50 protein-coding genes and 1 riboswitch are annotated in these 48,302 nt (G+C 51.3%); of the genes, 27 read left to right on the top strand and 23 right to left on the bottom strand.

Annotated features, from left to right (window positions below):
• The 4 genes from PY990_RS10360 to PY990_RS10345 form a co-directional block, all read left to right on the top strand.
• On the top strand, positions 1–778 hold a 778-nt coding region (locus PY990_RS10360; protein ID WP_275271531.1), incomplete at its 5' end, for a 16S rRNA pseudouridine(516) synthase.
• A 124-nt stretch (positions 779–902) separates the two neighbouring features.
• Positions 903–1,463: an elongation factor P gene (gene efp / locus PY990_RS10355; RefSeq protein ID WP_105026985.1), complete on the top strand. Its 561-nt coding sequence runs from the start codon at positions 903–905 to the stop codon at positions 1,461–1,463.
• Between the two features lie 69 nt (positions 1,464–1,532).
• Positions 1,533–2,603: an elongation factor P maturation arginine rhamnosyltransferase EarP gene (gene earP / locus PY990_RS10350; RefSeq protein ID WP_275271530.1), complete on the top strand. Its 1,071-nt coding sequence runs from the start codon at positions 1,533–1,535 to the stop codon at positions 2,601–2,603.
• A 72-nt stretch (positions 2,604–2,675) separates the two neighbouring features.
• Positions 2,676–3,335 carry a hypothetical protein gene (locus tag PY990_RS10345; RefSeq protein ID WP_275271529.1) on the top strand — a complete coding sequence of 220 codons (660 nt, stop codon included), beginning with the start codon at positions 2,676–2,678 and terminating at the stop codon, positions 3,333–3,335.
• A 14-nt stretch (positions 3,336–3,349) separates the two neighbouring features.
• Here PY990_RS10345 and PY990_RS10340 read toward each other — a convergent pair whose 3' ends face one another.
• From PY990_RS10340 to PY990_RS10320, 5 genes are read right to left on the bottom strand one after another with little or no spacing between them, the layout of a single operon-like run.
• Complete coding sequence (locus PY990_RS10340) at positions 3,350–4,246, bottom strand: tyrosine-type recombinase/integrase (RefSeq protein WP_275271528.1); 897 nt, start codon at positions 4,244–4,246, stop codon at positions 3,350–3,352.
• A complete protein-coding gene (locus PY990_RS10335; protein ID WP_105026989.1) occupies positions 4,207–4,857 on the bottom strand; it encodes a DUF484 family protein in 651 nt (216 codons plus the stop codon). The genes PY990_RS10340 and PY990_RS10335 overlap by 40 nt, the downstream gene beginning before the upstream one ends.
• Positions 4,854–5,729 carry a diaminopimelate epimerase gene (gene dapF / locus PY990_RS10330; RefSeq protein WP_275271527.1) on the bottom strand — a complete coding sequence of 292 codons (876 nt, stop codon included), beginning with the start codon at positions 5,727–5,729 and terminating at the stop codon, positions 4,854–4,856. Before dapF ends, PY990_RS10335 begins: the two co-directional genes overlap by 4 nt.
• A gap of 40 nt (positions 5,730–5,769) precedes the next feature.
• Entirely contained in the window at positions 5,770–6,624 is an 855-nt protein-coding gene (locus PY990_RS10325; protein WP_105026991.1) for a lysophospholipid acyltransferase family protein, read from the bottom strand.
• A 17-nt stretch (positions 6,625–6,641) separates the two neighbouring features.
• Positions 6,642–7,508 (bottom strand): lysophospholipid acyltransferase family protein, encoded by an 867-nt coding sequence (locus PY990_RS10320; protein ID WP_105029680.1) that lies wholly within the window; start codon positions 7,506–7,508, stop codon positions 6,642–6,644.
• Positions 7,509–7,686: 178 nt separating this feature from the next.
• On the opposite strand from PY990_RS10320, the gene metK reads away from it, so the two are divergent.
• From metK to metF, 4 genes are all read left to right on the top strand, one after another.
• Positions 7,687–8,853 carry a methionine adenosyltransferase gene (gene metK / locus PY990_RS10315; RefSeq protein ID WP_105026992.1) on the top strand — a complete coding sequence of 389 codons (1,167 nt, stop codon included), beginning with the start codon at positions 7,687–7,689 and terminating at the stop codon, positions 8,851–8,853.
• Between the two features lie 79 nt (positions 8,854–8,932).
• A riboswitch (S-adenosyl-L-homocysteine riboswitch) is annotated at positions 8,933–9,015 on the top strand.
• A gap of 31 nt (positions 9,016–9,046) precedes the next feature.
• Entirely contained in the window at positions 9,047–10,474 is a 1,428-nt protein-coding gene (gene ahcY / locus PY990_RS10310; protein WP_105029681.1) for an adenosylhomocysteinase, read from the top strand.
• 18 nt (positions 10,475–10,492) lie between these two features.
• Positions 10,493–11,293, top strand: a complete 801-nt coding sequence (locus PY990_RS10305; protein WP_275271526.1) for a TlyA family RNA methyltransferase — start codon at positions 10,493–10,495, stop codon at positions 11,291–11,293.
• A gap of 19 nt (positions 11,294–11,312) precedes the next feature.
• The gene (gene metF, locus PY990_RS10300; RefSeq protein ID WP_413789521.1) at positions 11,313–12,134 is read left to right on the top strand and encodes a methylenetetrahydrofolate reductase [NAD(P)H]; all 822 of its coding nucleotides are present in this window, start codon (positions 11,313–11,315) and stop codon (positions 12,132–12,134) included.
• Here metF and PY990_RS10295 read toward each other — a convergent pair.
• On the bottom strand, positions 12,131–12,700 hold the full coding sequence (locus PY990_RS10295) for a 5-formyltetrahydrofolate cyclo-ligase (protein WP_275271525.1): 570 nt from the start codon (positions 12,698–12,700) through the stop codon (positions 12,131–12,133). The two genes, metF and PY990_RS10295, sit on opposite strands and share 4 nt — an antisense overlap.
• Between PY990_RS10295 and PY990_RS10290 the strand changes: the two genes are divergently transcribed.
• From PY990_RS10290 to PY990_RS10265, 6 genes are all read left to right on the top strand, one after another.
• Positions 12,699–14,690, top strand: a complete 1,992-nt coding sequence (locus tag PY990_RS10290) for a lytic transglycosylase domain-containing protein (RefSeq protein WP_275271524.1) — start codon at positions 12,699–12,701, stop codon at positions 14,688–14,690. The genes PY990_RS10295 and PY990_RS10290 overlap by 2 nt on opposite strands.
• Positions 14,691–14,709: 19 nt before the next feature.
• On the top strand, positions 14,710–15,684 hold the full coding sequence (locus PY990_RS10285) for a complex I NDUFA9 subunit family protein (RefSeq protein ID WP_275271523.1): 975 nt from the start codon (positions 14,710–14,712) through the stop codon (positions 15,682–15,684).
• Between the two features lie 123 nt (positions 15,685–15,807).
• The gene (locus PY990_RS10280; RefSeq protein ID WP_413789520.1) at positions 15,808–16,989 is read left to right on the top strand and encodes an aspartate aminotransferase family protein; all 1,182 of its coding nucleotides are present in this window, start codon (positions 15,808–15,810) and stop codon (positions 16,987–16,989) included.
• 37 nt (positions 16,990–17,026) lie between these two features.
• A complete protein-coding gene (gene argF, locus PY990_RS10275; protein WP_275271521.1) occupies positions 17,027–17,938 on the top strand; it encodes an ornithine carbamoyltransferase in 912 nt (303 codons plus the stop codon).
• Between the two features lie 35 nt (positions 17,939–17,973).
• Positions 17,974–19,203, top strand: coding sequence for an argininosuccinate synthase (locus tag PY990_RS10270; protein WP_275271520.1), 1,230 nt, complete (start codon positions 17,974–17,976; stop codon positions 19,201–19,203).
• A 60-nt stretch (positions 19,204–19,263) separates the two neighbouring features.
• Positions 19,264–20,655 carry a hypothetical protein gene (locus tag PY990_RS10265; RefSeq protein ID WP_275271519.1) on the top strand — a complete coding sequence of 464 codons (1,392 nt, stop codon included), beginning with the start codon at positions 19,264–19,266 and terminating at the stop codon, positions 20,653–20,655.
• Here the strand turns inward: PY990_RS10265 and murB are convergent.
• Positions 20,574–21,626, bottom strand: a complete 1,053-nt coding sequence (gene murB / locus PY990_RS10260) for a UDP-N-acetylmuramate dehydrogenase (protein WP_275271518.1) — start codon at positions 21,624–21,626, stop codon at positions 20,574–20,576. The genes PY990_RS10265 and murB overlap by 82 nt on opposite strands.
• A gap of 51 nt (positions 21,627–21,677) precedes the next feature.
• On the opposite strand from murB, the gene PY990_RS10255 reads away from it, so the two are divergent.
• The 4 genes from PY990_RS10255 to PY990_RS10240 are packed head-to-tail and all read left to right on the top strand — an operon-like array spanning position 21,678 to position 26,548.
• On the top strand, positions 21,678–22,163 hold the full coding sequence (locus tag PY990_RS10255) for a YajQ family cyclic di-GMP-binding protein (protein ID WP_105027003.1): 486 nt from the start codon (positions 21,678–21,680) through the stop codon (positions 22,161–22,163).
• Positions 22,164–22,183: 20 nt separating this feature from the next.
• Entirely contained in the window at positions 22,184–22,786 is a 603-nt protein-coding gene (locus PY990_RS10250; protein ID WP_275271517.1) for a hypothetical protein, read from the top strand.
• Between the two features lie 48 nt (positions 22,787–22,834).
• Complete coding sequence (gene pepN / locus PY990_RS10245; RefSeq protein ID WP_275271516.1) at positions 22,835–25,549, top strand: aminopeptidase N; 2,715 nt, start codon at positions 22,835–22,837, stop codon at positions 25,547–25,549.
• A gap of 24 nt (positions 25,550–25,573) precedes the next feature.
• Positions 25,574–26,548 (top strand): class 1 fructose-bisphosphatase, encoded by a 975-nt coding sequence (locus PY990_RS10240; RefSeq protein WP_275271515.1) that lies wholly within the window; start codon positions 25,574–25,576, stop codon positions 26,546–26,548.
• 57 nt (positions 26,549–26,605) lie between these two features.
• Here PY990_RS10240 and PY990_RS10235 read toward each other — a convergent pair whose 3' ends face one another.
• On the bottom strand, positions 26,606–28,201 hold the full coding sequence (locus tag PY990_RS10235) for a M48 family metallopeptidase (protein ID WP_275271514.1): 1,596 nt from the start codon (positions 28,199–28,201) through the stop codon (positions 26,606–26,608).
• Positions 28,202–28,368: 167 nt separating this feature from the next.
• Between PY990_RS10235 and moaC the strand changes: the two genes are divergently transcribed.
• Complete coding sequence (gene moaC / locus PY990_RS10230; RefSeq protein WP_275271513.1) at positions 28,369–28,839, top strand: cyclic pyranopterin monophosphate synthase MoaC; 471 nt, start codon at positions 28,369–28,371, stop codon at positions 28,837–28,839.
• A 3-nt stretch (positions 28,840–28,842) separates the two neighbouring features.
• Here the strand turns inward: moaC and PY990_RS10225 are convergent, their stop codons facing one another.
• The 14 genes from PY990_RS10225 to miaB form a co-directional block, all read right to left on the bottom strand.
• The gene (locus tag PY990_RS10225; protein ID WP_275271512.1) at positions 28,843–29,346 is read right to left on the bottom strand and encodes a pilin; all 504 of its coding nucleotides are present in this window, start codon (positions 29,344–29,346) and stop codon (positions 28,843–28,845) included.
• 145 nt (positions 29,347–29,491) lie between these two features.
• Entirely contained in the window at positions 29,492–30,379 is an 888-nt protein-coding gene (gene sucD, locus PY990_RS10220; RefSeq protein ID WP_008252667.1) for a succinate--CoA ligase subunit alpha, read from the bottom strand.
• 53 nt (positions 30,380–30,432) lie between these two features.
• Positions 30,433–31,599, bottom strand: a complete 1,167-nt coding sequence (gene sucC, locus PY990_RS10215) for an ADP-forming succinate--CoA ligase subunit beta (protein ID WP_171100189.1) — start codon at positions 31,597–31,599, stop codon at positions 30,433–30,435.
• A gap of 268 nt (positions 31,600–31,867) precedes the next feature.
• Positions 31,868–32,461 carry a regulatory protein RecX gene (locus PY990_RS10210; RefSeq protein WP_275271511.1) on the bottom strand — a complete coding sequence of 198 codons (594 nt, stop codon included), beginning with the start codon at positions 32,459–32,461 and terminating at the stop codon, positions 31,868–31,870.
• Positions 32,439–33,518 carry a recombinase RecA gene (gene recA, locus PY990_RS10205; protein ID WP_171100193.1) on the bottom strand — a complete coding sequence of 360 codons (1,080 nt, stop codon included), beginning with the start codon at positions 33,516–33,518 and terminating at the stop codon, positions 32,439–32,441. The genes PY990_RS10210 and recA overlap by 23 nt, the downstream gene beginning before the upstream one ends.
• Positions 33,519–33,580: 62 nt before the next feature.
• Positions 33,581–34,078 carry a CinA family protein gene (locus tag PY990_RS10200; protein WP_105027025.1) on the bottom strand — a complete coding sequence of 166 codons (498 nt, stop codon included), beginning with the start codon at positions 34,076–34,078 and terminating at the stop codon, positions 33,581–33,583.
• 31 nt (positions 34,079–34,109) lie between these two features.
• Positions 34,110–34,616, bottom strand: a complete 507-nt coding sequence (locus tag PY990_RS10195) for a phosphatidylglycerophosphatase A family protein (RefSeq protein ID WP_275271510.1) — start codon at positions 34,614–34,616, stop codon at positions 34,110–34,112.
• Positions 34,613–35,689, bottom strand: coding sequence for a thiamine-phosphate kinase (gene thiL, locus PY990_RS10190; RefSeq protein ID WP_275271509.1), 1,077 nt, complete (start codon positions 35,687–35,689; stop codon positions 34,613–34,615). Before thiL ends, PY990_RS10195 begins: the two co-directional genes overlap by 4 nt.
• Before the next feature lie 15 nt (positions 35,690–35,704).
• Positions 35,705–36,193 (bottom strand): transcription antitermination factor NusB, encoded by a 489-nt coding sequence (gene nusB, locus PY990_RS10185; protein WP_171100197.1) that lies wholly within the window; start codon positions 36,191–36,193, stop codon positions 35,705–35,707.
• Positions 36,186–36,692 (bottom strand): 6,7-dimethyl-8-ribityllumazine synthase, encoded by a 507-nt coding sequence (gene ribH / locus PY990_RS10180; RefSeq protein ID WP_275271508.1) that lies wholly within the window; start codon positions 36,690–36,692, stop codon positions 36,186–36,188. Before ribH ends, nusB begins: the two co-directional genes overlap by 8 nt.
• Positions 36,689–37,813, bottom strand: coding sequence for a bifunctional 3,4-dihydroxy-2-butanone-4-phosphate synthase/GTP cyclohydrolase II (gene ribBA, locus PY990_RS10175; protein ID WP_105027030.1), 1,125 nt, complete (start codon positions 37,811–37,813; stop codon positions 36,689–36,691). The genes ribH and ribBA overlap by 4 nt, the downstream gene beginning before the upstream one ends.
• Positions 37,814–37,826: 13 nt before the next feature.
• Positions 37,827–39,377, bottom strand: a complete 1,551-nt coding sequence (lnt, locus tag PY990_RS10170; RefSeq protein WP_275271507.1) for an apolipoprotein N-acyltransferase — start codon at positions 39,375–39,377, stop codon at positions 37,827–37,829.
• Entirely contained in the window at positions 39,377–40,291 is a 915-nt protein-coding gene (locus tag PY990_RS10165; RefSeq protein ID WP_275271506.1) for an HlyC/CorC family transporter, read from the bottom strand. The genes lnt and PY990_RS10165 overlap by 1 nt, the downstream gene beginning before the upstream one ends.
• A 62-nt stretch (positions 40,292–40,353) precedes the next feature.
• The gene (gene miaB / locus PY990_RS10160; RefSeq protein WP_275271505.1) at positions 40,354–41,697 is read right to left on the bottom strand and encodes a tRNA (N6-isopentenyl adenosine(37)-C2)-methylthiotransferase MiaB; all 1,344 of its coding nucleotides are present in this window, start codon (positions 41,695–41,697) and stop codon (positions 40,354–40,356) included.
• A gap of 161 nt (positions 41,698–41,858) precedes the next feature.
• On the opposite strand from miaB, the gene coq7 reads away from it, so the two are divergent.
• Positions 41,859–42,536, top strand: a complete 678-nt coding sequence (gene coq7, locus PY990_RS10155) for a 2-polyprenyl-3-methyl-6-methoxy-1,4-benzoquinone monooxygenase (protein WP_105027034.1) — start codon at positions 41,859–41,861, stop codon at positions 42,534–42,536.
• Here coq7 and PY990_RS10150 read toward each other — a convergent pair.
• A complete protein-coding gene (locus PY990_RS10150; RefSeq protein ID WP_275271504.1) occupies positions 42,533–42,955 on the bottom strand; it encodes an OsmC family protein in 423 nt (140 codons plus the stop codon). The genes coq7 and PY990_RS10150 overlap by 4 nt on opposite strands.
• Before the next feature lie 534 nt (positions 42,956–43,489).
• Here PY990_RS10150 and rplM point away from each other — a divergent pair.
• The 7 genes from rplM (at position 43,490) to PY990_RS10115 (ending at position 47,978) form a co-directional block, all read left to right on the top strand.
• Positions 43,490–43,918, top strand: a complete 429-nt coding sequence (gene rplM / locus PY990_RS10145; RefSeq protein WP_008251461.1) for a 50S ribosomal protein L13 — start codon at positions 43,490–43,492, stop codon at positions 43,916–43,918.
• 8 nt (positions 43,919–43,926) lie between these two features.
• Positions 43,927–44,319: a 30S ribosomal protein S9 gene (gene rpsI, locus PY990_RS10140; protein ID WP_105027036.1), complete on the top strand. Its 393-nt coding sequence runs from the start codon at positions 43,927–43,929 to the stop codon at positions 44,317–44,319.
• 111 nt (positions 44,320–44,430) lie between these two features.
• Positions 44,431–45,474, top strand: a complete 1,044-nt coding sequence (gene argC / locus PY990_RS10135; protein WP_275271503.1) for an N-acetyl-gamma-glutamyl-phosphate reductase — start codon at positions 44,431–44,433, stop codon at positions 45,472–45,474.
• Between the two features lie 18 nt (positions 45,475–45,492).
• On the top strand, positions 45,493–46,209 hold the full coding sequence (locus PY990_RS10130) for a DUF6776 family protein (protein WP_275271502.1): 717 nt from the start codon (positions 45,493–45,495) through the stop codon (positions 46,207–46,209).
• Positions 46,210–46,224: 15 nt separating this feature from the next.
• Complete coding sequence (locus PY990_RS10125; protein WP_105027039.1) at positions 46,225–46,626, top strand: bactofilin family protein; 402 nt, start codon at positions 46,225–46,227, stop codon at positions 46,624–46,626.
• A 23-nt stretch (positions 46,627–46,649) separates the two neighbouring features.
• The gene (erpA, locus tag PY990_RS10120; protein WP_008251471.1) at positions 46,650–47,000 is read left to right on the top strand and encodes an iron-sulfur cluster insertion protein ErpA; all 351 of its coding nucleotides are present in this window, start codon (positions 46,650–46,652) and stop codon (positions 46,998–47,000) included.
• Positions 47,001–47,078: 78 nt separating this feature from the next.
• Positions 47,079–47,978: an AEC family transporter gene (locus PY990_RS10115; RefSeq protein WP_275271501.1), complete on the top strand. Its 900-nt coding sequence runs from the start codon at positions 47,079–47,081 to the stop codon at positions 47,976–47,978.
• Positions 47,979–48,302: the final 324 nt, after the last annotated feature.

Genomic DNA, 48,302 nt, shown 5'->3' with positions numbered 1-48,302 from the left:
TCCACCTGTCAAACACTTTTGGCAAATAAATTCAAAGAATCTTCATATGAAAGTTAGACCGAGCGTAAAAATACTGCAATCACAAGGACTTGGCAGCCGTCGTGAATGTGAAAATATTTTCTGGAATTCCGAGATTTTTCGCGACGGAATTCAGATCGACCCTGAAATCGATGAAATTTCTTTGGGAGATACCCTGTTAATTGACGGAAAAAGCTTCGAAATCACCCAGCACAAGTATGTGCTGATGCACAAACCTTCGGGCTATGAGACTTCTCACCTGCCCAGTCACAATCCATCGGTATTTGATCTATTGCCAAAGCACTATATAAAGCGCGGGCTACAGGCAGCCGGGAGACTGGATGTAGACACAACCGGGCTTTTGCTGTTTTCAGATGACGGTCAGTTTATTCATCGGCTGATAAGTGGGAAGGTGGGCACCAAACAGGAGGTGGAGAAAATCTATGAGGTGACCGGCGCGCGCCCATTCACAGAGTTGCAGTTGCAACGATTGCTTGAGGGTGTTGATCTGGATGACGAGCCAGAAATTATTTACGCCAGCAGAGCCACCCTGTTAGAAGATGGGAGACTGGAGTTGGGTATTACTACAGGCAAGTATCATCAGGTCAAACGAATGGTAGCCGCAGTTGGAAATCATGTAGAGGCACTGCACCGACGAGTGGTCGGCCCCTACGAATTGCCGACAGACTTGGCCGCTGGCTCCTATATAGAAGTAGACCCAAGCCCGGTGTTAAACAGGAACACATCGAAAACAGTCTGAATTAAAAGGCTTTATTTCCCTTCAACCCCTCAAAAATGCCCTAAATTCACACGCGAAGATGTGTTGTGCCAACAAACACTTCGAGTACAATACGGGGCTTAAATTTTAAATCCTCATCAAACTCATGAAAACAGCACAAGAAGTTCGCCTAGGCAACGTGGTTATGGTTGGCAAAGACCCCATGGTGGTTTTGAAAACCGAATACAACAAATCAGGCCGCAACGCCGCCGTTGTAAAAATGAAAATGAAAAACCTGCTGACCGGTGCAGGCATGGAAAGCGTTTACAAAGCGGACGAGAAGTTCGAACTATTGGTGCTGGAACGCAAGGAAGTGACTTATTCCTACTTTGCGGACCCAATGTATGTGTTTATGGATGCGGATTACAACCAGTACGAGGTAGAAGCCGAAAACATGGGCGACGCTTTGAACTATCTGGACGACGGCATGGAATGCGAAGTGGTGTTCTACGACGGCAAGGCACTTTCTGTGGAATTGCCAACCAGCTTGGTGCGTGAAGTCGAGTACACAGAACCAGCCGTACGTGGGGACACATCGGGCAAGATCATGAAAGCAGCCCGCATTAAGCCCACCAGCTTTGAAATTCAGGTACCCGCATTCGTTGAAATTGGCGACAAGATTGAGATTGACACGCGCACTGCAGAATACCGCGCACGCGTGAAGTGATTATTCCATTTGAGATGAAAAACATGGGGCCCCACTTGGGGCCCTTTGTATTTTCAGGTTTGAGGCTCTATGCACATTGGTATTGTTTGCAAGGTAATCGATAATTTCGGCGATGCTGGCTTTTCCCTTCGCTTGGCGAAAGCACTGGCTGCGAAGGGCCATTGCGTGGATTTGTTTCACGATGAGCCAGCCACTTTTCAGGCGCTGTATCCGCACTCGGTCAACGATAACCTCAGGCTAATCGATGCGGTCAAGACGAACATCGAAACCGAGTATCGACAAACGCCAGATCTGATTCTAGAGCCATTCGGAACTTCAAGTGGGCAAACTGCATGCCGCTTTGATCTAGCGCTTAAAAGCCGTTTTCCCCGCACCCCTTGGTTGCTGATTGACTATCTTTCGTGTGAAAAATGGATTGAAAGCTTTCACCTGAACACATCAACAGACCCAATCACTGGGCACGTTACCACCTTTTTTTATCCCGGCTTTACCGACAAAACCGGGGGACTGATTCATTGCGACTTCCCTACTCGCCTGGCTGGAAAACAGCAATCAACAAACAATACCGGTCTGAATGTTTTCGTTTTCGCCTATCCAAACGCACCTATTCGAAAGCTGATTGATCTCTGTAATTCAATTAACACCCCGGAATACGCAATAAAAATTGGACTGGCAGGGAATGTTTTAGCACCTGAACTGGAGGATTGTGCCCACCAGATCCCCTTCGTCGCACAAAGTGAATTTGATGAATTGTTGGCGCAATATGATGTGTTGTTTGTGAGGGGAGAAGACTCGTTTGTGAGGGCTCAACTGGCGGGAAAACCATTCATTTGGCAAATTTACCCGACCGAAGACAATGCACACACCGAAAAACTTGCCTGCTTTTACGATGTGTATGCAAGCGGGCTTGGTGCAGATTGTAGATTGGCGCTTTGGAACTGCTGGTTGGCCTGGAACTGTATTGATACAACGGTAGATTTTGGCAAAGCTTGGATTAATCTTTTGCCGCATTTGCCGGAATTACAAATCCATGCGATCACGTGGCAAGCACAACTTCTTCAGGGTAGAGAACTTGTAAAGGAAGTTCTTACATGGCGCGGTTTGCAGACTCCTACTTTGAACGAAAAGACTGATTTATAAGGCTTTTTTCATCAAAAGGAGACTCAATGGAAAGACAGAAACTGAATTCAGGTTTAACGCTTGGATTCAGCAATGTTGTCATTTCTTCTCTCTCTGGGTTTGGGTTTTGGTTCAATTGACCAGACACAATTGCCTGCACACCAAGTTGAACAGATTGCCAGGGAAGTCATGATGGAACTGGAGGTGGAAATGCGAACCAAACCCTCCCTGATCGTGACGGAACGTCCCGAACCCACACCACTGGGTGCCTTGGCTTATGCCAACGGAAAATGCGTAGTCATTGTGAATACAAATGAGACTGCATGGGCGCAGTGGGGGCGATTCCTGAACGAATCCAATCGCGCCCACTGGCAGCAAATTATCGCTGCATCAGTGGCCCACGAGATGGGACACTGCTTTCGGGAAAGCCGCTCTTTCGTCGCCAACTACGAGGTGGATGAAGATGAGTTCAAAGGGATTCAAAACACAGGGGGTTTTGGTCCGAAACCAGAGATGGTTTACAAACAAGAGCTGTTCGCTGACACCGTAGCCATTCTGTATGCCAAAGAGAATGCAGGAAACGACGCTGATTACGTGATTGAATCGATGATTCAGGCTCGAGAAAAATTCAGCGCCAATGACCCAACACACAACACGGCAAAGATGCTCAACCGATTGATTGCCGCAAAAATGACACGTCAAGGCGATGAGACTTTGGGTTTGGCGGCTACACGTTTGCTTTCTGCGCTATAAAAGCTGAAAGACTTTTATTTGGCTCGCGGAAAAGCATTGTCGTACACGGTGGAAAGGTGGTCAAAATCCAGGGCCGTGTAGACCTGAGTAGACGCGATCGAAGCATGCCCCAACAATTCCTGAACGGCCCGCAGATTTTGAGTACCTTGCAGCAAATGACTTCCAAATGAGTGACGCAACATGTGGGGGTGTAAATGTTGCCCCAAACCGCAATTTGCAGCATGGTTTGCGATGTCTCGCTGTGCTTGCCTGACAGTCAACGCTTGCCCTTTGGCAGACACGAACAGGGAGGTTTCTTGCCCCCTTCCATGTTTAAGCAAGTGACTTTGGCGGGGTTCAACAAATTCCCTGAGACGAGCCTGCAATGTGTCGACCACAGGCACAATGCGGGCCTTGTTCCCCTTACCGATAACCCTCAATTCTGCAGATCCATTCAAGGCCTCAGCTTGAAGCATCAAGGCCTCGCTGATTCGCAGCCCCGTGCAATACAGCAATTCAATCAGTACATGGGCCTGCGCAAAACGGAATTCCTGCGGAAGCGGCAGAGCAAGCAACGCAGCCAAGGCGTCAACTCCCACTGCCTTGGGCAGGGCCCTGGGTAGTTTGGGAGTTTTCAGCCCCAACGTGGGATCAATTTCAATAACGCCGTTGTTCAGTAAATATTTGAAAAATCCCCGCCAGCTTGAGGCCACACGTGCCAGGCTGGCAGGTGCAGCACCGTTTGCATGGCGCTGAGCAAGAATTGATTTAAGTGCTGTGGGGGTAACTTGCTGTGGTGGATTGATGATCAACAACAAGTCACGCTGAGCGGCCTTTACAGAATTTTCGCTGTAACGCCGCTCCAGCCGCAGAAAATCCAGATAACGTTGAATCAGGATTGCGTGTTCTGGAGTCTGCTCAGCGCGGCGCATGCGGTTTCAGCCAGAGTATTCAGAAAATCAGTTTCCAGGGTTGGCGAGAAGCGGTCTTTGTCGGGGGAACCAAATCCCAGGCAACCGAAGGTTACCGGACTGGCGCCGACACGCAAAGGGATCAGTACCACTGAACGTGGAACCACATCTTCACCTTCAAAAACCGAGAGTGTCGGTGCATTCTCGGCAAATCCGCAGTAAAGATTCTTCATGCTATCGATGAGCGTTTTGTCAGAATCGTGGACTTCAGAATTGTCCTCACCCCACAGTTGTAAACGAACTATGGGAACCACAAATTTTTTCTTGATTGCCTCGACCAATACAGTGGGCAAATCACCCGCGTTTTTGACTGTGAGCAAAGTGCGGGTAATCGATTGAAGGTTGTCAATAATCGCTTGATTCTCGACAGCTGCGTGGGTCATTTCGACCACCCGGTGCTCAAGCGACTTAACCTTTTCGCGCATGGTTTGAACTTGACGTTCGTGCAGCGATGCCACGTTCCCGGTGCTTTGCTCTGGCAGTTTAATAAAAGCGAGAATTCCTGGATTCTTGATCAAGAAATCAGGGTGTGCTTTCAGAAAATCGGCAACCTGAACGGCCTCGTCAGTCATAAGTAAAACTCTCCTTCGAAAACTGTTTGTGCTGGACCTGTCATCAAGACATCACTGTCCTGCTGGCCACTCCACTCAATGGTGAGGGTTCCACCGGCTTTGACAACGTCTACGCGCTCGGCGATTAGTCCCATTTTCATACCTACGACGGCAGCTGCACACGCCCCGGTTCCACAAGCGAGGGTTTCGCCCACCCCACGCTCATACACGCGAAGATGAACCCGACTGCGGTCTACGATATGAAGAAAGCCCACGTTAACCCGCTCAGGGAAACGGGGGTGCGATTCGAGTGTGGCGCCCAAGCGCTGAACCAAATCATCGGAGGCTGGTTGATCCAAGAGAACAACGACGTGGGGATTCCCCATAGAAGCGACTCCAACCCACAACTCTTCCAGATCAGAACCCGAGTCAACGGGGAGTTTGTATTGTGTCAGGCCACCTACCTTACGACTGGAAAGGCCCTCCGCAATGAACGGTACCTTGCCGGGATTAAGCTGCGCAGGCCCCATATTCACTTTGACCCAATTGTGTTTGATCAACTCGGGCTGAATGATGCCAGCGAGAGTTTCAACGGTAATTTGATTTTTCCGGGTCAACCCTTTGTCGAACACATATTGCGCAAAACAGCGCGCGCCATTGCCACACTGCTGAACTTCCTGACCATCTGCATTGAAAATTCGGTACTTGAAATCGGCAAGGTCGGAAGACTCGACGATAAGAACCTGGTCAGCGCCGACGCCAAAATGGCGGTCGGCAAGCCGCTTGATCAGCCCGGGGCTGAGGTCTAGTTGACCCGCGCAGTTGTCCAGTACAACGAAATCGTTGCCCGCACCGTGCATTTTGGTGAACTTGAGTGTATTCAAAGTTGCCATCGTCGCTTTATCAAAGACCGTGGTGTATTGATCTGAAGTGTCAGTATATTCTGGACTCGCCGGCCGGGCGGGTTTTGAACCGCTTGTGCAACCACAAGTATTGCGGAATGTTGTCTTTCACCCAAGACTCGATGAGATGATTCATCAGCTGCGTTGATTCAGCGTCGTCGTCCAAGGGAAAGTTGGGTAACGGTGCATGAATATGAATGCTGTATCGACCCTTGCTGTATTTGGTGGTAACCGGTACAACTTGCGCCTGAAGCAGCCTGGACAACCGGGCCACCGCGGTGACCGTGGCAGCTTTGACCCCAAAAAAGTCGACAAATACAGAGTCGCGCTCACCGAAATCCATGTCGGGCAAATAGTACAAAGGGCGCCCTTTTTTCATCGCGGCCAGCAATGGACGCACGCCCTGTTGGCGGGACAACAGTAGTTGGTCGCCAAACTTTGAACGTCCTTGCAATATCAACGAATTCAACACGGGATTTTTTTGGTTTGAATACATGGTGACCATGTCGATTTCAAGACACAGTCGACTCCAAGCTGCATCGAGCCCTAGAAAATGTGGAGCCAGAAAAATAGTTGGAGACGCCGAGTCAAGAATAGCCAAGCCTTCCGGGTTCTCAATTCGCACCCGATCACGCACTACCCTTTCATTGCCTGACCACAGCCAAGCCCTGTCCAGAAAAGTACGAAGGTAAAAGTAGATGTGAACCATGGCCCAACGGATGCGCTGGAGAATGGACGAATCAGGAAAACACAAGGAAAGGTTGGTGAGTGCGACCATTCGGCGCTCACGCGCCAGGGCGAACAACAACATGGCCAACAACGTCGAAATTGATGAGGAAATGAGCCGATAAGCAAAAAATGGTAACCGCGCGAGTGCAAACCACATTGAGATCAGAAATTGAGTCACGATTGCCCTTGCTGGCCCTGTTGGCCTTTGGGAGGTTTGTAACGTTCATAGCCCCAATAATACTGCTCAGGGTGCATCAGAATAAGCTTTTCCATGGCGGCATTCACTTGAGTGGCCGCCTCAACAGGGTCTGCACTGAGCGACTCGGGACCTTGATACAACTCAAGACAAAAACCTTGTCCTCCCGGCTTTCTGTAACCAATTGCCAAAACAATTGATGCGCCGGTCGCGTGGTGGAGTCGGCCCGGCAAGGTCATGGTATACGCAGGCTGACCAAACATGGGTGCCCAAACACCCTCTCCATGAGCTGGAACTTGGTCAGGCAACATTCCAACGGCTTCTCCGCGCTTTAGCGCCTTCAGCAGGATTTTCACACCACCCAACGTAGTGGGCGCAAGGGCAACATTATCGCGCGCACGGCTGTCCTCAATAATGTGTTGAAGTTCCGCCTTGCGATTGGGTCGATACAACACTGTAATGGGTGCACGAGTTGAGAATATTTGGGCGGTTGATTCAAAACTTCCCATGTGCGGTGTGAGAAAAATAATGCCTTTCCCCTTTGCCTGGGCCCTTTCAACCACATCCCAGCCGGTGATGTCAGTGCATCGCGCCGCGCCTTGCTGCGTAGACAAGCCCCAAAGAAAAGGAAGCTCCAGTAGCGCCATTCCGGCATGCTGGACTGAACCCTTCACAGCGGCGACACGTGCCGATTCGTTATGCGGAAAGGCAATTTTGGAGTGAATTTCAATTTTGCGACGGTAACTGGCCGACAAACCATATACCGCCCACCCCAACCATGCACCAAGTGTGTGCAGGACAGGCAAAGGAAAAACCGATAACGCTTTGAACAAATTTTTGATCATGGGGCAGATTGTAACCAGTACGTGCTTTGCCTTCGTCCCCAAATGTTGTATATTTCCCAAGTTCGCTGAGTTAAATGACAACTTGCGGGGCGAACTAAAACAAATCTGCTAAAGCGTCGCCGGGCTTCAAACGAACATGGCGGCCATAATAACCCCTTGTTTATTTGGAGCTTTTTTAATGTCTAACGAATTTTTCTTCACTTCTGAGTCTGTCTCGGAAGGCCACCCAGACAAGGTCGCCGACCAAATTTCTGACGCGGTTTTAGATGCAATTCTCGAACAAGACCCCACCGCACGGGTAGCTGCTGAAACGCTAACCAACACGGGTTTGGTGGTAATGGCTGGCGAGATCACGACCACCGCCCAGGTGAACTACATCGACGTAGCCCGCGAAACACTGAAAAAAATTGGCTACGACAACGGCGATTTCGGCATCGATTACAAAAGCTGCGCGGTGATGGTGTGCTACGACCGCCAAAGTCCAGACATTGCTCAAGGTGTAGACAAAGCGCACGACAATGACCTGGACCAAGGCGCTGGTGATCAAGGTTTGATGTTTGGTTACGCAGTGAACGAAACCCGCGAATTGATGCCACTGGCCATCAGCCTTTCACACCAACTGGTTCAACGCCAGAGCCTGCTTCGCAAGGATGGCCGCCTGTCTTGGCTGCGTCCGGATGCAAAATCACAAGTGACAATCAAGTACGTTGACGGAAAGCCTTTCTGTATCGACACCGTAGTGCTTTCAACCCAGCATTCACCGGATATCGAGCTGGCGACCCTGCGCGAAGCAGTGATTGAAGAGGTGATCAAGCCGGTGCTGCCCAAGGAACTGGTGAAAGGAAATATCAACTTTTTGGTAAACCCAACAGGACGATTTGTGATTGGCGGCCCTCAGGGTGACTGTGGTTTGACAGGTCGAAAAATTATTGTTGACACCTATGGCGGCGCAGCTCCTCACGGTGGTGGTGCATTCTCGGGCAAAGACCCGTCCAAAGTAGACCGCTCTGCGGCTTATGCAGGTCGCTATGTGGCCAAGAACATTGTTGCAGCAGGCTTGGCTGAGAAGTGTTTGGTTCAGGTGAGCTACGCCATCGGCGTGGCACGCCCTACTTCGATCATGGTGAATACTTTCGGCACCGGAAAAATTGAGGACAGTGCAATTACTGAATTGGTGAGCGCCCACTTCGACCTGCGCCCCAAGGGGATTGTACAAATGCTGGATTTGCTGCGCCCAATTTATGCGAAAACAGCAGCTTATGGACACTTTGGCCGCGAAGAACCAGAATTCAGCTGGGAACGCACAGACAAGGCGGAGGCTTTGAAGGCCGCTGCTGGAGTTTGACGGGAAACGCAGGCTGATCAGGAAGATGCGAGCATGAATACCGCTTGGTCTTCCTGAGCCAACCCTGTTACAATTTATGCCGTTCGAGGAGCGTTGCGACACACCCATGCTTTTTTGGGGTGCTAGGCTCGAACAAGAAATAAACAACGGCGCTCACGCTTCTTTCTTTATGAACTTTAAAAAGGAGGGCGTGATGAACGCCATTGCAAAACCTATCACCGCTAACGGCGAAAACGATTTTTTCGTAGCCGACTTGTCTCAGGCCGATTTTGGCCGCAAAGAAATCGCGATTGCAGAAACCGAAATGCCTGGCTTGATGGCCATTCGCAAGGAATTTGCTGCATCCCAGCCTTTGAAAGGTGCCCGCATTACCGGTTCACTGCACATGACCATTCAAACAGCTGTGCTGATTGAAACCCTGGCAGCACTGGGCGCAGAAGTACGTTGGGCCTCTTGCAACATCTATTCAACACAAGACCATGCAGCCGCCGCAATTGCAGCAGCTGGCATTCCTGTGTTTGCGTTCAAGGGCGAATCACTGACCGACTACTGGCACTTCACCCACCGCATTTTCGAATGGGCAGATGGTGGTTATTCCAACATGATTCTGGACGATGGCGGCGACGCAACCATGTTGCTGCACCTGGGCACCAAGGCTGAGAAAGACATCAGCGTTCTGAACAACCCAGGCAGCGAAGAAGAAATTTGCTTGTTCGAATCAATTAAGAAAACGCTGAAAACTGACCCCACTTGGTACTCCAAGCGCCTGAAAGAGATCAAGGGCGTGACTGAAGAAACCACAACTGGCGTTCACCGTTTGTACGAAATGCACAAGAAGGGCGAATTGGCCTTCCCAGCCATTAACGTGAACGATTCTGTGACCAAGTCAAAGTTCGACAACCTGTATGGCTGCCGTGAATCGCTGGTTGACGGTATCAAGCGTGCAACCGACGTAATGATTGCAGGCAAAGTGGCAGTTGTGGCTGGTTACGGCGACGTGGGCAAAGGGTCTGCACAGGCATTGCGTGCCTTGTCAGCCCAGGTTTGGGTGACTGAAATTGACCCAATTTGCGCTTTGCAAGCTGCGATGGAAGGCTACCGCGTGGTGACGATGGATTACGCAGCCGACAAGGCAGACATTTTCGTGACGGCCACAGGCAACAAAGACATCATTACCCACGACCACATGGTGAAAATGAAAGATCAAGCGATTGTTTGTAACATTGGTCACTTCGACAATGAAATTGACATCGCCAGCGTGAAAAAATACCAGTGGGAGAACATCAAGCCACAGGTTGACCACATTATTTTCCCGGACGGTAAGCGCATCATCATGTTGGCTGAAGGCCGCTTGGTGAACTTGGGCTGCGGTACTGGTCACCCCTCTTTCGTGATGTCTTCAAGCTTTGCCAACCAAACCATTGCACAAATCGAGCTGTGGACGCAAAACGAGAAGTACCCAGTGGGTGTATATGTACTACCCAAGCACCTGGATGAAAAAGTGGCTCGCCTGCACTTGATGAAAATTGGCGCCCAGTTGACAGAACTTAGCCCAGCGCAAGCAAGCTACATTGGCGTGAAGCAAGACGGCCCTTACAAGCCTGATCACTACCGCTATTAATCCTGGAAAGAACCACCTTTGCGCGCTGACCTTGCCTTGGTTGCAAAAGGCCTGTGCCCCTCTCGGGCACAGGCTCAAAGCTTGATCGAGCAAGGAAAAGTGTTGGTGCGTAACGGTGTGGTTCAAGCACCTGTTGCTGTAAAAAAAGCATCGCAGCAAATCGAACCATTCATGACTCTTGAATTGATTGACTGCGATGCACCCAGTTTTGTGTCGCGTGGTGGATTGAAGTTGCATCATGCACTTGAACACACCCAGATTGAGGTCAACGCAAAGCGCTGCATCGACCTGGGACAATCCACGGGTGGTTTTACGGACTGCCTTCTGCAAAAGGGTGCATTGAGTGTGGTGGGTATTGACGTTGGACGGGATCAGTTACACCCTCGTTTGAGAGCACACCATGCTGTGATCGCCATGGAAGGCGTCAACCTCTACAAGGTAAATACCATTGATCTTGAACAGGAAATCGCTGCGCTGAAACCCGAGTTCATGCCATTTGACATTGCTGTGGCAGATTTGAGCTTTATCTCTCTGCGCAAGGTATTGCCCAATATCGCAAAGCTGATGCCTGCCTCATGTGAAGGTTTGTTTTTGGTTAAACCTCAATTTGAAGTTGGACCTGAAAATATCGGGAAAAGTGGTTTGGTAAAAAATCTCGATGACCTTATCGAGCAGTTGGAAGACGATGTAAAAACTTGCTGCACCCAACTCAATTTGACTGTGAAAGATTTTTTCCAGTGCGAGTTAAAAGGGGGCGACGGCAATCAAGAATATTTTGTGTACGCAGCGAAAAATATCGATGTTGCGACAAACCAATAACTCTGTGAATGAAAACACCATGATGAACATCAGCTTTGAGTTTTTCCCCGCGAAAACAGATGAAGGTGCTGAAAAACTGCGCGCCACGCGTGAAAAACTGTCTGAAAGAAAGCCAGAGTTTTTTTCAGTGACATTCGGGGCGGGTGGCACTACCCAAGACGGAACACTGTCCACCGTGCTTGAAATCAAGGCAGCGGGTGAAGAAGCTGCACCGCATTTGTCATGTGTTGGATCTTCCAAGGAAAAAGTAGCAGCATTGCTAAAGCAGTACAAAGAACACGGAATCAAGCGTATTGTTGCGCTTCGCGGTGACTTGCCCTCGGGTATGTTGGAAACGGGTTCGTTTCGATATGCGAGCGAGTTGGTTGAGTTTATTCGACAGGAAACAGGCGATCACTTTTTTATTGAAGTTGCCGCCTATCCCGAAACCCACCCGCAAGCAAAAAGCCCGACTGCCGATGTGGACGCTTTTGTACACAAGGTAAATTGCGGCGCAAACTCTGCCATTACCCAGTATTTTTTCAATCTGGATGCATTTTTGTACTTCCGGGATCAAGTGCAACATCGCATTTCGATTCCGCTGATTCCTGGCATCATGCCTGTGACCAATTTTAGTCAGCTTGCTCGTTTTTCAGATGCATGTGGTGCGGAAATTCCGCGATGGATGCGCAACCGCCTGCAGCATTTCGGCGATGATCGCGAGTCGATTCGAGCATTCGGACTGGAAGTTGTCTCGAACCTGTGTGAACAACTAATTAGGGAAGGCGCACCCGGACTGCACTTCTACACCATGAACAATGCGCAGCCAACCTTGTCTATTCTGGATCAAATCGGTTATTAAGCAGTGCCTGAGCGAGAGAATATCAGCTCTCGCTCAGTGAGCAAATAATCGAGCAACTTGTCGTGTTGTTCTGAGAAGTTATTTCTAGATTCGGTGACAGCATAAGCCACACCAACGGTAATTGGCTTGACTGGCATTTGATTCAAGGTTCGATCATACCAACCTGCGCCATATCCGAGACGAGCTCCCGCGCGGTGGAAAGCAAGACAAGGAACAATCAACACTTCGGGCTGAACCCAGGATTTGGATTTTGGAACTGGAATATCGTATCGGCCAAGCTCCATTTCCATGTCTGGCGCGAACTGCGCAAATTTCAAGAATGGGCCTGTTGGCGACTCACAACACACCGGCAAGGCCCACCGAAAGCCTTGGAGCGCCAAATTATTCATGATGCTCAGTACATTCGGCTCACCGCGTGTGGGATAGAACAGACCTACAGTGCAAGGCTGGAATGTTTGGAGTAGAGTTATCAGAGATGCCGAAATTTCTTGGCTAAGCGAGTTGATTTCTTCGGGCTGGAGCCGATTTCGATAAGCCAGAGCAATTTGCCGCAATGATTTTTTCATGACAGGAACAATGACAATTTCTCACTACATTTCACGTTGGGTATCGCTACCCTTGCTTGCCTTGGGTGCCATGGCATTTCAACCCGCTTTGGCCAACAAAGAGACGGATGCAGAGTTAATTACACAGATCAAATCTGCCTATGCAGATGGCGCATACGACAAGTTTAACCGCTTGGTTTCTGAATTGCCGCAAAAAAGTATATTCAGACCCTACGTGGACATCTGGCAGTTTCGCTTTTTTCAGAAAGGGGTGGAGAAACAATTTCCCGATCGAGAAGTGGTGTGGAACAAGTCGGAAATACTGCCTCTGCTGAACAAACATGACAACAGCTGGCCAGCCGAAACATTGAGACGAGACTGGCTTGAGCAACTGGCGCGAACAGCCCAGTGGACTGATTTCGCAGAGCAGCGACAACACCTGCGCTACCGCCCAGATCAAGGTGTTGAGTGTGCTGATTTGATGCACGCAGCAGAGCAGGGACAGTTAGTGAGATACAAACTGGATGCTGTGGTGAGTTTTGATAAACGCCTACCTAAAACATGTCGGGTTCTTCTGAAAAATCTGTACAAACTGGGTGGTGTTAGCGCACAAGACCTGGATCGCCATGTGCTGCAAATGGTAGCAGCAAACCAGCTGACCAGCGCAATCAAGTTTGTTGACGAGTTCGAAGACACGGCCTGGGGAAAAGCAATCGACAGCGCCACCTTGCGAGAGGCTGTTTTCAATCCCGACAAATACCTGAAATCGTCAAGCCAAACTGCCGAAACAGACCTGCACTTGACAGGTGCACTGGCCAGAAAAGCAGTGGAGGACTATGAGCGTGTTGCGCGACAAATGACTGAAAATTATCAGGGCAAACTTTCACCCAGCTCTGAGCAATGGCTTTGGGCGCATGTGGGCTACCGTGCCGGCCTGGTCTGGGACAGAAACGCCCTGACCTACTTCAAGCGCAGCAAACCTGAAGTAATGAGCCAGGAACAACAAGAGTGGAAGGTGCGCTCGGCTCTGCTTTTGGAGGATTGGAATTCCGTGCTTCAGGCCACCAACGAGATGAGTCCAAATGTAAAAGAAGACAAGGCTTGGACCTATTGGCGCGGACGTGCACTGGCCCAATCAGGCAAGTTGGTTGAAGCCAGGCAAGAATGGATCAAAGCCAGCAGTCCATTCTCTTTCTACGGGAAACTGGCCCATGAAGAACTAGGCGACTCAGTCACGGCCCCAAAGCGCCCCGAATTATTAAGCGCAGCCGAGTTGGACTGGGCAAAAAAACACCCTGGATTGTTGCGTGCACTGGCACTTTACGATGCAGGCCTGCGCACCGAGGGCTTCTGGGAATTCAATCTACAAGTTGCGCAAATGAACGACCGGCAGTTGCTTGCTGCTGCGACTTGGGCTGAACGCAATCAACTCTATGACCGGGCAATTGCAGCAGCAGACAGAACCGAGATTGAACACGATTTGGGTTTAAGATACCTGACTCCCTTCCGCGAGAACATGCGGGCGAAAACCCGGGAAATTGGTGTGGATGAATCCTGGGTATACGGCTTGATTCGCCAGGAATCGCGCTTTGTGACCATTGCGCGTTCTGGCGTAGGAGCCAGTGGCTTAATGCAAGTTATGCCTGCCACAGCCAAGTATGTGGCGAAAAAAATCGGCATGTCCGACTTCAAGCCTGCTGACATTACCGAAATTGAGACCAACCTGACTTTGGGCACCAGCTACCTGAAAATGGTATTTGAGCAACACGACCAATCACCAGTGCTTGCTTCTGCGGGTTACAACGCGGGCCCAAGCCGCCCTGCCCTGTGGAAACGTCGCCTGGGCGACCGGAAGATTGAGGGGGCTATTTTTGCGGAATTGATCCCGTTTGACGAAACACGCGGTTACGTAAAGAACGTAATGTCTAACACCGTGGCTTATTCCCTGCTGTTGAACAATGCCTCGATCCCTTTGAAACAAAGACTGGGTATCATCTACGGATCCAAGTAATCAGGTGAATGCTGTTTCTATGAGTAAGACAAAAAATGTATTGGTGATCGGTGGTTCGGGATTTCTGGGCCAAGCCGTTTGTAATCAACTGGCCAAAGCCGGTTACCGAATTACCGTGCCTACGCGCCGCTATGACAAGGCAAAGCATCTGCTGACACTACCAACGTGCCAAATTATTGAAGCAAATATCCATGATCGCGCCACACTGGGTCGCCTTGTGTCGGGGCAAGACATTGTCGTGAATTTGCTTGGTGTGCTGCACAGCAAACCCGGTAAACCTTACGGCCAAAACTTTCGGGTCAACCACGTTGAATTCCCCAAAGCCTTGTGCACAGCTATGTCCAAGCATGGCGCCAAACGAATTGTTCACATCAGCGCATTGGGTGTCGGTGTACAAAACCCGGCGCCGTCCATGTACCTGCGCTCCAAAACCGACGGCGAAGCTGTAGTCAAAGACAGCGGACTGGCCTGGACAATTCTTCGTCCTTCGGTGGTGTTCGGTCGTGAGGACAAGTTTCTTAATACATTCGCCTCACTGGCAAAGATCGCGCCCTTCATTCCATTGGCCGGTGCTGACGCACGCTTCCAGCCAGTTTCGGTCAGTGATGTGGCCAAAGCCGTGTTCGCATGCGTGGAAGATCAAGGCAAAGACACCCTGCACAACACCTATGATTTGGTGGGTACCGAGATTTTCACCCTGAAAGAGTTAGTTAAGCTTTCGGCCCGCGCTGTTGGAAAAAACCCGTTGGTATTTGGTATTCCTGACTTTGCTGCGAAGGTTCAAGCGTTTTTGATGGAGCTGGCACCGGGTGAGCCACTGATGAGTCGAGACAACGTCGACTCCATGAAAATCGACAATATTCGAACCTCGGGCAGAACTTTCCCTCTACCAAGCTACGAATGCTTGTCGGTAGTTGCCCATGAATACCTCAGGGCCAAGCACTTGCCCTCTGATCTGGATGAATTTAGGACCCGGGCTCATCGCCAAGACTAGCCCTTAAGCCTTGATTCGTCGTACAATTTCGCTTTGCACAACGCAGCCGCACGTCGACCGATTGGCTGCGTTTGTTTTTAGAATCCGCGTTTTGCCTGAACACTGCTGATAGAGAGTTTTAACGTGACAGACCACTTAATGAAAACTTACGCCCGCCAGCCCATTGCTTTCACTCATGGTGATGGCGCTTGGATGTGGTCAACTGATGGCAAAAAGTACCTGGATGGCTTGTCCGGTATCGCAGTGAATGGTTTGGGTCACAATCATCCGAAGCTGGTGAAAGCCATTTCTGAGCAGGCAGGCAAACTGATTCACACCTCGAATTTGTACGGCGTGGTTGAGCAATCAAATCTTGCTGATCGCCTGTGCGAAATTTCAGGTATGGACGAGGCTTTCTTTTGCAACTCGGGCGCTGAAGCGAACGAGGCGGCCATCAAACTGGCCAAATATTATGGCCACAAGAAAGGCATAGAAAACGCAAAGATTATTGTGATGGAACGCGCTTGGCACGGCCGTACCTTGGCCACACTTGCTGCCACGGACAGCCCCAAGGCCAAGGTTGGGTTTGGCGACCTGCCGAGCGGGTTTGTACGCGTACCCTATAAAAACTTCGCAGCAATTGAACAGGCGGCAGACGACAACCCCGAAATCCAGGCCGTTCTACTGGAAGTTTTGCAGGGCGAAGGCGGTATCAATGTGGCCGATACAGAATATTTACAAGCCCTGCGCAAGTTGTGTACCGCCAAAGGCTGGCTGTTGATGATCGACGAAGTGCAAAGTGGTATTGGCCGCACTGGCAAGTGGTTTGGTTACCAGCATGCTGGCATTCAGCCCGATGTAATCACCTTGGCCAAGGGGTTGGGTTCAGGCGTGCCAATTGGCGCGTGCCTGGCCTGGGGCCCTGCTGCTGGCGTATTCACGCCAGGAACACACGGCACCACTTTTGGTGGTGGCCCACTGGTGTCTGTGGCGGCACTGGCCACCATCCAGATCATGGAAGAAGAAGGCTTGCTGGCTCATTCCGAGCAAATGGGCCAGTTGATTCGCGCCATTTTATCCCGTGAACTTGCCGGTATCGCCGGTGTGAAAGACATTCGCGGTCGCGGCCTGATGGTTGGAGTTGAATTGTGGAAACCCTGTGGCGAACTGGTTGCTATCGCGCGGGACAAAGGTTTGATCATTAACGTAACCCGAGACAATGTGGTGCGCCTGTTGCCACCACTGGTGATTAAAAAAGAAGAAGCAGAGACGCTGGCCATGGAATTGGCCCCTTTAATTAAAGCGTTTCTTGAACAATCCGCGTAAGGAGGAGCCGGCCTGCCAGGCAAGCCGGTCTACAAAAATGCCTATCAAACATTTTTTGCAGTTCAACGACATCAGCAAAGACGAGTTCGAGTACTTGATGCAATCGTCTCGCGATGTGAAAGCGAGGTTCAAGCGTTACGAGCCCTACTACCCGCTGCAAGACCGTACCTTGGTCATGATTTTCGAGAAGGCGTCCACCCGAACAAGGCTTAGCTTTGAAGCGGGTATGCACCAGTTGGGTGGTTCAGCCATCTACCTGAACACCAAAGATTCGCAACTGGGTCGTGGTGAGCCGGTTGAGGATGCAGCACAGGTTATTTCACGTATGTGCGACATCGTGATGATTCGTACCTACGAGCAGGAAATTATTGAACGATTTGCAGCCAACAGCCGAGTACCAGTCATCAATGGCTTGACCAATGAATACCACCCTTGTCAAATTTTGGCGGACATTTTTACCTTCATTGAACACCGCGGCAGCATTCAAGGCAAAACGGTGGCTTGGGTAGGCGATGGCAACAACATGTGCGCCACCTGGTTGCAAGCGGCTGAATTGCTGGACTTCAAGGTAAACATTTCCACGCCAAGCGATTACAACATTGATCCGGCAAAAACCAATATCAAAGGTACTCACCACGAGTGGTTTGAAGACCCAATGGACGCCTGCAAAGGCGCTGACTTGGTGACCACCGACGTTTGGACCAGCATGGGCTTCGAGAATGAAAACAAAGCCCGCCGCCGCGCGTTTGCCGATTTTCAGGTAGACACTGAAATGATGGATGTGGCCAACCCGAAGGCCCTATTCATGCATTGCCTGCCCGCTCACCGTGGCGAGGAAGTGGCAGCCGAAGTGATTGACGGGCCGAAAAGTGTGGTGTGGGACGAGGCGGAAAACCGCCTGCACACCCAGAAGGCCCTAATGGAATTCCTTTTGTTGGGCCGCAAGTAAGCGGACCTGTAACAACCCTTTTTGAATCGAGAACCATGAGCGACATCAACAAAGTAGTACTCGCCTATTCAGGCGGTTTGGACACATCAGTCATTTTGAAATGGCTGCAAGACACCTACGGGTGCGAAATCGTTACATTCACGGCCGATCTGGGTCAGGGTGAAGAACTGGAACCCGCGCGCCAAAAAGCACTGAAGTTCGGTATCAAGCCAGAGAATATTTATATCGACGACGTACGTGAAGAATTCGTACGCGATTTCGTGTTCCCCATGTTCCGCGCCAACACTGTGTACGAAGGTGAATACCTGTTGGGCACATCGATTGCACGCCCCTTGATCGCCAAGCGATTAATCGATATTGCGCGTGAAACCGGCGCAGATGCCATTTCACACGGCGCAACCGGCAAGGGCAACGATCAGGTTCGCTTCGAGCTGGGCGCTTACGCACTGATGCCTGGCGTGAAAATCATCGCCCCATGGCGCGAGTGGGACTTGTTGAGCCGCGAGAAGCTTCTGAAGTACGCAGAGGATGCCGGCATTGAAATCGACATGAAGCACAAGAAAGGCGGTGCACCCTACTCCATGGACGCCAACCTGCTGCACATCAGCTTTGAAGGCCGCCACCTGGAAAACCCCAGCGCAGAAGCCGAAGAGGCCATGTGGCGCTGGACAGTCAGCCCCGAAGCGGCCCCCGATCAAGCCGAGTACTTGGACATTGAATACGAAAAAGGCGATATCGTTGCACTGAATGGCAAGAAAATGAGCCCTGCAACTGTGCTGACCGAACTGAACCGATTGGGTGGCAAACATGGGATCGGCCGCCTTGACTTGGTAGAAAACCGCTACGTGGGCATGAAGAGCCGCGGCTGCTACGAAACCCCGGGCGGTACCATCATGTTGAAGGCCCACCGTGCGATTGAATCCATCACCTTGGACCGGGAAGTGGCCCACTTGAAAGATGATTTGATGCCCCGCTACGCCAGCATGATCTACAACGGCTACTGGTGGGCACCAGAGCGCGTAGCACTTCAAACCCTGATCGACCACACTCAAAATACTGTGAATGGCTGGGTACGCGTGAAATTGTACAAAGGCAATGTGATTGTGGTGGCCCGCGATTCGAAAACAGATTCACTGTTTGATCAGAACATTGCAACCTTTGACGAAGACGGTGGCGCCTACAACCAGGCCGACGCAGGTGGTTTCATCAAATTGAATGCCCTGCGTATGCGAATTGCAGCCAATGCCAAACTAAAACGCGGCTGAGCGATTCACTTGTCGTGAATCAGGTTTGAAAACCGCCACCCACACGGTGGCGGTTTTTTTATGCCTGCGAATTTGACCGTGAATGGAACATTGCTGGAGCAAGGGCCACTTAGCAGGGGTAGGGTTCTAAATTCAAAAGCGCATATGCACTTCGAAAAACTGCTGTTTTCCGCCATTCTGGTTGCATTCGGCTTGACTGTCACGTCAACCACAGCTGCGGCTGTGACACATTTTGCTGACCTTGGTTTTGCCGCACACCCCAACTCTGTGATGGCTGAAATCGGAAAACCGGTCACGTTGTCAGTATTAATCAAGGGGCCCGTCAAATCAATTCAATGGCGGCTAAACCGCGTGCCAATAGCCGGCGCAACGCAGCAAAGTTTCGAAATCGTCTCGGTGGAAAAGAAAATTGACCCTGATGAATATGATGTAGTGATTCAGGATGCATTTGGCAACAGCGTAACCAGCGAAAAAGCCGTTGTGACGGGACTTGAACCTGATTCGAATCAACTGCTCATTGAATCAAGACGAGTCGAATCGCTGAAACTTCAATCCATCTTCAATTTGGTCCATGTGTTTGATCAAGTGTCTGCCCGAATCTCGGAACCCTTGCCAATTTGGGACATGCGCAAATCAGCAGTATCCATGTATTTCGACGGCTGTCACGACAAAGTAAAAGCTGAGCTGGTTACACCGGTGCGCAATGCCGAATCTCTTCATGAGGCCCTGAAACTGGAAATGAATTCCTGCTTCATTCAAAAAACCGATGGACTGGGAAACGAAATGGGGGCGCTGGTGAGCGGCACCTTCATTCAGTCCAGAAAAGTCGACAAACAAAATAACAAAGATATTCTCAAGTTAGAGAAATTCGCGAAAAACCTGAAACTCAGCTTTCCCCATGCGAGTCAGAAAAAAAGAGCCACACTCGACTTTGATATTGTTCTGGATGGGAAACTGGTGCGAACCACTGAATTCGAGCAATCCAACACCAAAAACATGAGGATCAAAGACGAATACTCGTGGAGCAAAGGCACAAAAATCGAAAATCCTCAGTCCGGGGTCAAAGCTGTCTTTGTCTCCGGCAGCTATGTAAAGGAAAACTTCGGGTATCTCGAACATCAGCAATTTTACCCAAGCAGGGAAACCGAATTTTTCAACAAACTGAGAATCAAAATTGGCAATGACGATGTGCTAATTCATGGTTTAGTCAACAAGGTGATTGACGGCGACACAATTCATCGGTCTGGCAACTTCAACCTGCACATCAACGGCAAACTGATTCTGAGTGCACCAAGCGAGATGGCTTCCCTACTCAGATTTACCGGAAATTTGCCAATTTCACCAAAGCTCAACGGCTTTTTTATCAATGATCATGTGCCTGGTGTGGTCGCCTCTGAGAAGCCTGGGATCAAATTGGGCTCTGGCTCAATTAACACACCATACTTGCGCTGAACACTGGATTGCACATGCCGAACCAGTTGCAACAAGTCACTGCCACTTCCCTGCCCCAAGTTCACCAGAATCAGGGCTTGCCTGCTGTAAACACCCACACCACCCAGCACGTGCCCCTTCAAACCACATTGCTCAATCAACCACCCGGCAGCTAACTTGACCTGGCCATGGTCAGCCGGGTAGTGGACCAAATTTGGAAACTGCTGAACAAGGGCCTTGGCTTGTGCAGCGCCAACAATTGGATTCTTGAAAAAACTGCCACTGTTACCCAATACGGCAGGGTCTGGCAGCTTCTGTGTACGTATGGCACTTACCGCCTTCAACAGATTCATGGGGGTAACTGATCCCAATTCAGCCACACGCTGAGCCACATCCCCATACCCCAACACAGGCTGCCATTGTACGGGTAAGGCAAAATCTACTGCCGTGATCACATAACGTCCCTGCGCAGCATGCTTGAAAACACTGTCACGATATGAAAACTCGCATTCATCCAGATTGAAAATGCATTCTTTTTGAACATCCAGATCAAATGCGTGCACCGCTGAAACGCGGTCCTTGAGTTCAACGCCATAGGCCCCAATATTCTGAACAGGGCTTGCACCCACACAGCCCGGAATCAGGGCGAGGTTTTCCAGCCCGCCCCAACCCATGGCCACAGTCCACTCGACTGTTTGATGCCAGTTTTCGCCCGCCTGCACCCGCACATGGTGAAAAACACCATCGCAGCCCAAATACTGTCGGCCTTTTAAGGCAACTTTCCAAACCGTTGCGTCCACCAGTGGGCTGGTAAACACCGTGTTGCTGCCCTCGCCCAGCAACAAAAATGGCTGGCCTTCTTGCCGGGCGCGAGCAAAAGCCAGCAAATCGGACAGACTGCCCAACAAACGCAACTCGCGGGCACGGGCTGGTAAACCAAAGGTATGCAAGGGTTGCAGATCGACGCTGTGGGTGGCAGTGAGGGCTGACATAGGGAGTGGTCTAGCGATTACAATGAGGCATTATGCTTGAAGGAATGAACTATGCCGTCTTTTGATGTGGTCTGCAAACCGGACTTGATCGAATTGCGCAACGCGGTCGATCAGGTGAACAAGGAAATTGGTACCCGCTTTGATTTCAAGGGGTCTGATTCCAAAGTTGAATTGAACGAGAACACCATCATGGTGTATGCCGACGATGACTTCAAATTGGAGCAGGTCGCCGAGATTATTCGCAACAAATGTGCAAAGCGCAACGTAGATGTACGCTTTCTGACATTTGACAAAAAAGAAAAGATCTCTGGCGACAAGATCAAGCAAACCGTGACGGTTAAAAACGGACTGGACAAGGACCTGGCCAAGCAGGTTGTGAAAGAAATCAAAGACAGCAAAATGAAAGTACAGGCCAGTATTCAAGGCGATACTGTGCGCATTCAAGGCGCAAAGCGCGATGACTTGCAAAGTGCAATTGCCTTGCTGAAACAGAAGGTGACTGAAACACCTTTGGGTTTCGAAAACTTCCGCGACTAAACAACCTCGAAGGATACGCCATGAGCGCAGACCATTCACACGATCACGATCATGAACACGGCCCGGATTGCGGCCACAACCACGATGTGGTGTACAACAAAGTAGTAAAGGCCAACCACAAGGTGGCTGCCGTATTGCTTCGCAATGCAAAAACCATTGAACTGACTTTTGATGAACGCCAGGAAGTACCTCACGATGTGAAAGCCACCGACGGCAGCACCCTGATTTGCCATTTGCACGACACCGTGGAGGTGGGCGACAAACTGGTGTCAAACACCAATGAATGGGCGATTGTGGCGGCTGCTCAAGAAGAATTGTTTGAAGTGGTACGTGGCCAAAAAGGCTTCGAAGAATTTCTGCATGTAGCAGGCCTTAACTTTTGGCCGGTGCAGTTAAATGAAAAAGGCGCGCGCGTTGTGGCAAGCCATGAATGCATGCACATGCTGGAGCATTTTGAGTTGAAATTCAGCACACTGACTGCACCCATGCTGGAAATTGTGGTGCCTGAACTGAAAAACCACGATTGCTGTGACCACGACCATGAGCATGGTCACGATCATGGGCACTCGCATGCGCATGCGCATGAACACAAGCATGGTCCGGATTGCGGCCACGAACACTAACAAGCAACAACACCTAGCAGCAACATTGCAGTAAGAGGATTTCCAGGCATGAGAGACGCACAAGCACCCATCACCTTTTATCGCAAGGACTACACCGCGCCGAACTACAAAATCAGTCGCACCGATTTGACGTTCACGCTGAACCCTTCGCGCACCAAGGTGGCAAGTCGCCTGGAGTTTGAAGTGTGGGCCCATTCAAACCCTGACAACCTTCCACTTGAACTGGATGGGGAAGATCTTGAGCTGGATCAGGTGTTGCTCAATGGTGAAAAGCTGGACGCCACTCGCTACACTCAAAGCCAAACAGGCCTGACCATTCACAACCCTGGTCGCGAAGGCGTTCTGGAAATTACTGTTTACATTCAACCCGACCAAAACACGCGGCTTGAAGGTTTGTATGTCTCCAACGGCAATTTTTTCACGCAATGCGAGGCCCAGGGGTTCAGGCGTATTACTTATTTTCCTGATCGCCCGGATGTTCTTAGCCAGTTTACAGTCACACTGATTGCCAACGAGGCCACGCACCCGGTCAGCTTGTCCAATGGCAACTTGATTGAAGAAAAGAAACTGGGCGAAGGCTTGCACATGACTAGCTGGGAAGACCCATTTCCCAAGCCTGCTTACCTGTTTGCCTTGGTGGCCGGTCGCTTTGTGTGCCAGGAAGAAACAGTGAAAAAAGGCAACGGCAAGCCAGCACTGTTGCAAGTGTGGGTTGAGCCAGGCAACTTGGATAAAACCGACTTTGCCATGCAAAGCTTGAAGAAGTCGATTGACTGGGACCGTGAACGGTTTGGCCTTGAACTGGATTTGGACCGTTTCATGATTGTGGCGACCGCCGATTTCAATATGGGCGCCATGGAAAACAAGGGTTTGAATATTTTCAACACCAAGTTCGTTTTTGCCAATCCAGAATTGGCTACCGATGTTGATTTCGAGAATGTTGAAAGCGTGGTCGGCCACGAATACTTTCACAACTGGACAGGCAACCGGGTGACCTGCCGGGACTGGTTTCAACTCTCGTTAAAAGAGGGCTTGACTGTATTTCGCGACCAAGAGTTTTCCGCAGACATGATGGCCGAAGGGCTTGATGAAGTGCAGGCAGATTCTGCACGCGCGGTGAAACGGATTGAAGATGTAAAGGTGCTTCGCGCCGCACAGTTTCCTGAGGATGCTGGCCCTATGGCGCATCCCATACGACCCGACAGTTATCAGGAAATCAATAATTTCTACACTGTGACCGTGTATGAGAAAGGCGCTGAAGTTATTCGCATGCAACACACCCTGCTGGGCGAACAATTGTTTCAGCGCGGCATGCAAATTTATTTTGAACGTCACGACGGCCAAGCTGTGACCTGTGAAGATTTTGTCGGCGCCATGGAAACCGCCTTGCAGGAGGCCCACCCGGAACTGGATTTGAAGCAGTTTCGCCATTGGTATTCACAGGCAGGAACCCCAGAGGTATCGGCTAGCTGGACTCAAACCAACGGCCAACTGGCATTGACCTTGAAGCAAAACTGCCGCCCTACGCCAGGCCAAGCGATCAAACCCGCCTTTCACATTCCTGTGAAATTGGGTTTTGTAGAAAAAGCCAGTGGTCGCGATGTGCCCTTGCAGCTGGAAAGCAATACGAACGCGCTACATGGCGATGTACTTGACTTTACAGAATCCACGCAGACATTCGTATTCACTGGGTTGGATAAACCGGTGGTGCCCTCGCTGCTTCGCAGCTTTTCTGCACCAGTTATTTTACAATCCGCCCACACTACGGATGACCTTATCTTTTTGGCGGGTCACGACAACGACCCATTCAATCGTTGGGATGCCTGTCAAAAAATTTATGGCAAAGCGATTCTGGACATTTACCTTCAGCGCGGGCTTACCGATGGCGCAAACACCCAGGCCGCCGTGCAAATTGTGGAAAACTTGCTGAAAGACAAACAGTTGTCTGACGGCTTCTTGGCTGTGGCATTGCAATTGCCCAGTGAGGGAACACTGCTTGAGGCATTTGACGGACTCGTAGACCCAGTTGCGATGCATTTTGCACGCACAACCTTGCGCGATTTATTGGCGTGTACTTTCGGGGCAGACTTCAAGGCGATCTACGATGCACGCAATTTGACAGGGCAGCCCTACACCTACAACGCAGTGGCCGCCAGCCAGCGTGCGTTGAAAAATGTGGCATTGGCCTATTTGGTGGCCGCAGGCGGGGACGAAGAAATGAATGTGGCGAAGGCTCAATATGCGGCCTCCAACAACATGACTGACAGAATGGCGGCGCTTAGCAATATTGTGCACAACGGACCAGGCAACCCGCCTGAATTGGCTGAGTTTTTTGAACGCTTCAAGAATGAAGCGCTGGCCGTGGATAAATGGTTTATGTTGCAGGCCACCGTACCGGCCAGCAATGAAAACGTGAACACTTTGCAAACAGTGCGTGAACTGCTGAAGCACCCTTCATTCACTCTGAAGAACCCGAATCGCGCTCGCTCCCTTTTGGCTGCTTTTGCAATGCAAAACCCCAGTGTATTTCACTCACATTCAGGTGATGGTTATGCCCTGTGGGCCGACCTTGTGATTGAGTTGAACACCATTAACCCACAAGTAGCAGCGCGCATGGCACGTGGGCTGGACCGCTGGACAAAACTGGTGCCAGCACTGCAGGAAAAAGCACACAAGCAACTTGAACGTGTCCTGGACACAGACAAGTTGTCGCCAGATGTTCGCGAAGTGATCGGCAAAGCGCTGGACGCGGCCACCCATTGATTTTGAAATGAACAGAGGACAACGATGAGTATGAATTTGGCGCAATACCTTGAGCACCACGCAGATGCGCACATGGGTGTGTTGATCTCGGCCATTGCCGATGTGTCGCAATCCATTTCCGCCGCAGTTCACAAAGGAGCGCTGGGCGGCGTATTGGGCAGTGCAGGTTCAGAAAACGTGCAAGGCGAAACCCAGAAAAAGCTCGATATTATTGCCAATGACATGATTCTGGATGCGCTTGCTGCAACCGGCGTGGTGGCAGGCATGGCCTCTGAAGAACTGGACGACTGCTCGCCTGTACCCGGGCATTCGGATCGCCCGTTCCTGGTACTGTTCGACCCGCTGGATGGCTCCAGCAATATCGACGTGAACGTGTCGATTGGCACTATTTTCTCAGTTCTGCCCAATCCTGACGTTGGTGAAATTACCAACGAAAGCTTCCTGCAACCTGGCACCGAGCAACTGGCAGCGGGTTACGTGGTGTACGGCCCGCAAACTTCGCTGGTGCTGACCTTTGGCAAGGGTGTGGTGGCCTTTACACTCGATCGCGAGGCTGGTGAGTACATTCAGACCAGCGAAAGCATGGATGTGCCCGAAGACACCAAGGAATTCGCCATCAATATGTCGAATCAGCGTCACTGGTATAAACCAGTGCAGCGTTACATCACTGAATTGCTGGAGGGAAAAACCGGCGTGCGCGGCAAAGACTTCAACATGCGATGGATTGCATCCATGGTGGCCGATGTGCACCGAGTACTGACCCGGGGAGGTATTTTCATGTACCCCAAAGACCTGCGCGACCCCAACAAGCCAGGCAAACTGCGCCTGATGTACGAAGCCAACCCGATGAGTATGCTGGTGGAGCAAGCTGGCGGCAAAAGCTTCGATGCAACCCAGCGTATTCTGGACATACAGCCTACCGATTTACACCAACGCTGCGCGGTGATGCTGGGATCGGCCAATGAAGTACAACGAGTCAGTGATTATCACAAAGATTAACTCAGCGTCGTTTGCTGGCTGGTTGCCAAACTTATTGGCTGAACTTAGTTGCCAAACTTAGTTACCAAACTTTGCGAATTCACGCTCCGCATCGGCTTTGCGTTTGTATTCGCGTTGTTTGGCATCAATTTCAGCCAACAGATAATAATTATCCCTCGCGTACCGTTTGGCAATTTCAGCCTGTTCAATGGCTGGCAAATAGGCTTGACGTGCGTTGTAAGACTGAGCCAAGGCCATGTGGTGTTCCGCCGGCTTTCGTAAAGCCAAAGCACTTTGGGCGAGCAGATCAAAAACCTCGGGCACAGAGCGATAGGCCTGGGAAAGTTCTTTCAGGTACGCGTCTGATTCCTTAAACAAACCCAAACGCTGTAAGCCCTCGGCATACAGCAGACGAACGGACATTTCACTTTTAAAGTCATTTCGCAAGGCTGTCAGTTGCCCAAGCGTGGCCTTTTCCTGCGCATTCAAGGCCGAGCGCTCCCGTACAGTACGCTGGTCCATGGGCGCGGAGGCCAACGGCAAGCTCACATCCATGGCCATTCTCATGCGCTGACTTTGAAGCAGCAAGGGCACCTCGGTTTTTTTGACCACAGATTGCCCGGATTTAAACAAATCGATGGCCTTTTCACTGGCGGCCAGGGCTTCCTGCTTTCGCCCCATGGAATTCAAGACCAGCGAACGGCCGTACATTAACGCCACTGGATCTTTGATACCCTCTTGCTCATTGGGTGATTCAAAAGTTCGCAAGCGGTCTGCCAGCTGTTGGTTGCTTCGTTCCGCAAACACAATCGACTTGACCCGAATCAGCTCAAATTCCAGGCTTGACTGATTTTGACTTCGATTCGAGCTGCTTTCCAAACCAGCCCGGTTACGAATGTCGGCAATTCGCTCGGTGGTTAGCGGGTGAGTACGCAAATAGGAAGGCGCATTGTTTTCGTATAGACGGGAGGCTGTTTGCAAACGTCCAAAAAAATCCACCATGCCCTGAGTATCAAAACCGGCTTGCTGAAGAGTCAAAAACCCAACTCGATCCGCCTCCCGTTCCGCATCGCGAGAAAAGGACAATTGCTGATCAATGGAGTAACCAGCGCCTGCTGCCATGAGGCCAGAAGCTGCTTGTGGATTGGAACCCGCCACCAGCAAGGCGGCAATCATGGCCGCAGTGGCGACGAGACTGGTTTGCTTTTGTTGCCCAAAACGGCGCGCAATGTGGCGCTGGGTCACGTGCCCCACCTCGTGCGCCAACACGGAGGCCAATTCGGATTCAGTTTGGGAAGCCGCAATTAACCCTGTGTGCACGCCAATGTAGCCACCCGGCATGGCAAACGCGTTCACGGATTTGTCGGTGACCAGAAAAAACTCAAAGTTGGATGGAGATTCCGAGGCAGCCTGAACGATTGTGTTGCCCAAGCGGCTGATGTAGGCCGTAACTTCCAGGTCAGTGTTGACCGCGCCAAAAGCCCGATAATCCTTCATGATCAGGGCCCCCAGTCGGCGCTCATCCTGAACAGAAAGCTCAGCACCACCCGCATCACCCAGGCTTGGCAAATTATTCAAGCCATCCGCATACGCGATCGGCGACAAGATAGAAGACAGCAGCAGGGTACTGCACAGCACACTCGCAACACTTTTCCGAAAATCAAGACGCATCATGGGCTTTTTACGGTGGTAGTCTGGGTATGATAGCGCGATGAAAAACAAGTTCAATCAACTTCGGGCGTAGCACGGCTTTTCCTTGGGTAAATTTAGATAAACACCTGGCAAGCAATGCGACCAGCACCTTTGAAGTTAAGACAATCAGTCAGCAGGGGATTAGCACAATGAATGGACTTACGCACTTTGACCAAGAAGGCAATGCACACATGGTCGATGTGGGCGGAAAAACCGAAACCGAACGCAAAGCCATTGCCACGGGCACCATTCAGCTGGGGCATGAGGCCTACGCTGTTTTAAAAGCGGGAACCGCCAAGAAAGGCGATGTGTTGGGGGTCGCCAGAATTGCCGCGATACAGGGGGCAAAACGCACCTCTGATCTTATTCCATTGTGTCACCCACTTCCACTGACTCGACTGGCAGTTGAATTTGAACTAAACGATGAACTGTGCGAGGTGCATTGCACCTGCACCGCGCAAACCGTGGGCAAAACAGGGGTGGAAATGGAAGCCCTGACCGGTGTTCAGGTAGGGCTTCTCACCATTTACGACATGCTTAAAGCGATTGACAAAGGCATGGTCATGACTCAAACCAGACTCGTCGAAAAACGCGGCGGCAAAAGTGATTTCAGTCGGTAAATCTTAGTTAACGTTGTTGTTGCGGCAAGCTGCGGGTAAGTAGCGCCGGAACTCAGCTGTAACGTTAGTGACGCAGCGCCACTCACCTACTGGCTGCAAGGGATCAGTGTGCCTTACGCCACCAGTGAATGGAATCAAGGCAATGAAGTTATTGGCAGCGATACCGGAGGCCACCGTGTTGGCCTGAAACGTGACTTGAATTCTACCGTTCGCACCCACGAGCAATTGACGTGCGTACTGGCTTTGCGCGGCCACGTTGGACTGGCAACCCGCATCACCCGCATTGGCTGGCCATGCGTTCGTTGTGGCTGTGTATTCAATAATGCCCGCCTTGCAAGACTGGGCAATGTTCATTAACTCCGTGACTTTGGAGCGATTCAGGTAATCCTGAAACGCCGGGATTGCAATTGCTGACAGCACGCCAATAATCGCAATGCCAATCATTAGTTCAATCAGGGTAAAACCCTTCGAAACCTTACTTCTAGTCAAAGTTCTTGGCGTATTCATCGTCGCATTCCTCACATCGAAAAGTGGTGTTGAGAAACCATTCTTCGGTGTTCAGCTTGCGTGAAGTACCCCCGCTAGGGTTAAAAAGAAAAACCCCACCATTCTGAGTGAATGGTGGGGTTTTAATGAACTACGACTTGACTACTCAGGCCCCGATGGCCTTCTTCAGCAATTGACCCATCACGGAGGGGTCTTTGGTCACAGTAATACCGCACTCTTCCATAATGGCCAGCTTCTCCTGAGCTGTACCTTTACCGCCAGAGATGATGGCGCCAGCATGGCCCATGCGCTTTCCGGGGGGCGCTGTCACACCAGCAATGAAACCAACAACGGGCTTCTTCATGTTGTCCTTCACCCACAAGGCAGCTTCTTCTTCATCGCTGCCACCAATTTCACCAATCATGACCACGGCATCGGTGTCAGGATCGTCATTGAACATTCGCATCACGTCGATGTGCTTCAGCCCGTTCACGGGGTCACCACCAATACCCACGGCTGTGGACTGACCCAAGCCCAACTCACTCAACTGGCCCACTGCCTCATAGGTTAGGGTACCGGAGCGAGACACCACACCAATACGTCCCTTTTTGTGAATGTGGCCGGGCATAATGCCAATCTTGATTTCATCAGGCGTAATAACGCCGGGGCAGTTTGGACCCACCACGATGGTTTTGCGACCCTCTCGACGCATGCGATCACGCACCTCGATCATGTCACGGACGGGAATACCTTCAGTGATACAAATCACCAAATCCAGATCAGCTTCTACAGCCTCCCAAATGGCAGCCGCAGCAAAGGGAGGAGGAACGTAAATCACGGATGCGTTGGCACCGGTCTGTTTTTTGGCATCGGCCACGGTGCCGTAAATTGGCACACCTTCAAAATCTTCGCCAGCTTTCTTGGGGTTTACACCTGCAACAAAGCAATTCTTGCCATTGGCGTATTCACGGCACATGCGCGTGTGAAACTGACCAGTTTTACCAGTAATACCCTGAGTAATTACCTTGGTGTCTTTGTTAATGAGAATAGACATTGTGAAAATCCTTTTTCGTGTTGAATGGCTGTCAAATGTGGAGCACCGGGCGCTTAAGCGCCCTTGGTTGCAGCCACCACTTTTTGCGCAGCCTCGCCCATGGTGTTCGCTGCAATGATTGGCAAACCAGATTCAGCCAAAATTTTCTTGCCCAAATCTTCGTTCGTACCTTTCATGCGCACAACCAGAGGAACCGACAAACCCACTGCCTTCGATGCAGCCACCACGCCATCTGCAATCACGTCACAACGCATGATGCCGCCAAAAATATTCACCAAAATGGCTTTCAGGTTGGGATTTTTCAACATAATTTTGAAAGCTTCTGTCACTTTCTCGGTGGTGGCACCGCCGCCCACATCCAGGAAGTTGGCAGGCTCGCCACCAAACAACTTGATGGTGTCCATGGTGGCCATCGCCAAACCAGCGCCGTTCACCAGGCAACCAATGTTGCCGTCAAGACTGATGTAGCTCAAATCGAATTTGCTCGCTTCGATTTCAGCAGGATCTTCTTCGGCCAAATCGCGCAAGGCCACGATTTCGGGATGACGGTGCAAGGCGTTGGAATCGAAGTTCAGTTTCGCATCCAGTGCAATGATGTCGCCAGAGCCAGTCAAGATCAGTGGGTTAATTTCGGCCAGGCTGGCGTCAGTTTCCCAGAACGCTTTGTACAAACCTTGAAACGCCACACGCGCTTTGGCAACAGAACCCGCGGGAATGCCGATTTTCACCGCCAAATCATCGGCCTCTGCGTCTGTAAGCCCTGCAACGGGATCCACGTACACTTTGTGAATCAGTTCTGGGGTGTGTTCAGCCACTTCTTCAATTTCCATGCCGCCTTCGCTGGATGCCATGACACAAACCCGCTGGGTAACACGGTCAACCACCATGCCAACGTAGTATTCCTTTTTGATGTCTGCACCCTCTTCAACCAGCAAACGGCTGACTTTCTGGCCTTCAGGACCTGTTTGATGGGTGATCAACTGCATGCCCAGAATTTGGCTGGCATACGTTTTTACATCGTCCATGCTCTTTGCCACTTTCACGCCACCGCCCTTGCCGCGGCCACCTGCGTGAATTTGCGCCTTCACCACCCAAACCGGGCCGCCCAGCTTCTCCGCGGCAGCAATTGCCTCGTCAATTGAAAAACAGGGATAGCCAGTGGGAACGGCCACACCGTACTTCTTCAGAATTTCCTTGCCTTGATACTCGTGAATCTTCATTTGAATTCCTTGCTGGGAAAGTTAATGCAAATCGGCTAGACGCAACAAGGCGGCTGAACTGACAACATTGTAAAGTGGAGAGTGTTTTTTTCGCGTGACAGCGCAAGCGGGTTCTCGGACGTAAAGCCGAGGCAAGGATGAGGCATGCCAGGCATGCTATGAAGGTTTTTATCCATCTCTTTCTTTGCTTCTTGTGTCGTTGAATAACGCTTCGTTATTTAACTAGACTATCACTTCTATGGAAACACATAAGCCGACCGGAATAATATCACGCATTGGATTTGAACTCAGCCAGAATGCGCCGCCAAGCGCGTTCAATATTGCCAAATTCAAACCCTCGGGCTGAAAGCCCGCGATAAACCTTGGACTTCAAAACCAACAATTCAGCTTGATCAACAGCTGAGTCAACACCCAAAACGCTTTCAAGGCTTGAAAGCTGTCTGCGTTTTATCCAGTCATAGGCTCGGTCTTCTTCACTGCTCGGGATTTGGGTTTCTGAATCATCGTGCGAAAGGGACTTAAGGTCTCCCAAACCGTGTTGCCCCAATTCGGCGGAAATTGCACGATCCCCAAAAGTTGAGGCACGCCTTCGAAACAGACTCAGTTTGAAACGCTCATCGGATTGAAATTGGTGTGAAGTTGCCCATTCAATGGCCTCTTCTACCTCACCGGGCTCGTAACCGCGCTGCAATAACTTTGCTCGAAGTTCAGTTTGACTGTGTTCCCTGCGGGCGAGCAAGGCGACAGCCTTGGACTTGGCGGAAACCACGGGCTTGCTAGAGCCCGTAGTACCTCCGAATGAACGCCCATTTGACTTAATGGGCGACTTGATTGGTAACTTACTCGGCGTCTTCGACTTCATTCTTCTTTTTGGCAGCAGGTGCGGCTGACGCTTCTTCAAGCAGACGCACACCCAGCTTTTCACGGATTTTATTCTCGATCTCTGCGGCCATCGCCGGATTGGCTTTCAGGAAATCGCGCGCATTGTCTTTGCCCTGACCAATTTTCTCGCCGTTGTAGGAATACCAGGCGCCAGCCTTGTCGACAAAACCATGCAATACGCCGAGATCAACGACTTCACCCTCTCGGGATGTGCCCTGACCATACAAAATATCGAACTCAGCCTGCTTGAAGGGAGGACTTACCTTGTTCTTGACCACCTTGACGCGAGTTTCGCTGCCGATAACTTCCTCACCCTTCTTGATGGAACCAATTCTGCGAATGTCCAGACGGACCGAGGAGTAAAACTTCAGGGCGTTACCACCAGTTGTGGTTTCAGGGCTGCCAAACATAACCCCGATTTTCATTCGAATTTGGTTGATGAAAATAACCAGGCAATTGGTGCGCTTGATGTTGGCAGTTAATTTGCGCAGGGCCTGGCTCATTAAACGGGCTTGAAGACCTGGCAGGGAATCGCCCATGTCGCCTTCAATTTCAGCTTTGGGTGTCAGGGCAGCCACAGAGTCAATAATTACCAGATCAACGGAACCGGAACGAACCAGAGCATCGACAATTTCCAAGGCCTGCTCGCCAGTGTCGGGTTGGGAAATCAACAAATCAGGCAAGTTAACGCCCAACTTGGAAGCATATTGAACATCGAGCGCGTGTTCAGCATCAATGAAAGCACAGGTACCACCCAGTTTTTGCATTTCCGCAATCACTTGCAAGGTCAAGGTGGTTTTACCGGAAGATTCCGGGCCGTAAATTTCGACGACACGACCGCGCGGAAGGCCACCAATGCCCAAAGCAATGTCGAGCCCCAAAGAACCGGTTGAGACCGACTGAATGTCGTCGATGATCTCGTTTTCCCCAAAACGCATGATACTGCCCTTGCCAAACTGCTTTTCGATTTGGCTGAGCGCGGCGGCCAGGGCTTTGACTTTGTCTGAGGATTGGTTTTTGGTTCTGAGATCTTCCATGGTCTGCCTTCAACTGAATTGGGTTGCGATTTTCGAATTATTGCACAGTTTTTACTGTAAATCTATACAGCCTTTTTGAGTGATACTTTTGACAGGATGGTTAACCCGGCTTGTACCGCCTGTTGGCGAACGGCCTCACGATCACCATCAAAAACATGGTGAAAAGCCTCAATCGACTTGTGCCGAACGGCCAAACCAAACCACACCGTACCAACTGGCTTACCGGCCGAGCCACCTCCCGGGCCAGCGATGCCTGACACCGAGAGGCAACAGTCCACACCCAAGGCGATCATTCCACCATTGGCCATTTCCTTGACGCATTCTTCACTCACTGCACCGTGCTGTTCCAAAGTGGACTCGCGCACATACACCGACTTCATTTTGACTTTGTTTGAATAGGTGATCAGCCCACCCTCGAACCAGTCGCTAGAGCCGGGTAGGCTAGTCAATGCCGAACCAAGCCCGCCCCCCGTACAAGACTCGACCACACCGAGTTTGCCAGCCGATGCATTGAATATGTCTGCAATTTGCAGCAAAAGTGCTTGGTCTGGATTGCTCAAGAGGCTCCCCGTTGAGTGTTTAAAATTGAATTCACTTCAAAAAATACAAATAGACCGACAGCGCCAACAAGGTCATGAAAGCTGCGACGATGTCATCAAACATTACACCAAAACCATTTTTCCAGTGCCGGTCGAACCAGCGGATCGGGGGCGGTTTTACCATGTCAAAGAACCTGAACAGAAGCACACACGTCAATTGTTCAATGGGGCTGGAAAAATGATTCGAGGCCACAAACAACACCAGCCAGATCGCAACGATTTCATCCCAGACAATCCCGCCGTGATCGATAACCCCCAGTGCCTTCCCAGTGATCTGGCAAGCCCAGGCACCCGCAACGAAAGCGCCAACAATCACCCAAATCCACTGATTTTCAGCCAGATAGGGGTCCAGCCAAACATACAAGAGCCAGCCCATCAATGTACCGAAAGTACCTGGCAAAACCCACGCCAAGCCACTGCCAAATCCCAAGGCCAACAAATGCGCGGGATGGTCCAGCATAAAGCGCCAGTTGGGCCGGAAACGGGGTATCGAGCTCAATTCTGGATCTCGGCAAAATGATTGTAGGAACAATTTGACACGCGCTCTCGGCTTGCACCCTGGGATTGAAGCCAAATGCCGCTTCCGGGCTCGATGACGCCGACACAATGCACACCCGCCTTCCGGGATTGTATTGCATCATGACAGTTCGGGTGGGCTGTCCAGCACAATTCGAAATCGTCACCGCCCGTCAAGGTTTGCGCGAGCAAGATTTTCAACAACCCGGCCGCATTGGCCTGTTGATCTATTTCAGGCCAAAGTTCTCGCCACATTGATTCTAGAGACGATTGGAAGAGTACGGCGGACACTTCGCTTGCACTGGAAATGTGGGCCAAATCGCCACTCAAACCGTCGGACAGATCGAGGCAGGCGCTTGCAAGCCCACGCAACTGCAATCCAAGTTCAATGCGCGGAACTGGCATGCCAAGCCGACTTACTGCATTTTGCTGCAACTGGGCTGGCATCGCAGCAAGCAGGGCCTGAACCTGCGACAGCTCGATGCCCTCACATAGCTGCTCCAAGCGACCCCGTTTTTGGAATTCAAGCAAAAGCCCCAGGCGAGCAAGCCCGGGGGTACCACTTAACCAAATTTCTTCACCAATTTTCGCGTGCGCCCGGTTGAAGCCACGGTGTGCAGCAGGCGCTTGCCCAAACACGGTAATTGACAAGGTTTTCAATGGATTGGAGCCGGCTGAAGTGGTGTCACCACCCACCAACGGGCAATTGAAACGGGTGGCGATGTCGAGCAAACCTGCCGAGAAGCCAGCCAGCCAGTTTTCATCAATTTCGGGCAAACTTAAATTGAGCGTGAAGCCGAGTGGACTCGCCCCACTGGCAGCGAGATCGGACAAGTTACTGGCCAAGGCCTTCCAGCCTGTGACACGAGGTGGATCATCTGAAAAAAAGTGAACACCCTCAACCAAGGTGTCGGTAGAGGTGAACAGATGAAAATCGGGTGCAACTCGAAGCGTGGCGCAGTCGTCTCCGATGCCAAAAAGTACCGTGTCGGGATTGGCCTGTGCAAGCCCACCAAAAGGAGTTTTGAAATAGCGATGAATAAGGTCGAATTCCAAAACGCCTCTTGAGTTTTAGCTTGACTGACTGTTTGCCTGAGCCTTGATTTCGGAATCACGCGCCTGGGCGGCCACCTTGTCAAGCACGCCATTGACGAATTTGAACGCGTCAGTGCCTCCGAAGGTTTTGGTCAACTCAACCGCCTCGTTGATCACCACCCGGTAGGGAATTTCTGCATGCGTATTCATTTCATGACTAGCCAACACCAACACAGCTTTCTCGACCGGACTTAGTTCGCCCCAAGGACGATCAATGAACGGCTGAATCTGATGCATCAATGCGTCAAGGTGATGCACCGAACCATGCAAAAGAGACTCGTAGTGCTCGCGATCGGCCTTGTCGAAACCGGGCGCATCCCGAATGTGCGCGTCCACTTCACCCACTTCAGTGGGATTCAAAAACCACTGATACAAGCCCTGCAAAGCCAATTCACGAGATCGACGGCGAGCGTTGCGAGTGTGTCCTTGCCTCTTACCCGAATCGGGCTTGCTGGCTTCACTCATCGTCTTCTTCCTCGTCATCTGCGCCAGGTAGGTTGTCATCCAGCGTCATCATTAAATTGCCCATTTCCACGGCACATCGAGCGACATCAACGCCTTTGTCCTCGATACGCTCAATGGCCTGGTCTTCGGTGTAGGTAGTCAACACCATGTTGACTACAGGCACATCGTGAGCCAAAGCCACACTTGAAATGCCGCGGGCGCTTTCGCCACACACAATTTCAAAATGGTAGGTATCGCCCTTGATCACGGCACCCAAAGCAATGAGTGCATCAAACTCGCCCGAGAATGCCAGGCGCTGCAATGCGATTGGAATTTCCATCGCACCAGGCACAGTAATATGCAGAATGTCTTCATTCAACACGCCCAAGCGCAGCAATTCGCTGCAACAGGCGGCCCAAAGGCCATTGGTGATTTCTTCGTTGAAGCGGGCCTGAACCACACCCACACGAATGCCATCGCCGTTCAAATTAGCAGGCACACTTCCTGGACTGTTGCTCATTTCGTTTCTCCGTTGACATAACCTGATACTTCCAAATCAAACCCGGTCATGCTCGGCATTTTCCGTGGTCGGGACAGCAATTTCATCTTGTTGACACCCAGGTCGCGCAAAATTTGCGCCCCGATACCATAGGTACGCAAATCGGGGTTTGATCCCGCACCTTTGCGTGCAGTTGTACCGCGCTGCTCGATGTCGTCAAGCGAGGCAAACTGGCCCAACAAGCGGTCAGAGGACACATCACAATTCAAAAGCACAATAACGCCTGCGCCCTCATCCACCACTTTCTTCATGGCCGCAGGAATTGAGAAAGAGTGTTCCGACAAATTCACTTCGAGAAAATCGATCAGCGAGGTGGGTTCATGGACGCGTACCAAAGCCTCGGTATCGGGGTTTAATTGGCCATACACCAGGGCAAAGTGTGCGCTGCCTGTGGGCTTGTCGCGGAAAGAAATGCACTTGAATTGGCCCTGCACGGTATCAATAACACGTTCGTGCATGCGCTCGATCAGTGACTCTTTGGTGCTTCGGTACTGAATAAGATCAGCGATGGTGCCAATTTTCAAATTGTGTTCTTTGGCAAACTCCACCAGATCGGGCAAGCGGGCCATGGTGCCATCGTCTTTCATGATTTCACAAATGACGGAGGCTGGGCTAAGGCCGGCCATGGCAGCCAGGTCGCAACCCGCTTCAGTGTGACCAGCTCGCATGAGTACCCCACCATTCACTGCAGTCAGGGGAAAAATGTGACCCGGTTGCACCAGATCTTCTGGTTTGGAATTTTTGTTCACTGCCACACGAATGGTGTGGGAGCGATCTGCTGCAGAAATGCCAGTCGACACACCTTCTGCTGCTTCAATGGAGACGGTGAAATTGGTACCGTGAGAGGAGCCATTGGCTGCCACCATTGGGCGCAAGCCCAACTCGCGACAGCGGGCCTCGGTCAATGTCAGGCAAATGAGGCCACGGCCGTATTTGGCCATGAAATTGATGGCCTCTGGCGTAACAAAATCGGCGGCCAACACGAGATCACCTTCATTTTCACGGTCTTCCTCGTCAACGAGAATAACCATGCGGCCTGCACGCATTTCTTCAACGATTTCGTTGACTGGACTAATTGACATGGCTTTTTAAATTTTACGGATTGATTGAATGGGCTCTATTGTAAGCCCTCAAGCGCCATTCGCGCACGCACAGCAGTAGAAGGACTGCTCCCCAAATTGAAAACCACAGGCGATCGCCCCACTTTGCGAAGAAGGTTTGCCCCAATCGACCTTCGATTTTCCCCGACCAAACCAGGGCTTGCCCAGGCTCAACGCGCAGGGTCCACTGACCGTTCGCGTTCACAATGCCCGAAACACCGGTATTGGTCACACGCAGGCCTGGCTTACGGTGTTCAGCTGACCGGGTACGGCCCATTTGAGCATGCTGATCAAGCGCCCAAGACTGGCCAAACCATGCAAGATTGCTCAAATTCACAAACATGGAGGGCTCTTGGGTGGAATTGGCGACCAACCCAGCAAACTCACCGCTAAAAATATCTTCGTAACACACGGTGGAGGCCAAAGCATTGCCATTGACCAAAAAGGGCTTTAGCGGCCCTGAACCGGAGGTGAACTCCCCCATCGGCATGTTCAACATGGCCACAAACCACTTGAAGCCCAGCGGAATAAATTCACCAAATGGCACCAAGTGCCGTTTGTCGTGGCGTGTTTCAGGCACCTCAAGCGCTTCCAGCGCTTCATCACCTTGAAACATGACGATGGAATTGAAATACCGTGACCCCTCTTGTATAGCCGAACCCATGATGACGGCTGTCTCGCCAGGGGTTGCAAAGTCGCGAAAGGTGGTTCGCCATTCAACGGGGGTATCGGTCCACACCAAAGGATTCACGGTTTCCGGAAACACGAGCAAGCCACCACCCTGCTGGGCCAGCTGTTCCTTGGCCATGTCGCCCAAAGCGAACGCTTTTTGCATGTTCGACACAATCAGATCAGGATCAAACTTGATGCTTTGATCAACATTGGTTTGCACACCCACCACGGTCAAAGCACCAGCGCTTTGGGTGTTCACGGGAAGTTGAGCCAGCACCAACAAACCGCCCAGCACAGCAGTTGCGGCCAGCACGTTGCCGGGCAGGCGATTGAATACAAAAGACAGGAAAAGGTGAGCAAACAACATCACGGCAAACAAGCTGCCGTAACTACCCAACCAAGGTAACAGGTCGGTAAACGGGGAATCTACCAGCGCGTCGCCCAGCCCCAGCCAGGCAAAACCGGTCATGAATGTGCCCCGAGCCCACTCGAAAAAAGTCCATAAAGCAGCCCACAGCAGCGCATTGAACACCGTGCCCGGCCAAGACTGGGCGCGTACCGCCGCAAAACGACTGTAAAACCACAAAGCCAAGGCAGGAAAAAGTGCCAAATAGAGCGTAAAGGCGGCAATGGCCGCCCAAGCCAGCATAGAGGGTAAACCGCCGTAAGTGTGCAGACTGATGTGCAACCAGGAAACGCCCAAGCCATATGCTGACCACCCAAATGCCAGGCCGGCCAGCCAAGGGCGGCTGGTTTTGAGGGCTACAAAAGGCAACACGGCAAGCAAAAGCAGCCCAAGCCACCACAGGGAAATCGGGGCGAACGACAGCACCCAAGGTGCCCCCAAGAGCGCGCCGGCCAGAAAGGAATACATCAAGTGGGCCTATCGGAGTCTGAGTTCTCGGTGGATGAATTGGTATCCGTGTCTTCGGGCGCAGGTTCAATTTTCTGAACACGAAGTAAGTGCACTTGCCGGGCATCTGCACGCAACACTTCAAAACGGAAAGGCGGTAACTCAACGACATCACCACGCACGGGCAGGCGCGCCAGGTGATCTGTCAACAAGCCGCCCAATGTATCGGCATGTTCATTTGAAAACCCGGTTCCAAATGTTTCATTGAACTGTTCGATCGTAGTTAACGCTTTGACGCGGTATAAACCCAACTGGTCCCCGCCGAGGCTCACGATATTGTCAGCTTCTTCATCAGAGTCATATTCGTCTTCAATGTCGCCCACAATTTGCTCAAGTACATCTTCGATAGTGACCAATCCAGCCACGCCACCATATTCATCAACCACCAGCGCAATGTGGTTTCGGTTCAATCGAAAATCATGAAGCAACACGTTCAAGCGTTTGCTCTCTGGAATGAAGACTGCCGGGCGTAACATGTCGCGCAAATTGACATCCGAATCGGCGTGTATGCGAAGCAGGTCTTTGGCCAGCAAGACTCCGATTACATTGTCACGCTCGCCCTCGTACACTGGAAAACGGGAATGCGCCTTTTCAACGGCAAAAGCCACGATTTGGTCGATCGAGTCTTCCGCGTTGATCGCATCCATTTGGGCGCGGGGCACCATGATGTCGCCTGCTGAAAGGTCACTGACCTGCATGACACCCTCGATCATCGAAAGCGCATCGGCATCCAGCAAATTTCTTTCATGGGCCTGTTGCAGCACTTCCAACAGCTGCTCTCTGTCCTCGGGCTCGCGAAGTAGCAACGAAGACAGGCGTTCTAGCAGGCCCCGTTCTTTTTTATTGGGGACCTGCAACGGACTCGGTTCTGACATACGGGAGGATAAACCTCTGCTAACAATAACGGCTCAAGGATAACCGAAAAAAATGACGGATATCAGGCAGCCGTGATTGGCACTTGCCCCCTCAGGGAATTGGGATAAGCCTCGACAATGTCCAACTCAACGATCTGTCCCACCATTCGGGCATTTCCGGCAAAGTTGACCACCCGATTGTTCTCGGTACGTCCCGCCAACTCGGCGGGGTCTTTTCTGGATGGCCCTTCGACCAATACCTTCTGACGAGTGCCAACCATCGACTTGCTAATGCTGGTGGCATGGTCTTGGATTGTTTTTTGCAGGCGGGCCAAACGCTTGAGCTTGGTAACCTGGTCGACACCGTCTTCCAGATCCGCTGCGGGCGTTCCGGGGCGCGGGCTGTACACAAAAGAAAAAGAGGTGTCGAAACCCACGGCATTGATCAAGTCCATGGTTTTTTCAAAATCGGCCTCGGTTTCACCAGGAAAACCAACGATGAAATCGGACGACATGGATATATTGGGGCGAATTTCACGCAGCTTGCGAATGATCGACTTGTATTCAAGCGCAGTGTACCCACGTTTCATAGCGGCGAGAATGCGGTCTGAACCCGCCTGAACCGGCAAATGAAGGTGATCCACCAGCTTGGGCAGCTTGGCATAGGCTTCAATCAGGCGCGGGCCAAACTCTTTGGGGTGCGAGGTGGTAAAGCGGATTCGTTCAACGCCCGGCACTTCCGAGACGTACTCAAGCAGCAGAGCAAAATCGGCTATCTCGCTTGTATCGCCCATTTTCCCGCGGTAGGCATTCACGTTTTGCCCAAGCAAATTGATTTCTCTCACGCCTTGGTCGGCAAGATCGGCAATTTCAGTCAGCACATCTTCAAACGGGCGGGAAATTTCTTCACCGCGCGTGTAGGGAACCACGCAGAAACTACAATACTTGCTGCAGCCTTCCATAATGGACACAAATGCAGTAGCACCGGTGTTTTTGGCCAAGGGCAAATTGTCGAACTTCTCGATTTCGGGAAAAGAAATGTCCACCTGCGGTCGGTGTGTATCCCGGCGCTGCTTGATCAATTGTGGCAATCGGTGCAAGGTTTGAGGACCAAACACCACATCGACATACGGCGCACGCTCAACAATGGCCTTGCCTTCCTGGCTGGCCACACAGCCGCCCACACCAATAATCAGGTTGGGGTTGGATTTTTTCAGGTGCTTGACACGCCCCAAATCGCTGAACACCTTTTCCTGCGCTTTTTCACGCACCGAACAGGTATTGAACAAAATGATATCTGCATCATCTGGGGTGTTCGTTCGCTCCAAGCCGTCTGAACTACCCAGCACGTCGGCCATTTTGTCGGAGTCATACTCATTCATCTGGCAGCCAAAGGTTTTGATGAAGAGCTTTTTCTTGGAAGTCATGGTTTGCCTAAAATGTGCCACCATGAAGCAGACCGGTTTCAGAACTGAAACAGGAGCCAACACGGGGACGTTGTAATTCGTTGCGCGTTGCCGCGGATTTTACTTGCATCCCTTGCTAAAATGAAGACTTCATTGAAAAAACACAGCATTGGTGCGTAGTAATGCCAAATCGAGCCCCCCGTTTTCCGAAGTTTCCCGCCTTGCCCACGCTTCCCTCCATCGATGCCATATTGGGCGAGGTCGACAAAGCATTGAAGACCCTGGCTGCCACACCTGTGGCCCAGCGCCCCAACCCGGCAGGGAAAAACCTGCCGACCGATCAGCTAAACGATGCAGAAAAACAGCAGGTGATTGGCCTGATGCGCGTAAACCACGTGGGGGAAATTTGCGCACAGGCGCTTTATCAGGCACAGGCCTTGGCCAGCAAAGACCCCGAAAAAAAGGCTTTGTTTGATCACGCCGCCAAAGAGGAAGCCGACCACCTGGCCTGGACCCAAGAGCGGCTGGATCAACTGGGTGCTCGCCCCAGTCTGTTAAACCCATTCTGGTATGGCGGCGCATTCGCTTTGGGCTTTGTTGCTGGCACACTGGGGGACAAGGTTAGCCTTGGATTTATGGCGGAGACAGAGAAACAGGTTGAAAAGCACCTGAACGATCACTTAGGCAGACTTCCCGCGGGTGATCAGCAGTCCAGAGCGATTCTTGAACAGATGCGTCAGGATGAGATTGAGCACGGGCAAACCGCGATTGATCAAGGCGCCAACAACCTGCCCATGCCCGTGAAACTGGCCATGACCGCAATGTCAAAGGTCATGACCACGCTGGCACAGAAAATTTAATCTTCGATAATTTCGTGCGTAAACACCAACTCAGCCGTTTTGCCCAACATGGCGGACGCTGAGCAGTACTTCTCATGCGACAACTTGATTGCGCGGTCAACCAAGTTGGGCTTTAGCCCCCGACCGATCACCTGAAAATGAAAGTTAATCTTGGTGAAAACCTTGGGAGCCTCTTCAGCACGCTCGGCACTCATTTTCACCTTGCAATTGCGAATGTCTTGACCGCTTTTGCGCAGAATCAACACCACATCGTAGGCCGTACAGGCACCGGTGCCTGCCAAAACCACTTCCATAGGGCGAGGGGCCAGGTTATTGCCGCCACCATCCGGGGCACCATCCATACACAACATATGTCCACTGCCTGTCGTGGCTACAAATGACATGCCGGGTAACCCCGACCAGCTAACTTCGGCTTCCATAAAACTCCTTATTTATGATTAATTGCTCATTATGCATTGCACAATATTTACTGAAAAGAAGTTGAAAAAATGCTCTATTTTATTGAACCTGGTTAACAAATAACCGGTCAGTCACTAGTAATATTTTTAAGTATTTGTTTTTATTGATTTTTTTTAATCCATTTTTAAATTGTGGAATAAGTTGCTTTTTTCGGACAACAGAAACAGACTCTTGCGCCGCAACAGAAAAATCTCTAGAATTCGAGTTGTAGTCACTTGAATGAACCACGAATCACCGATCGCAGAGTTTCTTTCAGGCGCAAAGTTGTCTCCTCCACCCTCCTCCTTTGGTGGATTAAACCCAAGCACCTCACAGTGCTTGGGTTTTTTTTATCCAACACCCAAAAAAGTTTAACCGAAAGCAAAAAACTTTGCTAAAATCGCGGGTTACCTGTTGGGAGAGCCCTTCGGCTGCAGACCGGCATATTAATTGCTGGCTGCATGTACAAGTAGGGAGACAGGTAAAAAGCACTTTTTTATCTTTAAGGAAAAATCATGAAAACCTACTCAGCGAAACCCGGTGAGGTTAAACAAGAGTGGTTTGTGATCGACGGCACCGACAAGGTGTTGGGACGTGTAGCCAGTGAAGTTGCACGCCGCCTCCGTGGTAAGCACAAACCTGAATTCACACCGCACATCGACACAGGCGACTTCATTGTTGTTGTAAATGCCGGTAAATTGCGCGTTACAGGCACCAAAGGCCTGAACAAGAAGTATTTCCGCCACTCTGGTTACCCTGGCGGTATTTACGAAACGAACTTTGACAAGATGCAGGAACGCTTCCCCGGCCGCGCGCTGGAGAAAGCTGTGAAAGGCATGTTGCCAAAAGGTCCTCTGGGCTACGCGATGATCAAGAAATTGAAGATCTATGCCGAAGCAGAGCACCCGCATTCCGCACAACAACCCAAGCCACTTGAAATCTGAGGTGAACCATGATTGGTGAATACAATTACGGAACCGGTCGCCGCAAAAGCTCAGTGGCCCGTGTTTTTATCAAGAAAGGTACTGGCCAGTTCATCGTGAACGGCAAGCCTTTGACTGAATACTTCGCTCGCGAAACAGGCCAAATGGTTGCGCGTCAACCCTTGGTACTGACCGAGAACGTTGAAACTTTTGACATCAAGGTAAACGTGCGCGGCGGCGGCGAAACTGGCCAGGCTGGCGCAGTTCGCCACGGCTTGACACGTGCCCTGATTGACTTCGACGCCGAACTGAAGCCAACCCTGTCCAAAGCAGGTCTGGTTACTCGTGACGCTCGTGAAGTTGAACGTAAAAAAGTGGGTCTGCGTGGCGCGCGTCGTCGCAAGCAGTTCTCCAAGCGTTAATTCGACACCCAGTTTCGAATTACGCTTACACCCAGCAGCCCTCCCAGCTGGGTTACAATCGAAAGCCGCACGAAAGTGCGGCTTTTTTTCTTTTCAGCGCAAGGAATAATCATGATCAAGGTAGGCATTGTTGGCGGAACCGGTTACACAGGCTCTGAACTTCTTCGCCTGTTGGCCCTGCACCCGCAGGCAGAACTGAAAGCAATCACCTCTCGCGGCGAGGTGGGCCAACCAGTAGCGGACATGTTTCCAGCGCTGCGCAAACGCGTAAACATTGCCTTCACAGAACCTACCTTTGAGTCTTTAAAGGATTGCGATGTGGTGTTCTTCGCCACGCCACATGGTGTGGCCATGGCCCAGTCAGCCGAACTGGTGAATGCCGGCATTCGCGTCATTGATTTGGGCGCAGACTTTCGCCTCAAAAACACCTCCGAATTCGAGAAGTGGTACGGTATGCCCCATTCAGAGCCGGAACTGCTCAGCAAAGCATGCTACGGCTTGGTTGAATCAGCACGCACCGAGCTGAAAACGGCGAAATTGGTGGGCTTGGCGGGTTGCTACCCCACTGCCGTGCAGTTGGCTCTCAAGCCTTTGATCAGCGGGCCAATGCCCTTGATCGACGAGAGCAGCATTGTCGCGGATTGCAAATCGGGAGTGTCCGGTGCGGGCCGCAAAGCCACAGTCGGCTCATTGTTTTCCGAGGCCGCTGAAAGCTTCAAGGCCTATGGTGTAAGCGGCCATCGTCACTTGCCGGAAATTGAACAGGGCCTTGAATTGATTTCAGGCCGAAAAACCCAAATTACCTTCACGCCACATTTGGTGCCCATGGTGCGCGGCATTTTGGCGACCACTTATGTGAAGCTAAATGAACAGGGGAAGAACACTGATATTCAAGCCTTGTATGAACAGCACTACGCCAATGAATATTTTGTGGATGTGATGCCCAAAGGCTCGCTGCCAGAGACTAAATCTGTACGTGGCTCCAACTTTGTGCGCATCGCGCTGCACCGTCCACAAGGTCGCGACACGCTGGTGATAATTTCAGTGATCGACAATTTGGTGAAAGGTGCGGCAGGGCAAGCCGTTCAAGCCATGAATGTGATGTTCGACTTGCCCGAGCATATGGGGCTGGAGCAATTGCCTTTGGCACCTTAATCACAAGGATTTTGCGGTTTGAACCCAAAGAAAACACACCATTCACGTCGAACCCTGTTACCGGGAGTGCAACGCTCATCCCGGTTTGCTTTCGCTTATGGCCTGCTGCTTGGCCTGTCCATTCTGGGGGTCTGCGCAGCCTATGCAATGTGGGGCCCAGTGGACAACGCCATTCAAAAACTTTTCTCGACCCAGGAAATTGAAGTGCTCAATGAGCAACTGGCTGAACTTCAAGCAAAAGCGACAGAACTTCAAGACGAGATATCCCGTACCAATGAATTGGTAAAACTGGACAAAGAGGCCCGCAGCAAACTGACCCTGCTGATTAACAACCTGGAATCAGAAAATGCAAAACTGAAAGAAGACCTGGCATTTTTCGAAGGATTTATTCCAGGAAGCCTGCAGGGTGCCATTTCACTCAAGCGGCTTCAAGTGAACAAAGACACAGTTCCGGATCAATACCGCTATAAAGCACTCGTAATTCAAGGTAGCCAGCGCCCCGAGGTGACATTGAATGTGCAAGTGTTGATTAAAGTGTTGAACAAAGGGGAATCCAGTGTCATAGTTTTACCGAACGCTGAAACGTCCGAAGACCCCCAGTTCAAAATCAAATTGACCCGTTTTTCAAGGGTGTCGGGCATGTTTTCGCTTCCCGAGGGCAGCAGGTTGCAAAGCGTTGAAATGAGAATTCTGGAAGCAGGCGCTATTCGCGCGCAGTCCACCATCAAACTTTGAAGGGGTTTTAATAGCATGTTCTCGAAAAAAAATACAAAGCGGCTGCTGCCTATCCAAAGCCTGGTGGGCGCGGACATGATTCTTAGAGGCGATTTGCGCTTCAAAGGCGGCCTGCGCATCGATGGCGAAGTGGACGGCAATGTGATTGCAGACGAAAGCGCCCAGTCACTGCTGGTGATTTCTGAAACCGGCAAGGTACGAGGCAGCGTGCGCGTTGGGCATGTCGTAGTCAGTGGCCTGATTGAAGGTCCGATTGAAGCCAATCAGCTTCTGGAGCTACACCCTTCCGCAAATGTCTCGGGTGACGTAAGATATAGGGCATTGGAGATGCATCCAGGTGCGGTCGTAGACGGTACCTTGCACCATGAGAGCGAAGAAGTCATGCCAGGTAAGCTGGCCTTGGCTTCTAGCAAGTAATTCCAGCAAAAAGGCAGGACAAGATGGACGTAACTACAGAACAACCCAGCGTATTGGTTTTCACTGACTCAGCCGCAGCCAAAGTGCGCGACCTGATCAATGAAGAAGGCAACCCCAACCTGAAACTGCGCGTATTCGTGCAGGGTGGTGGCTGCTCCGGTTTCCAGTACGGTTTTACTTTCGATGAAGACGTGAATGAAGACGACACGGCCCTGGACAAAGGTGGCGTGACTTTGTTGATTGATTCCATGAGCTACCAGTACTTGACTGGTGCCGAAATTGATTACAAAGAAGACATCAACGGCGCGCAGTTCGTGATCAAGAACCCAAATGCGACTACTACATGCGGCTGCGGCTCTTCCTTCTCTGTTTAAAACAGATACGGCATGAACAAAACCCACCTTCGGGTGGGTTTTTTATTGGCTCAATGACCAAACACCACACGCAAAAAATTGTCCCCTCTACTTCTTTTCCCTGATTTCTCAATCATCGCCTTGGGCTACTTATTGCGCCGCTTCTGGATGGCACCTTCGGCCTGGGTCACGATAGAGAAGCTGGTTTATTTTGTGTTGTTTCCATGCCTGCTTTTTTTCTCGGTGGTGTCAAGCAATTTTGACCTGCACACAGTTGGAGCTTTCGCCCTGGGTGGGCCTGCCGTCATATTTACGGCGTTTGTGTTGGGTTGGTTAGGGTTGCTCTTCAGCAATATGGGGCGCGTGGACTTTGCATCAGGCTTGCAAACGGCGTACCGGTTTAACTCCTACATTGGTCTGGCTTTGGCCAGCCGCTTGGGTGGCCAATCGGCAGTGGCCAATATCGCCATTTTGCTGGCGCTGGGTGTGCCGCTGTGCAATGTATTGGCCGTGGGCACCATGAGCAAAGGCGGTCGTTTGAGCGCCTTTGTAGACATTCTGAAAAATCCGCTGATTATTGGGACCTGCCTTGGAATTGCAGCCAAATTGATGGGCGTGCAGGTGCCTGAACCCGTCATGCTGACTCTAGAGCGATTGGCACAAGCAGCGGTGTCGCTGGGCCTGCTTGCAGTGGGGGCGGGCTTGGTATTCTCCGGCTTGAAAGGCAATTGGCCGGTGTCGGTTTGGTGGCTGTTTGTGAAACTGTTGGTGTCACCTTTGGTGGCGGTTCTTTACGCTCACTTCACCGGGCTTGGGCAAGAACAGACCATGGTGCTGCTGGTATTCTCTGCCATTCCCTCTGCATCGAGTGCCTATATTCTGGCAGCGCGCATGGGCGGAAATGCACCACTGGTGGCTTGTCTCATTTCGATGTCAACGGTGGGGGCTGCTATAACCTTGCCTTTGGTGTTTGCGCTGGCGCAGCGTTTTCCCTTGTAATCAAGCTTGTTTGTTTGGCCCACTTGGCTTGGGTTCCGATCTATTGAGGCTCGTTGACCACTCGATCGGCTTGGGCTCCGATCTCTCGCCTGCCGGTTAACTGCCCGATCGGCTTGGGTTCCGATCTCTCGCCAGAAAACCTGTTGATCCCTTGATGAGCCTCGCGATGCCTGAGAACGGCCCTCCTAACCTGCGGGTCGGGTCCGTTCTCTGTCGCCCATGCTGGGCAACACCGGCCCTGCTCGGCACACAAGGGCAGGTTTGCTTGAAGGCGAGGCGATCGAAACACCGCCGCCGATTGGGCAGCAAATCCGTACGTGAGCT

The organism is Limnobacter olei (assembly GCF_029087225.1).
GTDB lineage: Bacteria > Pseudomonadota > Gammaproteobacteria > Burkholderiales > Burkholderiaceae_B > Limnobacter > Limnobacter olei.
This window is presented reverse-complemented; position numbering and strand designations above follow the sequence as displayed.

What these genes read in the sequence shown, in the direction of transcription:
- PY990_RS10265 (WP_275271519.1), top strand. Translation starts at nt 19,264, where the DNA reads ATGCCTGCGAATTTGACCGTGAATGGAACATTGCTGGAGCAAGGGCCA.
- miaB (WP_275271505.1), bottom strand. Translation starts at nt 41,697, where the DNA reads ATGACTTCCAAGAAAAAGCTCTTCATCAAAACCTTTGGCTGCCAGATG.
- metK (WP_105026992.1), top strand. Translation starts at nt 7,687, where the DNA reads ATGTCTAACGAATTTTTCTTCACTTCTGAGTCTGTCTCGGAAGGCCAC.
- PY990_RS10290 (WP_275271524.1), top strand. Translation starts at nt 12,699, where the DNA reads ATGACAGGAACAATGACAATTTCTCACTACATTTCACGTTGGGTATCG.
- pepN (WP_275271516.1), top strand. Translation starts at nt 22,835, where the DNA reads ATGAGAGACGCACAAGCACCCATCACCTTTTATCGCAAGGACTACACC.
- coq7 (WP_105027034.1), top strand. Translation starts at nt 41,859, where the DNA reads ATGCCAAATCGAGCCCCCCGTTTTCCGAAGTTTCCCGCCTTGCCCACG.
- sucC (WP_171100189.1), bottom strand. Translation starts at nt 31,599, where the DNA reads ATGAAGATTCACGAGTATCAAGGCAAGGAAATTCTGAAGAAGTACGGT.
- PY990_RS10270 (WP_275271520.1), top strand. Translation starts at nt 17,974, where the DNA reads ATGAGCGACATCAACAAAGTAGTACTCGCCTATTCAGGCGGTTTGGAC.
- recA (WP_171100193.1), bottom strand. Translation starts at nt 33,518, where the DNA reads ATGGAAGATCTCAGAACCAAAAACCAATCCTCAGACAAAGTCAAAGCC.
- ribH (WP_275271508.1), bottom strand. Translation starts at nt 36,692, where the DNA reads ATGAGCAACAGTCCAGGAAGTGTGCCTGCTAATTTGAACGGCGATGGC.
- PY990_RS10125 (WP_105027039.1), top strand. Translation starts at nt 46,225, where the DNA reads ATGTTCTCGAAAAAAAATACAAAGCGGCTGCTGCCTATCCAAAGCCTG.
- PY990_RS10210 (WP_275271511.1), bottom strand. Translation starts at nt 32,461, where the DNA reads ATGAAGTCGAAGACGCCGAGTAAGTTACCAATCAAGTCGCCCATTAAG.
- PY990_RS10150 (WP_275271504.1), bottom strand. Translation starts at nt 42,955, where the DNA reads ATGGAAGCCGAAGTTAGCTGGTCGGGGTTACCCGGCATGTCATTTGTA.
- sucD (WP_008252667.1), bottom strand. Translation starts at nt 30,379, where the DNA reads ATGTCTATTCTCATTAACAAAGACACCAAGGTAATTACTCAGGGTATT.
- earP (WP_275271530.1), top strand. Translation starts at nt 1,533, where the DNA reads ATGCACATTGGTATTGTTTGCAAGGTAATCGATAATTTCGGCGATGCT.
- lnt (WP_275271507.1), bottom strand. Translation starts at nt 39,377, where the DNA reads ATGTATTCCTTTCTGGCCGGCGCGCTCTTGGGGGCACCTTGGGTGCTG.
- argF (WP_275271521.1), top strand. Translation starts at nt 17,027, where the DNA reads ATGCCTATCAAACATTTTTTGCAGTTCAACGACATCAGCAAAGACGAG.
- murB (WP_275271518.1), bottom strand. Translation starts at nt 21,626, where the DNA reads ATGTCAGCCCTCACTGCCACCCACAGCGTCGATCTGCAACCCTTGCAT.
- erpA (WP_008251471.1), top strand. Translation starts at nt 46,650, where the DNA reads ATGGACGTAACTACAGAACAACCCAGCGTATTGGTTTTCACTGACTCA.
- PY990_RS10285 (WP_275271523.1), top strand. Translation starts at nt 14,710, where the DNA reads ATGAGTAAGACAAAAAATGTATTGGTGATCGGTGGTTCGGGATTTCTG.
- ribBA (WP_105027030.1), bottom strand. Translation starts at nt 37,813, where the DNA reads ATGTCAATTAGTCCAGTCAACGAAATCGTTGAAGAAATGCGTGCAGGC.
- PY990_RS10345 (WP_275271529.1), top strand. Translation starts at nt 2,676, where the DNA reads ATGTTGTCATTTCTTCTCTCTCTGGGTTTGGGTTTTGGTTCAATTGAC.
- PY990_RS10335 (WP_105026989.1), bottom strand. Translation starts at nt 4,857, where the DNA reads ATGACTGACGAGGCCGTTCAGGTTGCCGATTTTCTGAAAGCACACCCT.
- nusB (WP_171100197.1), bottom strand. Translation starts at nt 36,193, where the DNA reads ATGAGTGAAGCCAGCAAGCCCGATTCGGGTAAGAGGCAAGGACACACT.
- PY990_RS10340 (WP_275271528.1), bottom strand. Translation starts at nt 4,246, where the DNA reads ATGCGCCGCGCTGAGCAGACTCCAGAACACGCAATCCTGATTCAACGT.
- metF (WP_413789521.1), top strand. Translation starts at nt 11,313, where the DNA reads ATGATGAACATCAGCTTTGAGTTTTTCCCCGCGAAAACAGATGAAGGT.
- PY990_RS10165 (WP_275271506.1), bottom strand. Translation starts at nt 40,291, where the DNA reads ATGTCAGAACCGAGTCCGTTGCAGGTCCCCAATAAAAAAGAACGGGGC.
- PY990_RS10250 (WP_275271517.1), top strand. Translation starts at nt 22,184, where the DNA reads ATGAGCGCAGACCATTCACACGATCACGATCATGAACACGGCCCGGAT.
- dapF (WP_275271527.1), bottom strand. Translation starts at nt 5,729, where the DNA reads ATGGCAACTTTGAATACACTCAAGTTCACCAAAATGCACGGTGCGGGC.
- PY990_RS10235 (WP_275271514.1), bottom strand. Translation starts at nt 28,201, where the DNA reads ATGATGCGTCTTGATTTTCGGAAAAGTGTTGCGAGTGTGCTGTGCAGT.
- PY990_RS10225 (WP_275271512.1), bottom strand. Translation starts at nt 29,346, where the DNA reads ATGAATACGCCAAGAACTTTGACTAGAAGTAAGGTTTCGAAGGGTTTT.
- PY990_RS10255 (WP_105027003.1), top strand. Translation starts at nt 21,678, where the DNA reads ATGCCGTCTTTTGATGTGGTCTGCAAACCGGACTTGATCGAATTGCGC.
- efp (WP_105026985.1), top strand. Translation starts at nt 903, where the DNA reads ATGAAAACAGCACAAGAAGTTCGCCTAGGCAACGTGGTTATGGTTGGC.
- argC (WP_275271503.1), top strand. Translation starts at nt 44,431, where the DNA reads ATGATCAAGGTAGGCATTGTTGGCGGAACCGGTTACACAGGCTCTGAA.
- ahcY (WP_105029681.1), top strand. Translation starts at nt 9,047, where the DNA reads ATGAACGCCATTGCAAAACCTATCACCGCTAACGGCGAAAACGATTTT.
- PY990_RS10240 (WP_275271515.1), top strand. Translation starts at nt 25,574, where the DNA reads ATGAGTATGAATTTGGCGCAATACCTTGAGCACCACGCAGATGCGCAC.
- PY990_RS10295 (WP_275271525.1), bottom strand. Translation starts at nt 12,700, where the DNA reads ATGAAAAAATCATTGCGGCAAATTGCTCTGGCTTATCGAAATCGGCTC.
- PY990_RS10320 (WP_105029680.1), bottom strand. Translation starts at nt 7,508, where the DNA reads ATGATCAAAAATTTGTTCAAAGCGTTATCGGTTTTTCCTTTGCCTGTC.
- moaC (WP_275271513.1), top strand. Translation starts at nt 28,369, where the DNA reads ATGAATGGACTTACGCACTTTGACCAAGAAGGCAATGCACACATGGTC.
- rpsI (WP_105027036.1), top strand. Translation starts at nt 43,927, where the DNA reads ATGATTGGTGAATACAATTACGGAACCGGTCGCCGCAAAAGCTCAGTG.
- PY990_RS10325 (WP_105026991.1), bottom strand. Translation starts at nt 6,624, where the DNA reads ATGTGGTTTGCACTCGCGCGGTTACCATTTTTTGCTTATCGGCTCATT.
- rplM (WP_008251461.1), top strand. Translation starts at nt 43,490, where the DNA reads ATGAAAACCTACTCAGCGAAACCCGGTGAGGTTAAACAAGAGTGGTTT.